Here is a 57,671-nt window from a genome sequence, read left to right on the forward strand (position 1 = left end):
ACATCATCTTCTGCGAATTGAAAATAATATATAGTTTTAAAGATAGTGCTTTAAGAGCTTACATAATGACTAGGTCTAATTTAAAGAATATAGAAATTCAGTAAAACATTTAACCATTTCTATATTTATTCGACAACTTAAACCACCTTAATTGTATTTAATTCACTATATGACTTTAATCCAAAATAGAAAAAATACTTTCCTTAGAACAAATGCAGAAATAAACTTTCATCATATATGTTCTTAAACTGATACACTCTATTCCTCGAAACAATCCAATTAAAAGAAAAATAATAATATAAAAGAATAATGGTGTGTGGTGAAATGTGATTCGCATAATTAGAGCAAAAAATAACTTTATGAAAGAATACTTGCAATACAAGTCAGGGGATGTGGTGACTCCTGCAGGAATAGCATGAGTCTTGAGACTACAGGCTCAAGCCATGCCTGCGGAAAGCTTTCACACCCCAATACGAAGTATTGCCACTTAGAAAGAAACTCTAAATTAAAAGTCAAAATTAAAAGAAGTAAGATGTGTGGTGTGGTTTGATTATTAATTATTAACTAACAGTATTAAATATAGATACAATTGCAACACGAGTAAAAGGTGGGAGAAGATGAGACTCTTGAGGGATTAAGGTCACAGCGAAAATCCAGTAATAACGCGCACCAAGCGTTATTACTTAGTTGAGCGTGGCCCCCTAAAAAAATTCACTTATCTTCCATGGAGGCTTTGTATTGTATTAGTAGAAACCCTATCATTCCAGAAACACTAATATTAAAACCATAAATAAAAAGATAGAGATTGTGTGTTGGGTGTGGTCATATAGTACTTAGGATTATAGGAAAGTATTAGAAAGACTAGATACAATTGCAACACAAGTAAAAGGGGTAGAGGAGACGACACTCTTGAGGGAAAAAGCTCACAGTGAAAATCCATTCAAAACGCGCACTAAGCGTTTTGAATTAGTTGAACGTGAGCCCCTAAGAAAGGGAGTCTAACCTCTACCCAATACGAAGTATTGCAAATTAGTACTAGACACTATATTCCAATGAACACAAATTAGTACAAATACCATATTCCAACGAACACCAAACCTGAGCAACCTAATCCGAAAACCACCCACAACATGATAAAATTTGACTACACACATACACACAGAAAGGAGAGCCACAGATGAAACCACTCATCATCATCACACATCCAAACCTCAACACATCTACAGTCAACCAATACTGGCGCGACAAACTCAACCAACACACAGACCAACTCGACATACACGAACTCTACACCACATACCCCGACGCCAACATCGACATCGATTACGAACAAAAACTACTCATGGAACACGACTACATCATCTTCCAATTCCCATTCTACTGGTACAGCTACCCACCACTACTCAAACAATACTTCGATCAAGTATTCACCTACGGATGGGCATACGGCTCCGAAGGCAACGCACTCAAAGGCAAGACGTTCGCTGCAGCCGTTTCAGTCGGCGCACAAGCCGCACAGTATGCCGAAGATGGTCCGCTTGGTTACACGTTCGAAACTCTCATCAGTCCATTCATTAGCACCGCACGATTTGTCGGCGCACAATTTGGTGGCTATCACACTTTATACGGCGCATTAAACCCTAGCCAAGAAACACTCGAAGAGAATGCGCAACAATACCTTCATTTTATCCAAAGTTTGAAATCACAGTAGAGGTATAATAACTATCTTATCGCAAGCAAAGTTAAACACAACACTTTAAGTTGAATGAATAGTTGAATTATAATTGTGATAACTTGTAATTCACGAAAGGTAGGTTCAAACGTTTATGAGTAATAAAGATATGCAACAAACAATTATTGATGCATTTAACTACAGACATGCAACGAAACGCTTTGACGCATCTAAGAAAATCGACGATAGCGATTTCGACACGATCCTTGAAGCAGGTCGTCTATCTCCAAGCTCTCTTGGATTAGAGCCTTGGCGTTTCTTAGTCGTTCAAAGTGAAGATTTACGTAATAAATTACATGAACTCAGCGGAGGCGCACGTGGCCAACTTGAAACAGCAAGTCATTTCGTGCTCATCCTTGCGCGTAAGAATGTAACGAAATCTTCACCACATGTACATCACATCTTACGTGATTTGAAACAATACGATGATGATAGTATTAAAGCCTTTGGTGATAAGGTTGAAGGTTTCCAAACGAATTTCCACATCAACGACAACGAACGTACACTTCTTGACTGGTCAAGTAAGCAAACATACATTGCGTTAGGTAACATGATGACTTCTGCAGCATTGCTAGGCATCGACTCTTGTCCAATGGAAGGTTTCGACATTGATGCAGTTGAACAATTATTAGATGACGAAGGTATTGCAGATATGAAAGAATTTGCACCTTCCGTTATGGTCGCATTTGGTTATCGTGAAAAAGAACCAAAAGAAAAAATTCGCCAACCACAAGAAGACGTCGTAGAGTGGTTGTAAGTTAGAATTAAAAAGTTCTTAAATTACATTAAGAAGGCAATTTCTATCGAATGTTTCGTAGAAATTGCCTTTTTGCTATCTCGTATATAATTGAGTTAAAAGTAAGTAACAGTGCCCGACTGCGCTAGCCCATTTGATATCCTCGAAAAGGCTCACTTCCGTTTTTGATATATGTAAATAATATAAAGGATGATGGTAGATAGTCCGATTGATGATAATATTACTGTGACAAGCGATATAAGTAGTTCTAGAAATGTATTTGTAGGTAAGATACTCATGATTAAAGACATTGGAATAATAGAAATAATAGCAATCCAAAAGTAATTTTTAATCACTTCTTCTATATTGTCCATTGATCTAGCTCCTTACTATAAAACCTCATAAATAACGCCTGCAGTGGAGTTCAATCTCTGTACTGCAGGCGCTTTCTTCTAATTAACCTTTGTAAACATCTTGGAATTCAGGATGTTTCTCAATAACTTTTGCCGCAAATGGGCAAGTTGCACTAACCTTTTTACCATTGTCACGTGCGTAGTTCACTACTGCTTCTACGAGCGCAGTACCTAAACCTTGTCCACCCATTTCAGATGGAACGCCTGTGTGATTGATTTCGATTTGATCGTCACTCACATCGTTGTACGTAATCACTGTTTCAGGATTATTCTCATCTTCACCTGTGTAGAATTTGTGATCGCCTTGTTTAATGTCAGCCATCTTTATCATCTCCTGATATATATTGATTACTATATATTTACACCATTTGACATCATTTTAAACCTATAGAAAGGTAAAATGCCTACATCACGCCGATGAGTTTCATCCACAGTGAACCGAGACCTAGCCAGATAACAAAGTAAACAATAGCCAAGCCTGCATTCATGAGCCACCAACGTTTCTGTGATACATAGCCAGATGAGTAGAGTATCGGTGCTGGACCACTACTGTAGTGCGTTGTGGAAGCCATCAAGTTACCGAAGAACCCAATCATCAAGGCACTGAATAACGGTGGTGCGCCTGTCGCAATGGCCACACCGAGTAGGGCAGAATACATCGCGCTGACGTGAGCAGTTGAGCTCGCAAATAAGTAGTGTGAGTAGAAGTAGAATAGGATGAGTAGCACGAGGACTACCGGCCAACTTAAGCCGCCTAAACTACCTGCGATTGTCTTACTGAGCCATGGAATAAAGCCAAGTTCGTTGAGTTGGGATGCCATCATAACTAAGATGGAGAACCAGATGAGCGTATTCCAAGCTCCAGTTTCTTTAAGTACGTCAGACCAGCTCAATACACCTGTAAGTAGTAAAAGGGATAGGGCGATAAAGGCTGTCAGTGTCGCATTCATATCGATGACACTGCCGAGTACCCATAGAATGAGCGCAACGAGGAAGATACCAATCATAAATTTCTCGTCACGATGCATATGACCCATGTCTTTCAATTCATTATCCGCCCATGATTTTGCGTCAGGTGTTTCCTTGATTTCAGGTGGATAAATTTTATAGATGATAAAAGGCACGACAATCAATGACACAATTCCTGGGACGAGTGCAGCTAAGAACCAATTCATCCACGTAATGTGAATGTGCTCATGTTGTGCTAAAGATTGAGCAAGCGGGTTCCCAGCCATCGCAGTTAAGAACATTGCAGCAGTGATCAAGTTCCCGTGAAATTCTGTGAAGATGAGGAACGAACCCATTTTACGCGCCGTACCATCATCCGCTTTCGAACCGAATGACTTAGATAAGGCGTTGATAATAGGGTACATGATACCGCCAGCTCGCGCCGTATTACTTGGCGTCGCAGGTGCTAAGATCAAATCTACGCCCACGAGAGAATAGCCGAGTCCTAAAGTCTTTTTACCAAATAACTTCACGAACTGAAGGGCAATACGACGGCCGAGACCTGTCTTCACAAACCCACGTGAAATAAAGAACGCCATGGCGATGAGCCAAATACTGCTATTTCCGAAGCCTTTCACAGCTGGGTCGATATCAACTGTGCCCGTCAAGACCGTGAGCGTGAACCCAATCATGGCGACGGCACCAATCGGAAGCGGTTGCGTGATACAACCGATAATCGTCGCGACGAAGATGGCAAACATATGCCAAGCATCCGCGCTTAAACCCTCTGGCCGAATAGGGGTGATCAACCAGAGGATGATTCCAACAACAACAGGAAGTATAAATTTCTTGTAATTTATCTTCTCCATTATACTTCACCTTTCCTTGTTTAAAAGTGGTATAGGAGTACGTGATGGAGTGCGTTTAGTTATATTGCTTCCAGCATACTCGCAAATACACTAATATCTCCCATACTAAAAATTGCGAATTCAAACTAATTGAAATTCAATTTCAATTATAGTGAGCTTCATCTGACATGTAAAGATACAAGGCGAAACTGTGACGATACTGTTGAAATTTGCGCAGAGGCCGAAAAACACGCACCGCTTATAGGTGAATCTGTTATAATGAACTGATGTATACATATTGAAAGAAAGTAAGAATTACGTGTTCAGCGTAAATGAACACAAGGAATTATACGGAGGTGTGACCGTGTCACTCTTAAATCTACCCCTTATACTCGTTATCGTGATCTTCCTGGCTTTAGGTATCTTTAGTCAATGGTTCGCATCACGCATCAAATGGCCCTCGATAGTCGTTCTCTCCATCGTCGGCTTACTCGTAGGTCCAATACTGGGACTCGTCAACCCACAACAAAGCCTCGGCTCTGAAGCATTTAGCCCGATGGTGTCGTTAGCTGTAGCTATCATCCTCTTTGAAGGGAGCAGCAACCTCGACTTCCGCGAGTTAAGAGGTATTTCGAAAGCAGTCATGCGCATCATTACAGTTGGCGCAGTGATTTCGTGGATCCTTGGTGCAATGGCTCTCCATTTTGTTCTAGGATTCTCAGCTCAAGTCGCACTTGTCATGGGCGGTTTATTTCTTATCACAGGCCCGACCGTCATTCAACCATTGTTGAAACAAGCGAAAGTCCGCAAGAGCGTCGATTCGATTTTGCGTTGGGAAAGCATCATTCTCGATCCGATTGGCCCAATGCTTGCCTTATTCGCATTCTATATCTTTAATATTTTCGAGCACGGCATTCAAGTAGAAATCATCTTGAGTTTCATCCTGCGTCTCTTTATCGCCGTCTGCATCGGTTTCTTTGCGTCATACGTGTTCATGTGGTTTTTAAAAAAAGACATGATTCCACAGAACTTGATGCCACCCGTACAACTCGTCTTCGTACTCTTAATCTTTGCGTTATGCGATGAAATCCTACCAGAATCTGGCTTGATGGCCGTCACAATCTTTGGTCTCGTCATGGCACGCATGAAACGCCACGATTTAATCTTTAAGGAATCTGACCACTTCATCGAGAATATGTCATCCATTCTCGTTTCAACGGTCTTTATCCTCATCACATCTTCACTCACTCTAGATGTGTTAAAAGGGATTCTATCGTGGAAACTCGTGCTATTCTGCGCAGTGATGATTGTGCTCGTTAGACCCTTATCTATCTTGTTCGCGACCATCAACACCGAGATTTCTAAACGCGAACGCACGATGGTCTCCATCATGGCACCACGAGGTATTGTCGTCTTAACCGTAGCTCAATTCTTTGCTGGTCAGTTTATGGAGAAAAATGCACCCTTAGCCGAGTACATTACACCCGTAACCTTTGGGCTAGTCATCGTAACCGTGGTCATTTACGGCTTTAGCTTCGTTCCAATGAGTAAAATGATGCGTCTAGCAAGCACAGAACCTCCAGGCGTTATTCTCGTAGGAGAAGGCGAATTTTCATACAAACTAGGATCGAAATTGAGAGAACATAAAATTCCAGTCATGACCTTTAATTTATTCTCAAGTTCGTCAACACGCGCGCGCAACCTAGACTTTGAAGTCTTCGAAGGCAATTTACTATCAAGCAACGATCGTATATACGCCGACTTAACACGTTATCATCAATGTCTGTTAATGACCCAATCCTTCGTGTTCAACAGCCTGGCCTTTAACGAACTCGTACCCGAATTCGGACTCAACCAAGTCAACATGATTCCCGTATCATTTAGAAACGAGAAGATGAAATCCAACGTGAGCGGCCCCATCCGCAATCACATCCTATTTGACTCAAACCTTAGCGCCAAATGGTACAACCAATTTATCAAAGAACACGACATACACGAAATCGAAGTAGAGCACATACCAGAACTCAGCGAAAACGATATGATACTTTACCATATCAACGAAGACAAAGAAGTCACATTTAGAAACAAACGCAACCAATTCGAAGATAGTGACGAAGGCGTCATTGGTTACCTTAAAGACGCTTACTTATACGACGACAAAGAAGACTAATTAATAGAAAAGCACGCTCTCCAGAGTTGAGAGCGTGCTTTTTAAGGTGGTAATCATAATATAATTTTGTCTCTAAACACTAAAAACACCATCTACTATGGTGATAGTAGATGGTGTTAAGTATATTATCGAAATAACATAGTAATATTCCTAAATTATTTAAAGTACATCTATTATATTTAAACGAATGTAGATCAGAGAATGCGTTGAGTTATAAAGATACGCTCTAATCCCTTAAAAAACCCTAATTTAACTAAAACACAAAATAGAGACTAGATGTGTAGGAGTTGGTAAGCTACTAAAGTAATTAGAATAAATACTATTAAACACACAAATACTTGCAACACGAGTAAAAAAGAGGTGGTGCGACTCCCGAGGTATCAAGGTCACAGTGAAAATCCATTCATAACGCGCAACAAGCGTTATGAATTAGTTGAACGTGACCACCTGGGAAAGCGTCACCACCTCACAATACGAAGTATTGCAAAATAGTAGTAAACTCTAAATTCTTACGAATACAAATTAGTACAAAACACTATATTCTATCGAACACAAATTAGTAGCACACACCTACTTCAGAAAGTGGTCATGCATAAGCTCCTTCAACGTATCAATCTCATCTTGAATCCGCGCACCCGTATTCGTATCACGAATCTTCTTACGCTCCAACTCCTTATCAACCACACGACGGATAGACACCTCATCCGTACCATTCTTCAGCACATTCTCCTTCGAATTAAACTCCTGATGCGCAACCAACTGCATACCATACGAATTAAACAACAACGTATAGCCCGCAATACCCGTCGTCGACTGATACGCCTTCGAGAAGCCACCATCAATAACAATCATTTTACCATTCGCCTTAATCGGATCCTCACCCTTAATCTCCTTCACCGGCGTATGACCATTGATAATGTGACCTTGCTCCGGATCCAAGCCAAAGTCTTTCAACATCTTCTTACACATATCCACGTCTTCACGTAAATGATAATACGGATTCTTCTCCTCTTTATGAGACGCTTTGTCCTCGATAAAGTAACGTTCAAACGTCGTCATCGCACGCTTACCAAAGAGAGAAGAGTATTTACCCGTCCAGAGATACCAAACGAGATCTGTCGCGAGATCATCGCCAACTTCTTTGTGATCAAAAGCATAGCGTACATAAGACTCGAAAGTATCAAGCAAGTCACGTCCGTGATGTTCCACACCATCAATAGACATGCTTTCCATCTCACCATCTTCATCTACTGGAATACAACCATGAATGAGTAAGTTGCCATTATATGGTAGGTAAAGTGTACCTTTCTGCATTAAGAATGACATATGGCGCTTCAATTTCTCAGATTGTTGGACGGATAATAATAATTTATCAATGACATCTTGTTCTTCTTCTGTTAAACGTGTCGGATCTTGAGGATCGACAGTTTGGAAACACGTATTTTTTAAATCGTACGTCTTACCATAAATTGTAATCTTATGCGTATCGTAATTAACTTTTTCCAATACTAAACGTTCTTCCATATCGAAAGAAGGGCGACGTTTAATAATCGGCGCTTCTAACTTAAATTGAATAATTGAAATCGCTTGTTGAATACGAGTCATTTGCGCTTTTTCATATTCAGAAAGGTAATCCGCGTTCTTAGGTCGGAAAGGCGGATTTGTCCCATCGTAGTATTTTTCAGCTAAAGTCAATAAAGGACGTATATTTATACCGTAAGCGTCTTCGATAATGTCAAGGTTGTCGTAACGTGCACAAATACGAAGTAGATTGGCGAGACAAACTTTCGAGCCAGCATATGCACCAATCCAGAGCACATCGTGGTTACCCCACTGGATATCTACGGACGGATAATTAATGAGTGTTTCCATTATCTTGTCTGGCTCTGGGCCACGGTCATAGATATCGCCTACGACGTGAAGGTGGTTCACAACGAGGTGTTGCACCGTAAAGGATAAGCCGATAATCAAGTCATCTGATTGTTCAAGTTCGATAATTTGATCCATCAATGTATCATAATATGAAGACTTGTTATTGTATTTATTACTGCGATATAGCAGCTCTTCGACGATAAAGACGAAATTCTCCGGTAAAGTCTTACGAAGTTTCGTACGTGTATATTTCGAAGAGGCGAAAGTGACGAATGTGATGAGGTTATGTATAGTAGAGCGATACCATTCGTTTAAATCTTCTTTATGTTTAAATTCGTTCTTGATGAGTTTCAATTTCTCTTGAGGATAGTACACAAGCGCTGCAAACTCATTGATTTCTTCTTCGGTCAGATCATCATCAAAGATATCATGAATCTTACGCTTTACATTACCTGAGCCGTTACGTAACACGTGTTGGAACGCTTGATACTCACCGTGAATATCACTGACAAAGTGCTCCGTGCCCTTTGGTAATTCCATGATGGATTCTAGATTAATGATTTCTGTCGCAAGTTCTTCTTTATTGTCGTATTGCTTTGCGAGCAGGTTAAGATAACGCTGCTTGAAACTCTTTTCTTCAGTTCGAGACATCTCTATTTCGTCACCCCTATAAGATTTAGTTCAATCATTTTACTATTATTTTAACATGTGAGTTAAACGCTTACATCCTTTTATTACTTATTGCATAAAAATACATAATAGCTTTTATTATTAAATGATGTTTCTTCGAGCTCTTTGGTTAAAATAACTAAAAGTCGATAATGATAGCACTTCAACGCGATAAATGAATAAAACGTTAGTGTGTTATAATGTAACTAAAATATAGTATAATCGTGTATGAACCACATTATTCATTCTTTTTATTCAAGAAATGCATACGAAATAGTGTAAAATCTTGTTAAATTGTAATATTACTATAATTTTTAGAATCGCTATAAACGTTGAATATCAAGGGTTATAGAAGTTTTTGAGTGGTAAAAAGAGACTAAATGACACAATCTTGTAAAAAAGTCCTTTAAAATTCTCGATAGTTTTGTATAATAAATGCATGTAACAAAATTCTACATAGAGGGAGTGCAGATTATGTTTCAATTGGGGGCAACACTATCGCAACAAGTGAATCCTGATTGGCGAACATATATCATGTTAGCTGCTTACTTCATCATCTTGCTTGGTATTGGGTATTATGGGTACAAGCAAGCGACGAGCAACGTAAGTGAATACATGCTCGGTGGACGAAGTATTGGTCCGTACGTCACAGCGTTATCAGCTGGTGCCGCGGACATGAGTGGTTGGATGATTATGGGCTTGCCAGGAGAGGTTTACACAACAGGATTATCAGCAGCCTGGTTAGCAATTGGGTTAACACTTGGTGCATATTTAAATTACTTTATCGTAGCACCACGTCTCAGAGTCTACACAGAGAAAGCTGGCGACGCAATCACGCTACCAGATTTCTTTAGAAACCGATTAGATGATAAATCAAATGTTATCAAGATTATTTCAGGTGCCATCATTGTAGTATTCTTTACACTTTATACACATTCAGGAATGGTATCCGGAGGTAAACTCTTCGATAGTGCATTTGGATTGAATTATCATTTCGGCCTCATCCTAGTAACAGTCATCGTTATCGCATATACATTCTTTGGAGGATATCTTGCCGTATCATTAACGGACTTCTTCCAAGGTGTCATTATGATTATTGCGATGGTCATGGTACCGATTGTCGCAATGTTACAACTCAGCGGTTTAGATACATTATCTCAAGCGGCTGATCTCAAACCGACGAACTTAGACATTCTAAAAGGGACATCTGTAGTAGGAATCATCTCGTTCTTTGCATGGGGGCTCGGCTACTTCGGTCAACCTCACATCATCGTACGATTTATGTCTATTACACATGTTAGAAAGTTAAAGACTGCACGTCGCTTCGGTATTAGCTGGATGGCGATCAGTTTAATTGGTGCAGTATTCGTAGGTCTTACAGGTATCGTCTTCGTCCGTGACCAAGGCGTTACATTGAAAGACCCAGAAACATTATTTATCTTAATGGGACAAATCTTGTTCCATCCATTAGTTGGAGGATTCTTACTCGCAGCCATCTTAGCTGCAATCATGAGTACGATCTCATCTCAATTACTTGTAACATCAAGTTCATTAACAGAAGACTTCTACAAGCTATTTAGAGGTGAGGAAGCAGCGAAGAAACGTCAGAAAGAGTTCGTTCTTGTTGGACGTCTTTCAGTTGTGGTCGTTTCTATCGTCGCAATTCTTATCGCATGGCATCCAAACGATACGATCCTGAACCTCGTAGGTAATGCTTGGGCCGGATTCGGTGCAGCATTTGGTCCGCTCGTGATCCTGTCACTATACTGGAAAGGTTTAAGCCGCACAGGTGCAGTGAGTGGTATGCTCGTAGGTGCGATCGTCGTTATTCTATGGATTGTCTTTATTAAACCGATGGGAGATTACAACGACTTCTTTAACTTGTACGAAATCATTCCAGGTTTTATCGCAAGTTGGGTTGTGACTTATGTAGTTAGTAAAATGACGCGTAAGCCAAACCACGATGTAGAACAAGAAATTGAAGATGTAAAATCTACATTGAAAGAAGTTAAATAAATTATCACTTCAAACAAAGGATATGAAATCAATAGATTGTGCTTTCATTTCTCACTGAGTTAAAAGGGGTAATAAAGTGAGAATGAAGCGGGAGAAATTCAATATATTGTAAAATTCACAGGGCTAATTCCAAAAGGGGGGAATTAGCCCTTTTTCAAAAACATGACTAAAAGACAATCAATTAATGTTATAGTAAAGAAGAAAGACGAACGAGAACAACGAAAGATGGAGGAGAACAAAGCTATGCATAGGTTACTAGAAGTAAAACACCTGAACAAAGCTTTCAAGAACTCAGAGTTCGCATTACAAGACGTGAGCTTTGAAGTAGATCCAGGTGAAGTTGTTGCTTTTATCGGTAAAAACGGTTCAGGTAAATCAACAACGCTAAGCACAGCAATTGGCAATGTGCCGAAAGACGCAGGTGAAGTGCGATTCTTCGGTCAAACCATTGAGGAAGACGATTACGAGTATAAAAATGATGTCGGCGTCGTCTTCGATACAGTGAAATTGCCGAAGAAACTCAAAGTCGTAGATATCGAGAAGATCATGCAACAGATGTATCGCAACTGGGAGAGTGAAATCTTCTGGAAATATATTGAAGAATTCGAACTCCCACGTAAACAGAAAGTCGAAAGTTACTCTCGAGGCATGTCGATGAAATTATCTCTCGCTATCGCACTATCTCATCACAGTCGCCTCTTATTACTCGACGAAGCGACAGCAGGCATCGACGTCTCAGGCCGTGAACAAGTGTTGGAAATACTCGAAGATTGTAAAGAACAAGGTGTCGGCATGGTTATTTCTTCACATATCGTAGAAGATCTCGAATACATCGCTGATCGTCTCATCTTCATGCGCCAAGGCCAAATCGTCCTCACAGTTTCGAAATCAGAGCTCATGGAACACTATCATATCGTCAAAGGTGATCAAGACGCTTATGCGCAAGTTCCAAGAGAACAAGTCATCGCTCAACGTGAACGCAAAGGCATAGTAGAAGCCTTAGTCAAAGGAACAGTAGAGACAGAGGGCATTACATGCGAGTCCTTACATTCTATCGATGACGCAACGAAGATATTAATGAGAGGTGAGCGAGTATGAAAGGTTTAATGATGAACCATTGGGCATTGTCAAAGAAGAGCGTATGTATTTATTTACCGATTGCCGTTGTTATCTGCGTCCTATTTAATATTGGACAACAAGGCATGACAGGAGGCTTTCTACCATGTTATTTACTAGCCATCATCGCACTCGATAATTTGAAGAACGAGAAAGGCTCCGACTGGCCGAAACTCGCCTTAACACTACCATTAAACAGAAAGATGTACGTTCAAAGTCACTTTCTATTTTACTTATTACTAGCAGTTACCGGCGGCGTCCTCGTCTTTGTCGTGACGAGCATCTTACAAATGTCAATCATCGAAGGATTTATCGCACTCTTTATAGGCGTAGGCATTACCGCCCAACTGACACTCATGTACCCATTAATGTACAAATACGGTAGTGAGAACTCTAACGGAATTATGATGCTCGCCATTCTACCCGTTATTTTAGTTTACATCGTTTATACCATTGTCCTAACTATCATTGCTTCAATCGGACACGACGAGCCAAACCAAATGATTATGTTCATAGGCAGCGCAATTTACTTCGTCATAAGCCTATTCGTAGCAGCTCTCATTTACTGGATCGCCGTAAAAGTATTCAAGTCCTTAGCATTTTAATAAATGATAGCGGTAAAAATTTAGAAGAACAAAAAAGGGTTCGAGAAAGCATTAAGCAGACTCGAGCCCTTAGTTTGTGTGCGGGAAAAAATTATTAGCATTTTGAGCGAATAATCTTCCATGAGATTCTTAGGATGAGTAATTACTAATGTGTTAGAAGAAGATAGATGTAATTATTAATCTTTAAATTCTAAGAAACTATTTTCTTTCCCGAAACAGAAAGAATCAAAGTAGATTTCTGTGATAAGTACTATATTAGTAGAAACACTCTAATCTCTCGAAACATCCAATTAGAACAAACCTAAATAAAACAATAGAGAGAGTAGTGTGTGATGATTGGTAATTTACTTAAAATTAAAATAAATGATGTTAAACTACAAATACCTGCAATACGAGTAAAAGGTGGGAGTAGGCGAGACTCTTGAGGGATAGAAGGGCACAGCGAAAATCCATTCATAACGCGCAACAAGCGTTATGAATTAGTTGAACGTGACCACCTGGGAAAGCGTCACCACCTCACAATACGAAGTATTGCAGATTAGTAGATAACACCACATTCTATCGAATACAAATTAGTAGCAAACCTCATATTCCATCGAACACAAATTAGCACAACACACCATCATTTTACCCAATCAAAAACCAATCACGACTTACGCTTCCTTTTAACAAAACGATAAATAATATAAATAATCACAACCGCCAACAGAACATACATCACATAAGAATACGTATGTATCCCATTCATCAACACATCCCAACTATCACTCAACAGACTGCCAAGATAAATCAACGCAAAATTCCAAATCGTCGTCCCAATCAGAGAAAGCACCACAAACTTCACCACATTCATCCGATTGATCCCCGCCGGAATCGTAATCAACACACGCAACACCGGTACAAAACGGCACACCAAGACAGCAACCTCACCATACCGCTTAAACCAGTCATTCGCACGCGCAACATCCTTACCCTTCAACTTAATCCACTTTCCATACTTATCAACAAAACGATAAAGACGCTCCTCAGAAACCAGACGACTAATATAATATAAGACAAGCAAGCCCACAAACGATGCAACAGTCGAGATGACAAACAGCATCGGTAAAGATAAATCTGATTTCGTCGAAAGCAATCCAGCAAACGTCAGGATAATTTCAGACGGGATGAAAGGCAAGATATTCTCCAAGAGCACGAGAATCGTAATCGCCAAATAACCCCACTTACTAATAAATTCCGTTATGATATGTTCCATAAGGCACGGTTCTCCTTTTTAAAATCCTCATTTAATAATTTGAACAGATGTTATTTTAACATAATCGGTGTTCGTATTCTTCAATTTACCCGTTTTATAACCTGAATGAGTCGGGCTCGAGACTGAAATTAAAGAAATGCGATTAGTGTATTATTTCATTAAAAATGTTATAAAAGACGCTTGTAGGCGCTTTCATTCTGTGGTAATATCAATGAAACTCTATGTGTTAGTGACATTTGTGGGGCAGCAATTCACTATAAGGGATGTTATGAAATTGCTAGAGATGACATTGACGAGAGTTTGATATTAATTGAAAGTAGGGACTATCATGAAAGAACGTAGCTCAAACGTACGATGGTGGTTTGCCATCGTTTTTTTCGTTATTGGAATTGTTGCCTATATGGACCGTTCTAATATTTCAGTTATTGCGCCAGATATGATGAGAGATCTCCATTTAGATAAAGGGCAATTTGGACTTCTCGCATCTTTCTTCGCAGCAGGCTATGCTTTGATGCAGGTGCCATCCGGTTATCTTGCTGAGAAGTTTGGACCACGTAAGATGTTAACTGTCACACTCGTGTGGTGGAGTGCTTTTACCATTCTGACAGGTATTGTTAAAAATCACGGGTTAATGTATACTGTTCGTTTCCTCTTTGGTGTCGGAGAAGCGCCGATGTATCCATCGAATGCGGTATTTAACTCCTATTGGTTTGCGAAAGATGAGAAAGGGCGCGCTTCAAGTATGTTGCTAGCAGGATCTTACTTTGGACCTGTAATCGCACCAGTCATCACAGTATCCATCGTTTCAGCATTCGGATGGCATTCCGTATTCTACATCTTTGGTGGTGTAGGTATTCTACTCGCATTACTATGGGTGATTATCGCGAAAGACTTACCGGAACAACATAAGATGGTGAACGAAGCGGAGAAACGTTTCATTCAAGCGAATCGTGACATCGTTGCAACAGAGAAATCACATGCACCTTGGTCAGCATTCTTTAAATACTTCAGTTTCTATGCGATTGCAGGGCAATATTTCGTTGTACAATTTATCATCGCATTATTCTTAATATGGTTACCAACGTATTTCACAGAACAGTATCACATCTCCTTGAAAGACTCTGCATGGTTGTCGAGTCCACCATGGCTCGTGATGTTCTTCCTGATCTTAACAGGAGGGACAGTGTCAGATGCGTTATTGCGCATGGGTAAATCCCGTTTCGTAGCGCGTGGACTCATCGCAATTGCTGGCTTTGTCGTTTTTGCAGTTTCGCTCTTTTTAGCGATTAAGACAGACAATCTTTATGCCAACGTCGCATGGATTTCAACGTGCTTAGGCGGTATCGGTGTAACGATGGGGATGAGTTGGGCAGCAGCCACAGATCTCGGTCGTAACTTTGCCGGTTCTGTTTCAGGATGGATGAACTTATGGGGTAACATCGGAGCAATGCTCAGTCCATTCTTAGCAGGTAAACTTGCGGATATCATCGGTTGGACGAATACTTTAGAATGTATGATTATCCCAGTTATCTTCGCAATTATCTTGTGGTTCTTTGTGAAGCCTGACCAGCCTTTATTAATTGGTAAAAATGACTTGAAGAAAGTGAAATAATGATAGTGAAGAACCCAACCGACTTAGTGATAAGTCGGTTGGGTTCTTTTTTAGATGGATCTTTTATAAAATGGCATAGTCTCCTAAAAATATTTTTACCAGAAAAACCCCGATGTCCCCTCGGAATTTTTTAACCCTAGTCTTAAGCACTTCGATATCTCAACGCGCCAAAAAGTTGTATAATGAAACTAAGTGAAAGTATAAGTAAGTATGTGAAAGAAATAGAAAGGGAGACAAATTGGAGATGTTATATCAACACGGAACGTTAGGGACGTTGATTGCTGGCATGTTACAGGGCACGACTTCAATCGGTGAAGTCATGAAACATGGTGATTTCGGAATCGGAACACTAGACGGTTCAGATGGTGAAGTCGTCATTCTCGATGGCCATGCGTACCATGCGAATGCGCAAGGTGAATTTAAAGCGTTGACAGGCGAGGAGCTTACGCCATTTGCTACAGTGACCGATTTCCAGACAGACGAAACGATTAATGTGCGTCATATCACAGATGCTGAGGCGTTACTCGCGCAGACGAAACGTCGAGCAGCAAGTGACAATATCTTCTTCGCTGTGAAGATGACGGGTAAATTCGAAATGATGCATGTGCGAATGATGCCGAAAGAAGAACCGCCATATCGTCGACTTAGCGAAGTGACAAAGAACCAACCAGAATTCACACGTGAACAAGTTGAAGGTACGATAGTTGGTTTCTACGCACCTCAATTATTCCACGGCATCGCTGCAGGCGGCTATCATCTTCACTTTGTAGATGACGACCATACATTTGGCGGACACGTGCTCGATTTCGAGATGAACAGTGGCACAATTGAAATTAACAATATCGACACCTTACAACAGCATTTACCAAGTAACGATGCGCAGTTTATGGGTGCAGATATTAATTATAGTAATATTTCCCAGGAAATTTCTGAAACTGAATAATAAATTACTGATAAATTGGGCTAAATGTCCAAGTGAGTCTTAGGGATTCAACGTCGTGTTGAGTTGCTAGCTCACTTTTTTATTTTTATAGGTAAAATGAGTAGAGGATAGCGAAAAAAGTCATCTTGCTGCTCGAGTGATTTTACCATAACTATTTGTACTAGCTAATGTAGCAGTAAAATATTAAGAAATTTGAAGTGAATTGTCTCCTACCTAACTAAAAAGTGTTAGTATAGTAGGGTATGACATTGAAACATGATAATAGGAGATGAACGATTTGCTTTCGTACATAAAATCCTTAATGAACTTTAATAAAATGAAAGTAGATTCAGCTAAAGGTGTGCGTCAAACGATCTTGATGTTGATACCACTCATCATCGGATATTTGACGAATCATATGCCGATAGGATTACTCGTATCTATAGGTACATTAACTCATACGTATGCGATAGGAGGCACAGCGAGAGCGCGTGTACGCATCATCTTTCTTGCGACTATTGGATTGTCCATTGCGATGATGCTCGGAACGTTGACGATTAAACAACCGATCCTCTTCGGTATCTTGTTGCTTATCGTGACGGTCATTCCATACTTTGTGCTCAGTTCGTTGCACATCGTTGGTCCCTCTGCCACGTTCTTTATCGTCGCGTTCAGTTTATCGATCAACTTACCTGTGGCACCGCAAGAATTCTTGTTACGTGGTGCCTGCGTATTTATCGGTGGTATGTTTGCGTTAGTTGTTATCATTATTGCGAACTTGTTGAGTCGTGAAAGTGCTGAGGCGAAAGCAGTGAAGAATGACTACAATATGTTAAAGCAACTCGCATATAACTTTGACGATCGTCAGGCTTTCCGAAATGCATCTAACACTGCTGTTCAAACATTCAGCAATGCAGACAAATACTTGCTGACGAGTTCTGGTGCGAGATCTCGTGAGTCATCACAATTTCAACGTTTATTGCTCTTGCATACCGCTGCGTTAGGTGTTTACTCCGAGTTACTTGAGTTGAGCGAACGTAATTTACGTCCATTGCCTAACCAAGTTAAAGAGATGTTAGATTACGTGATTAAGCGTGTGTTTTCTAATAATACTTCCGCTAAACGTTGGAAACAGCAGATTGATGTGCCAGAAGAATATAATAATTTAGTCGATCAGATTTTTAAAATAGACGCAATACTCGATCTCAGCGAAGAGCGTGTAAAACATGAAGTCAATGTGCGTATTCCAATTTATGGCCGCCGTATTATCCAACATTTAACGTTGGATTCCTACTTCTTCAGAAATGCGCTACGTTATGCGATTATTATTGGAATTGCGATCTTTGTAGCCCTGATGTTTAACTTTGAAAAGGCCTATTGGATTCCGTTAACAGCGCACACGGTCTTGATTGGCGCTAATACGATGCACAGTTTCGAACGTGCAGGAAGTCGTACAGTCGGAACGATTCTCGGTGTGCTCGTACTATCGCTTATCTTGATGTTCCATCCTCACACGATGATTGCGATTATTCTACTTGCAGTGTGTGCGGGTATGACTGAAGCGTTCGTTGGTGCGAATTATTCGTTCGCCTGTATCTTTATCACGATTCAAGTTATCTTGTTGAATGGTATCGCAGCGAACTATTTAACGATTGCGATTGCATTACCTCGTATTATTGATGTGCTTGTCGGTGTAGCAATTGCGGTTATTGGTCTCTTGATTCTTGGACGCAAGACGGCTTCAACGATGTTGCCGAAAGTGATTGCGGATGTGTTCCGTAGTGAAGCGATTATGTTCCATTATCTGTTTTCTAAGAACGAGCGTGCGTCGTTTGAAGAGGACAAGTATCGTATGTTGCGTTTGACGTTGAAGTTGGATAATATGTCGCAGCTGTATACGGGTGCGAATGGTGAGGTGTTTAGTGATAAGCATCGGATTCAGGAGTATTATCCGACGATTTATGGTTTGGAAGAATTGAGTTTTATGTTGAATCGTGCGTTGAATAATGATGGGCGTGATCGTATTGATGAGCATGTGATGGGTGAGTATTTGGTGATGTTTGAGAATTTGGCGAAGCATTTTGAGAATGGTGGCCGGATTACTCAGATTGTGTTGCCTGAGTTGCCGCAGTATAAGTATATTACGTCGGCGTTGACGCAGATTCGGGAGAATTGTTTGAGTGTGCATCGGGCGAAGGTGGATTATGATTAGATGTTTGGGGAGTCGAGCTATGTGGGTAGCTCGGCTTCTTTTTGTTTGGGTAAAATGGGGTGTGATTTACTAATTTGTATTCGATGGAATATAGTGTTTTGTACTAATTTGTATTCGTAGGAATTTAGTGTATTGTGACTAATTTGTATTCGTAAGAATTTAGAGTTTACTACTAATTTGCATTCGATGGAATGTGATGTTTACTACTAATTTGCAATACTGCGTATTGGGTGGGAGAGACGGCTCGCGTTCTTAGGGGGTCACGCTCAACTAAGTAATAACGCTTGTTGCGCGTTATTACTGGATTTTCGCTGTGCCCTTTTATCCCTCAAGAGTCTCGCCTACTCCCACCTTTTACTCGTGTTGCAGGAGTTCGAAGTATAAATTTTTTTCTTCTAACTTTGGAAAATACAAATCACTCAATCAACACCACATTCTCTTAGTTGTTTGTTTGGTTTTAATAGAGTGTTGCGAGGAAGGTAGTGTTTATATATAAGTTTATGTATCGTGGGATCTGAGTTTTAGAATATCGAGGAAAAATAAGTTTGCTTCTAATTTGTAATGCTACGTATTTGGGGTGGCGACGCTTTCCGCAGGCATGGCTTGAGCCTGTAGTCTCAAGACTCATGCTTTTCCTGCAGGAGTCGCGCCATCCCCCTTAACTTGTATTGCAGGCTTCGTATAAATCAATTATCTTCATATAATGTTGAAAGGTACAAATCACTCAATCAACACCACATTCTCTCTGGTTTGTTTGGATTGAATAGGGTGTTTCTACATAATAAAAGTGGCACTGAACTTCAAATAGATTCAGTACCACTTTTGGTGTTATGAATTGCCTCGTTCTTCTGCATCTTCTTCTTCTTTTTCACGCTGGCGTTCTTGTTGTTTAATTTGTTTGTAGCGTTGTTTTTGTCGATAGCCGTAGGTACTTTCTAGGATGAGTTCGGCGTTATTGAGTCCGGCACCGATTGCTGCTGCAACGGTTGAGATGGAGCTGGCGAACCATGCAAGGTTAAGGTAAGTGCTTGCTGTGGCTGGTCCGCCGAGTTGCATACTACTGCCTAGGTATCCTGGTGGCAAGACGACGAGTGATGCCAGTAGGAAGAAGGCGAATAAGAGAATGTAGTAGAAGATCAATGCAATTGTCAGTGTTGAAACGGTCGTGAAGTTGTAGAGTTTCGTGATGCGTTTGTCTTTGCTGTGGCGAATGGGTTCCCATAGGTTATGTGCGATGATAATCCAGAGCATCATTCCGAGTACTGAGACAATCATCATTAGGAAGAGTCGCCATTCAGTGTAGAGGTAACTTAAATTCCATAGCGTCGTAAAGATGATGGCGGAAGCGCCTGTCGTGAAGGCAACAGCTAAGACGTTACTAATGCTGCTCACCATGTTGAGTGGGTTGTTTGCGAATGTCATACCACTCAAGAGGCGAATCATCCCTTTCGCTTTCGAACTGACGAAATAACGACGGTGTTTGGAATTGGTATCCTCTAAGTAATCTGTATGTGCTTCGAGATTAGATAGTGGGAATTGATGCGTCAAACGTTCTTCGCTGGATTGTGATTGGTCTTTGTCTTCTGTTTGTTGTTGGGCACGATTTTCATCTGCACTTTGTTCGGTATTGTGTTTGTTTGGCTGATACTTGTTTACTTCTTCGACTACACCGATGATTGAACTTTTAATACGTTTTTTCACTGGGCGCCAACCGTATGCTGGGACGGAGATAAGACTAGCGCCGTTATCTCTATTGACGTCGATGGCAATGACTTTATTATTTTTAAAAAGAGGTAAGTCCGTCAAACCGATCGTGTATTGCCACTCGTTAGTCTTCTGATAGTCGGAAATCGTCTGGAAGATTTCTGTCACGTTCTCGGCTGAACCAGTGAGAGGGTCTGCAACGATTTCGATCTTCCACTCAACATCTTGTGAGATATGTTGCGCGAGTTCATTAGACAAATCATCTTGAATGTGTGTTGCGATGTTTTTAGAAACACCAGGTGCGGCAACAAGACCTACTTTGATTGTTTGTGTCATTGAGATGAACCCTCCTCACTGTGTGATTGTTTCTTACCTTCGTAATTCTCTTGATCGTTGTAACTTTCGCCTTCTGTCTCTTCTTCTTCACGTTCTTTCTCTAGCTGTTCGTAACGGTAGTATTGACGATAAGAGTAAGTGACCCGTTTGATCTTCTCAGCATTTTCCACAGTAGAACCTAAAGCACCTGCTAGGATTGAAATACAAGTCATAAACCATATGAGGTTAAAGTAATCGAGTAATGACGGTGATGATTTCAGTGACGTCATATGGGTGTAGAGCCATGGTGGTACGAAGAGCATGGTGCTCAGGGTGAGTAAGATGAACAGGGCGATAAAGTTAAAGACTGTAATCGATCCGAGTGTCATGAAAGTTGTTAAGTTATAGACATAACGGTAAAGGCGTTGCGTAGAAGGGGATGGTGTTTCCCATAATTGATATGCATAAATGAGCCATACTGTCATGCCTACGATGGATAGAATCATGAGTAAGATAAATCGCCAATAATTATAATATAGTGTCATATCCCACGGTGTAGAAAAGATGGTAATGTATGCGCCAGTGGCAAAGGACACTGAAATAATCTTCTTAAAATCAAAGATGGCTGTCCACGGTTCATTGGCGAAAGTCATACCACTAATCAAGTGGGACCAACCTGATGTTACTGATTTAAGTATAAGTCTTGTTTCTTTCTGGTCGCTATCTTCATCGGGTTGTACTTCATCAATTTTAGAGAATCTGAAGTGCTTTTTTCTGATGAGTTGTGCTTCTTCACCCGGTTTCATAATGTAGTGAACGAGATACGTTAGGAAGTGACGTAACTTGTTTTTAACATTCCACATACCGAGTGCTGGTAGGGAGAGCAGTGCTGTTTTCTTCTCAGTGTGAATGTCTGAAAGGACGACTTTATTGTCAGAAATACTCGGTAAATCGGTTATACAGATAGCGATGTCCCATTCTTTCTGTTTCTTCATATTTGAAATAATGTCCATCGTCTTATCCATATGTTCTGCCGTACCTACCATCGAAGCAACGTGTGTTTCGATGTCCCAGTCGATCTGATCATCGATGACTTTGCTGAAATCCTCTGCTAGTGTATCTTTAATCTTGTCAGTAATCTTATTTGGCATATCTGGTGAAGGTATTAACCCGATGGTCATCTGATTCACGAGCAGGGCCTCCTCTCTGAGTTATATTTACATGCTTAACTATTTTCCCGGTATTACAAGCGTTAAATCATTTTTATTACAAAAATTATAGAGAATTAATAGATTGTATAAGTGCGTTTATTGTAAATAGTAAAAGGTTATAGAATAGTGATTCAATAGCATAAAGGGAGGTTATTCTATGCCTTGGACAATGAACGACTATCCACAAAGCTGGAAGAACATGGATGAGCTTGAACGTAAGAAAGCCATCGATATTGGAAACGCGATGTTGAAAGATGGCTATAAAGAGGGCGATGCAATTCCTATCGCGACTGAACAAGCAGAGTCTTGGTATAAGGATGCAAGTCAAGATGAGTTGAAAGAGTTGAAGAACAAACATATTACGCAACATCAGAAAGATGAATCTGCGCATCCTGAGAACAACGAACGTGATGTGCATGTTTATTATGAAGATAATGAATGGAAAGTGAAGACAGATCGTGCTGAACAGGCATCAGATACGTTCGAGAAGAAAAATGATGCGATGAAACGTGCACGAAATATTGCGGATAATCGTGGCACAGAGATTATTGAGCACAAGAAGAATGAATCGTAATTAAGACGGCCGGGAGTCTAACCTTAGATTCCTGGTCTTTTTTCGCATTTTATAGTGAAAAGAACTTGTAGACGACGTGACGTCACGTTGTATAGTAAGTTCAAGGAGGGTGATAGAAATGACATATACGACTGGAGAGCTTGCAAAAGCGTGTGGCGTCACAGTGAGAACGGTTCAGTATTACGTAAAAAAGAACTTGATTCATCCTATTTCTGAAGCACACGAGACGACACGCCACTTTGATGAAGATAGTAAAGTAAGAATGGAGATTATCTTAATACTAAAAGAATGGGGGCTGACGTTGAAACAAATTAGTCAGTTGTTGAATTCCCAAGATGAAGAATCGAGGAATCATTTAGCTGTGCTTCTTGAACAACGAACGCTTGAGCTGAAGAATAACATTCAAGCACAACAACAAATCTATTCTCGTCTTAAAGAAATTAAAAAGTATGTCACTGGGAATGACAAAGGGAGCAGTCTGGAGGAAGTCTTAAATTTAAATCATGCATCAATTCAACGTGAAAAAACGAAAAATGTCTACTATGCATTGATGAAAAAGTTAGTTCCGGTTTCATTGCTAGAACTTGGAGCAATAACTTTAAGCTTGATTTTAAAGAAATTCTTTCCGGTATTATTAATCGTACCTTACTTAATCTATAATAGCGTAACAGTTACGACATTTATGCATAAGCACGTGTCTTATTTCTGCCCGAGCTGTTATCGTATCTTTAAACCTACTTTGTGGCAGTTTATTAAAGCACCGCATACACCGAAATCTCGTAAATTAGAGTGCCCGCATTGTCATAAAGTTCAATACTGCCCTGAGGTAACTACGGAAAAGTGATTTCGTTAGATGATTCAATATAACAACTTTAAATTGAGTTGTAAGCGAATGATTGCGTCCTCGTTTATTTTTGAAAAAGTGAGCGAGGGCTTTCTTATTTTTATACTAATCGAACTAAGACGTCCCTCTATAAAACTTTAGTTGATTCATCCCACTACAGTCTCATCATATACATCCTTGTGCGCTAAATATTATAATATAGGTAAGTCTTTAGCGAATTTAACCACCAATAAATTGCTAAGATAGGTAAACAAATATATTTAAACGCAAAGGAGTGGCTATGATGCAGTACATGATTGGTGTAGATATCGGTACGACGAGTACGAAAGCAGTGTTGTTCGATGAAGCGGGGCACTTTGTCGCAAAGCATAGTATTGCGTATCCTTTAATGCATAACGAAGTGGATGCTTCGGAAGAGAATCCCGATACGATATTCGATGCCGTGTTGATGACGGTTAAACACGTGGTGCGCGAACACGGTGTCGAACATGACCAGTTAAAGTTTATTTCATTTAGTGCGCAAATGCACAGTCTCATAGCAATGGATAAAGACAATCAACCGCTTACCGAAAGTATTACTTGGGCAGACAATCGTGCGAGTGCGTATGCGCAAAAGTTAAAAGAAGACAGTGAAGGGCATGAGATTTATCGCCGCACAGGTACGCCCATCCATCCGATGTCACCGTTAGCTAAGATTTATTGGTTGAAACACGAACACAATGATTTATTTAATCAAACAGCGCGGTTTGTCGATTTGAAATCGTACATTCTTTATCAGTTGTTTGAAACTTGGGTGATTGATGAGTCCTTGGCTTCTGCGACAGGAATGTTCAATTTGCAGGAACGTGAGTGGGATAAGGACGTGTTAGATTTACTTGGTCTTAGTTCAAATCACTTACCAGGGACAGTTCCGACTACTTATGTGTTAAAAGGAATGAAACATCGTTATGCATCATTAATGGATATTGATCCTGACACGCCGATTGTTATTGGTGCAAGCGATGGCGTATTATCTAATCTCGGTGTAAATGCGTATCAACCAGGTGAAGTCGCGGTTACCATTGGAACTTCAGGTGCGATTCGTACGGTGGTCGATCGTCCTGTCACGGATCCGAAAGAACGTATCTTCTGTTATGTCTTAGACGAAGATCAGTATGTGATAGGTGGCCCTGTAAATAATGGTGGCGTCGTATTGCGTTGGTTAAGAGACGAATTGTTAGCAAGTGAGGTTGAAACGGCGAAACGCTTAGGCATTGATAGTTATGAAGTGATCACACAAATCGCGAGTCGAGTGAAACCCGGCGCTAATGGTTTACTGTTCCATCCTTATCTAGCAGGGGAACGTGCACCTTTATGGAATGCAGATGTGAAAGGTTCATTCTTCGGTTTAACGCTCGCGCATCAGAAAGAACATATGATTCGAGCTGCGTTGGAAGGTGTATTGTTTAATCTCTATACCGTCTATCTTGCGTTGATTGAAGTGATGGGTGAAACGCCTCAGCAACTGAAAGCAACAGGTGGTTTTTCTAAAAGTGAGTTATGGCGCCAAATGATGGCTGATATATTCGATACACCGTTATCAGTACCAGAAAGCTACGAAAGTTCTTGCCTTGGCGCATGCTTGCTCGGGCTTAAAGCACTTGGAGAAATTGAAGATTATTCTGTAGTAGAGCACATGGTGGGTACGACTTTTGAACATCAACCTGAAGAAGAGAATGTACAAGTTTATCAAGAATTATTACCGCTCTTCATTGATTTAAGTCGTTCTTTAACTGAGCATTATCACAAATTAGCTGCATTTCAACGCAATCACACTACACTTGGGGAGTAATATGACTTGTAAAATAGCGTTCGAAATAGAGGAGGAAACGGAATGTTTAGTACAGTTTGGCCGCTTTTAGCTGTCGTCATTGGTATTATCATCTTGTTAGGATTAATCATTGGATTTAAACTCAATACGTTTATCGCGCTCATCGTCACGTCGATAGTTACAGCTTTATTATTAGGTATGCCATTAAACAAGATTATGGGTACGATCGAGAAAGGTATGGGTGGTACGTTAGGTCACATCGCACTCATCTTTGGCTTAGGTGCCATTTTAGGTAAGCTACTGTCTGATGGCGGTGGTGCCTCACGTATTGCAGAAACGCTCATTGCGACATTTGGTCGTAAACATGTGCAATGGGCGATGCTGGTTGCGGCGTTTATCGTAGGTATTGCTTTGTTCTTTGAAGTCGGACTCGTTCTCTTAATCCCACTCGTGTTTACGATTGCGAAACGTGCCGGTGTTTCACAATTGAAACTAGGGCTGCCTATGGTGGTGGCACTGTCAGTTACACATGGCTTCTTGCCTCCGCATCCAGGGCCAGTCGTGATTGCGAAAGAGTTACACGCGCATCTCGGTCAAGTCTTACTCTTTGGGATTATTATCGCCATTCCAGTGACTTTAATTGCAGGGCCACTGTTTAACCGAATCGCTCAACGACTCACGCCATCTGCTTATCAGCGTGAGGGAGACATTTCAGCGCTCGGTGCACAGCGTACTTTTACTGAAGCGGAGATGCCAGGCTTTGGTGTCAGCATCCTAACAGCGCTACTTCCAGTTATACTCATGCTTATCGCAACGTTAACGGAGCTCATTACTGGCCACAGCGAGCCGAAGAATTTGGTTGAACAGGTAATTTACTTCGTCGGAACAGCTGGCACAGCCATGCTCATCGCCGTACTCTTCGCTTTCTGGTCAATGGGCATGCGTCAACGCCGTAAAGTTTCAGATGTTATGACTTCCGTTTCAGAAGCGATCTATCCGATTGGTATGATGCTCTTAATCATTGGTGGTGGCGGTACCTTTAAACAGGTTCTGATTGATGGAGGCGTCGGTGATACGATTTCTAAAATGTTCGAAGGAACGCAGATGTCACCGATCTTATTCGCGTGGATTGTAGCGGCTGTATTACGTATCGCGCTCGGTTCGGCTACAGTTGCAGCAATATCCACGACAGGTATCGTGCTGCCACTTCTTCAACACTCAGATACTAACGTGGCGCTCGTAGTTCTAGCTATTGGGGCAGGTAGTGTGATTCTTTCCCACGTTAATGATGCGGGATTCTGGATGTTCAAGGAATACTTCGGCTTGACTGTTAAAGAGACATTTTTAACTTGGTCTATGCTTGAAACGATTATTTCCGTTTCTGGAATTATTTTCATCCTATTTATCAGCCTCTTTGTGTAAAAGATAAGTTCTAGAAACCTATGAGAAAACGATGTCATTAGCAATAACAAGCGAAGATATTAAAAAAGAAATTGAGGTTTATGACTATTTTGTGAAATGAATCACAAATCTATTTAAATTTGCAACTAATCATAGTAATATATGGGCTGTAAAGGATAACTGGACTCAAGAAAGAATTAGTGAGATAGCAAGTGAGATTATAATAGAGTATAAAGACTAAAACGACACTTTTTTATAGTCAGCTATCATAGTAATAATTCCTTCAGAAGTACACAGTTATGATATTTACATTCATACCTTCAATCCCTCGGTATGATCATAATGTAAGTGGCGCAGTCGTTTAACTTGAATTTCCTTTGTTGACGCTAAGTGCTATATCTATCATGTTCGAAGTTGCTTATGCCATGTTAACACGACTGTAACCATTCATGGCACGATGAAAAGTCCCGACATTGTGCTCATGTAGTCCCTAATTCTATTAGCCCCTAGTAGAAGTTTCATGATTTAGTTAAACGCCCTTTAAAATGATGAGATGAGAATGGGGCCATCCAGAAAGTCTGTACCTCAACAGTACAAACTAGGTGCCGTCCAGCGGTATTCTCTGCCCGAGTTATTTCTGTGATACGGTCTCATTCTAAAAGCCCTAGCCATTATCAATAGGCTAGGGCTTTTGCTTATGGTATAGGCTTCGTTTTAGACGTAAGCTTTAAAGTTACGTTTAATTTCATTAAAGGAATATACTAAGTTATACATACGCATGCGAATACTATCTTCAGACACAGCAGGTATTCTAAGATGACTGCTCTTGCCTACGAAACGACGAAACTCTCGTTCTGCATACTTTCTATCTGCGAGACGCATCTCTAACCATTCCTCATCACTATATAATTCTTGGAAGTTGAAGTCGAAACTTGTCTTCGCTTTTTGTTCACGTAATGCTTGAATACGTTCTTCAAAATTTAACATGATTCTTTCACCCTTTTTTATAAAATTCATCCCGAAAAAGTGCTTTCCATCTATTTTACCAGAATAATGAGTAGAACAGAAATTTATGTTGTTATTTTGTGTTTTCAATTTTGGAACACTCACTTGCTTCTCCCCCATAAGCAAGCGAAAGCCATAACATTGAAAATTAAAGTTATTGTGATTTCTCCTATATTTTCTACATCAAATTTTCACTTCATAAGTCGAGTGAAAATATTAAATTTATTATCTTTGAAGTGATATACTTTAATAAAACGTATGGTTTAATCATATTCATTTTAAAAAATAAAGGGGAATGAATGACTATGGGATATATTTCAGAGTTATTTAATGAAGAAGAAGTAACACATGCATTTGAAGTGATCAAACAATTACGTACTCATTTAACGAAAGATCAATATTTGGATTTAGTCACTGATTCCATCAAAGATGATGGCTACCGTATGTTTGGGATGTACGAAGGTAGTGAAATCGTCGCAGTGTTAGCGTTCCAATCGATGACGACATTGTATTATGGTCGCTATATTTGGATTACGGATTTAGTAGTGGATGAAGCATGGCGTTCTAAAGATTATGGTGCGCGTCTCTTGTCTTATATTGAAACATGGGCTGAAGAACAAGGTTATGACTGCATTGCTTTATCTTCCGATTTGGAGAAAGAACGTGCGCATCAATTTTACACTGATAAGATGAACTATGATAAAGTGAGTTATGTGTTTAAGAAAGAATTGTAAGAGAAAGGGAGATTAGATGACCCAACTTCAATATAAAGTAGCGGTTGTGACTGGCGCGAGTAGTGGTATTGGTAAAGGTATTGCTACGGCGCTTGCAGAACGTCAAGTCCAACTTGTACTGGCAGGCCGCAATCAAGCGCGTTTAGAAGAAACGGCGAACCATTTAAAGGAAACATACAATGCCCAAGTTGAAACGGTGATTACTGATGTGACGCAACGCCGACAGGTCGAACAACTTGTGGAACAAGCGAAGTCTCATTATGGTCATCTCGATGTCATCGTGAACAGTGCAGGTCAGATGCTGTCGCCAGCGATTACTGACGGTGATGTTGAGGCATGGGAGACGATGATTGATGTGAATGTGAAGGGCACGTTGTATGGTATCAATGCTGCTTTACCGCATTTTAAAAAGCAAGGTTCAGGTCATATTATCAATATTGCGTCTATCTCAGGCTTTGAGGTGACGAAACAAAGTACGATGTATAGTGCGACGAAAGCAGCGATCCATACGATTACGCAAGGTCTGGAGAAAGAGCTCGCACGTACGGGTATCAGAGTGACGAGTATTTCGCCTGGTATGGTGGACACACCGATGGGCAGTGGTGACTCTGGCGATCGTAAGAAGCTTGAAGCGAAGAATATTGCTGAAGCGGTCGTTTATGCGCTTGAACAACCAAGTCATGTCAATGTCAATGAAATTACAGTTAGACCAGTATAGAAGAGATGAAAAAGACAGCTACCTCCACGCTAATTGGAAGAAGGTAGCTGTCTTATTTATATTGACGTATCAGTTAGATTCGGCTAAATCGTAAAGGTGTTTACCATAGGCGATATTCTCGCTCATTTCGTCCTCAGGTACCATTGCGCCACCAGTTGACCAAACGATATGGTTAGCTTGTGCCGTCGGGATACCGTCTTCTTCAGCGAGTTTAAGCGTAGTTTTAATACCGGCAAAGCCTGCTGTTGCTGACGGTTCCACGTGTACGTTTTCCGTATAAGAAAGGAGATAAAGGTACGTATAAAGACGAGCATCATTCACAGTGCAACTGCCGTATAATAACGTATCCATCATCTCGCTCACGAGACGAGAAGGACGACCTACTGCCAGTCCATCCGCTTCAGTCCGCCCATCTAAACCAATATCGCGCACACTAATCTCATCGTAGAATTGAGTGAGTAGCCCTAGAGTCATGCATGGCGCGTGCGTCGGTTCAATAAAGATGCAATAAACATGTTCGCCGAGAACTTGATGTAGCCCAAATGTGATACCTCCAGGCGCGCCACCAACACCACAAGGTAAGTAGACGAAGAGCGGATGTTCAGCATCGACTGTAATATCTTGTGCTCGTAATTGCTCTTGAAGTCTCAACGCAGCAACGGCATAACCTAAGAAGAGATGTTTAGAATCTTCATCGTCAATAAAGTGACATCTTGGGTCATCTTTCGCCGTTTCACGACCTTCTGCCACAGCGTATTGATAATCGGACTTGTATTCTATAACTTCTACGCCATAATCACGTAATAACGCTTTCTTCCATTCACGTGCATCTTGCGACATATGAACTTGAACGTTGAAGCCCAATTTTGCGCTCATGATACCAATGCTGAGTCCTAAATTTCCAGTTGAACCAACTGCAATGGTATGTTTGCCAAATAGTTCTTGGTAACGTGAGGAAGCGAGTATAGAATAATCATCGTTAACACTCAGATTCCCCTCATCCAGCGCAATCTTTTCGGCAATCGTTAAGACTTCGTATATGCCACCCCGCGCTTTAACTGAGCCAGAAATAGGGAGAGCGTGATCGCATTTTAACCATAACCGACCCTCAAGTTCGAAATCATCGAGCTGTACTAAGTGTTCACGCATGTGATTGATAGCTACGAGCGACGATTCAATGATGCCTGAGTGGGAAGCAGTCTCCGGAAAGACACTTTGTATGTAAGGTGCGAAACGTTGGAGGCGTGCGGATGCCTCTTCGATATCGGAATAGGTCAAAGGCCAGTCTTGCGTATGATGGAACCGTGGATTCTTCCAATATATCGGCTCGTAATCCGCCATGTCATATATCAATTCATACTTTTTCTTTAAATGTGCAACGTCTTTCATATATTTCACCTCAACAACGTATTACAATAATTATAATAACTATAATAGGTCGTCAATATTATGTAAAGGGAGGGTTCAAGATGCGTGTCGTAGTCATCGGTGCGAATGGCCGTCTCAGCCAAACACTCATCCGTCAGTTAAAAGGGTCATTGGTTAAGCAAACACATCCAATTTATCATTTGAACACTCATGATGTGAATGTGCTCCATCTTGAGGAACTTCAAGTAGAGCTAGAGCAAGAAGATTATGTAGTGTATCTTCAAACATCATCTACGTTACCTCATGGGTTATTGCAAGGTGACACCCGTGCAATGCATGAACTAGCGCTTGAATATATCACTTCAATCGTTTCTGGTGTTTCTGTAGTACAGTCGCATTCCTCATCGACGCAACGGTTACTAAAGCGAGCTACATCAACAAAGCGCGCATTAAGTCGTATGTTCGATAAACGCAGTTCGCATAGACCTGTGCGTCGAGTGTACTCGTTCCAACAGCTCGAACATGTGAAGATTCAAAGTGCGAACGAAGCAGTTCAAAGCTATGCACGTTACTTACAGCGTCTGACACTCGGTCTCGTTACGGTAGACACGCGCTATCCACGGTACGACATTTGCTTGTTGAATCGTCTGCCGCTCATTAAGATGGCGCAAAGTGTGGTCACGCCTACTGAAGTACACTTATCCATTGTAGGAGGTGTGCTTGCGCGAACGTTACCTTCTCATGTTCCGCAACCCCAATTTATTTTTAAAATTAATCAAGCGAGGGGAACGTTACTCACAGCTCTGATACACTTTCGACCACGTTTGCCGTGGCTTGTATATCGACTCACTCAGGCGCCACTGCATCAATGGGTGATGCGAGTATTCGGGTGTATATTACGCTAAATGAATACGAGAAATAGAAAAATGGCACGTCTGCAATATGATTCTGCAGCAACGTGCCATTCATTTTAATATAAGTGTAAAGTGCTACATGTGTAATACGCCACCAGGGCCGAGTGGAATACCGAGTAAGTACCAAATGATGATAAAGATTGGCCATACGATACTCAAGATGACGGTGTAAGGCATCAAGCTGGATAAGAGTGAACCCAGTTTCATGTTCTCGTCATATTTCTGCGCATATTGTAGTAGTAATGGTAGATACGGCATCATCGGTGTAATAGGGTTACTGATTGAATCCCCAATACGATACAGCATTTGTGTTAAAGCCGGGTGGAAGCCGAGCAACATCAACATCGGTATAAAGATCGGCGCGAGTAATCCCCATTTAGCAGACGCACTACCGATGAGCATATTGATAATAGCGCTCAAGAGAATGACTCCGATGATGAGCACGACGCCATTCTGACCTTTGAGTGCTTCAGCGCCCTTAACTGCGATGACCACGCCGAGATTACTCCATTGTAGAAATCCTAAGACTTGTGCTGCGAAGAATACGATGACGATAAAGGAACCCATGGATGACATGGAATCTGCAAGCATGCGACCGAGATCTTTCGTATCTTTAAATTCCTTCATCATAAAGCCATAGATCAAACCTGGAACTAAGAACAGTAATAAGATAATCAGCGCGATACCGTTAAACAATGGCGCATCGTCAATGAGACTTCCCGTTTTCGCATTGCGCAAGAAACTGTTATGTGGTAAAGCGCACAGAATGATACCAATCAAGACGACGACCATCCCGATATTAGCCCACATGAGTGCACGACTTTCTTGAGGTGTCAGATCTTGTGTAGAACTATCAACCTCGATTTGTGCGTCAGATGTATCGAATTTGCCGAGTCGTGGAATGACGAATTTCATCGTTACCCAATAAACGGCTGGAAGTAGGATAATCACACTTGCGGCGATAAAGTACCAGTTCATCGCCACGTTAATCTTCGTGTGATCTGAGACGATACGTGTTGCAGGTTCGGTAAAAGCATACGTCATCGCATCCGACATACCTAGCATGAGATTCGCCGCAAAGCCTCCCAATGATGAAGCGTACGCCATGGCTAGTCCAGCAATAGGGTGATAGCCTAATTTGATAAAGACCATCGCTGTAAGTGGTGGTAGGATGATAGGTGCTGCGTCTCCTGCCGCGTTACCAAGAATACCGATAATGATAATAGAGGGTACAATCAGCTTCTTTGGTGCTTTATGTACCACTTGTACGAGTAATTTATCGAAATAACCTGATTTCTCAGCGACTCCGACACCTAGCATTACCGCAAGTACGATACCAAGTGCAGGAAACTCAGAGAAATTCTTAATAGCATCATTAAGAATCATGCGCAAGCCATCGATACTTAAGATATTCTTAACTTCTACGACTTTCCCAGTGCCGGGGTGTTTCACTGAAACATTGAAGAGTGAAACGAGCCATGTAATAACGGCTAGCGCGACACAAATGAGAAAGAATAGAATACTTGGGTCAGGTAAGCGATTCCCCACATGTTCGACCCCGTTAAGAAACTTATTAAAGATTCCTGTCTTCTTTTTCGTTTGTTCTGTCATAATTACAACCCCTTCCCTTTGGGTTAGAGTGAGTATAACAAGTTAGAGATTAAAATAAAACAATTTTCCGAAAATTAATAGTAAGAATCATCGTGAAGCCTTACATAGTGCTAGTAGAGATGATGTAACTTATTTTCAAGGCGTTTAAGTTGTGATGAGGAGTGGAATTTTAAAAATAAGTTCATTTTAGTATCAAGAAAGAGATAAAGGAGAATCAAAGTCATGAGAATGAAAGATAAAATTGTCGTAGTGACTGGGGCACATACAGGAATTGGTGCTGCATCAGCGAAAGCATTAGCTGAAGAAGGGGCGCACGTGCTTGCAGTCGATGTAGATAAAGGTGTGGAAGAGACGGTAGAAGAGATTAAAGAAGCGGGCAATCAAGCTTCCGCGTTTATCGTGGACATTTCTGAACAAAGTGAAGTTGAGACATTCGCTGAGACATTGAAATCTCAATATGGCCACATTGACGCCTTATTCAATAATGCAGGTGTAGATAATAGTGCGGGTCGTATCCATGAATATCCTGTTGAAGTGTTTGACCGCATTATGGGTGTCGATTTACGCGGTACGTTTATGATGACGAAATATTTAATCCCGCTCATGTTGGATAACGGTGGTTCAATCATCAATACGGCATCTTTCTCAGGCCAGGCGGCAGACCTTTACCGCTCAGGTTACAATGCAGCGAAAGGCGGCGTGATTAACTTCACACGTTCTACCGCGATTGAGTATGGTCGTGAAAATATTCGCGCGAATGCCATTGCGCCAGGTACGATTGAAACACCGCTCGTAGATAAATTGTCAGGTACTGAAGAAGAGGAATCAGGTCGTAGTTTCCGTGAAACTCAAAAATGGGTGACACCACTAGGCCGCTTAGGTTCTCCGGATGAAGTAGCGAAACTCGTTGTCTTCCTCGCTTCAGACGATAGTTCATTTATCACTGGAGAAACAATCACGATTGATGGTGGTGTGATGGCATACACATGGCCAGGTGAAATGTTAAGTGACGACAGTTGGAAACGCACAACAAAATAATTGAAGGTAATATAAAACTCCCACGTGGGAAGAGGATAGTAGGATTGGCATTGTGTTGAAATACCAGTGTCTACCTTGTTCTCTCACTCAGCGTGGGAGTCATTTATGTGACGAGATACGATTTACCATTTAATTTGGTCTACAGTGTCATCGTTTAATGATTTCACAATTTCAGTGACGAGCTTCACAGAATTACGATAATCTTCAGTGTGAAGAACTGAAACGTTTGAATGCATGTAACGTAGAGCGACACCTAATGAAACAGTAGGAATACCTTCGTTTGCGACGTGGATGCTACCTGCGTCTGTACCGCCACCTGCAGTAGTATCGAGTTGAATTGGAATATCATGTTGCTTTGCGACATTTTTAATATGTTTTAAAAGGCCAACATGGGCAATGTTTGATGCATCCATCGTGATGACGACAGGGCCTTCACCTAACTTCGCATCATTCGCTTCACCTGTCATTCCTGGAGTGTCATAAGCGACCGCCACATCTACTGCAATCGCTAAGTCAGGATTAATCATGTTTGCAGCGACTTTCGCACCACGTAAACCGACTTCTTCTTGCACATTAGCACCAGAGTATAGGTTGATGTCGATATCCTCATCTTTAAGATTATCAAGTACATCGATAGCTAAAGCGCAGCCGTAGCGATTGTCGAACGCTTTCGCAGTCATATAGTTGTCGTTACCCATAACTTCGAACTCACTATAAGGTGTGACCATATTGCCAAGTTCAATACCGAGTTCTTCCGCTTCTTCTTTATTGCTCACACCAATATCGATAAACATGGACTTCATTTGCATAGGTGTCTTACGTTGCTCAGGCGTCAACACGTGCGGAGGTTTAGAACCGATGATACCGCGAATTTGTTTGCCTTCATCAGTAGTTACTGTCACTTTTTGAGAAAGCATAACTTGGTTCCACCAGCCACCTATAGGAGTGAAGTATAGGAAACCATTATCATCAATTTTAGTGACCATAAAGCCGATTTCATCTAAATGACCTGAAATCATGAGTGAACGTGAGCCTTTAGACGCTTGTTTAAGGCCAAAGATACCACCTAAATTGTCTTCGATCAGTTGATCACTCACAGGTTGTAAATAATCTTTCATTGCTGATTTCACAGCCATTTCATGTCCAGCGATGCCATTGATATCCGTGAGTGTGTGTAATAGTTGCTTCGTATCTTTCATTACAGTCCCTCCCAATTTGTTGTTATAGCATATTGTAGCACTTCTCTTTATCTATCTCATAAATCAGGATTCTGTGGATCCGTTAGCTTTCACTTTGTATGGAAAATGACTTGAGTAACCCAAAATAATCTCTTTCTTATATCAATTGCATGATTTACCAAGAAGAATGGTAAAACGCTTCTATTTATGATAAATATAAAACATATCCTATCTGAAAGGAATTGATTTATGAAACTATTCAAACGTCGACCTAAACCATCCAAATCGACATCACCATGGCAAAGTTCACATCTCATGAAACGCGATTTTTGGCTGATTCCAAGTTTTTATATTTTACCGTATATAGTGGTGCTGCTCATACAAGTGACTATATTGGCCATAAATCCATCAATATTACAATCAAAAGAGAATTCGTTTACTGTTAACGCACTTAACTTAACTATCGATACGATAACGCTATTATTTGTCTTATTTATCTTCTATCTCATACATATTCGACATGGGTTAGCTAAGGTTATGTGGCAACGTTTTAAATTGGTACCACGCTACTTCTGGCTACTCATTGTGACATATATCGTGGTGATGTTGCTAGATGCAGGGTACGATACTTTGACAGATTATTTACCGAAATCGCTACAGTTTGATGAAACGCAGAACCAAGAAGAGGTTGACCAACTGTTTAAAGTAGGTTGGCTCACACCAATTACGTTTATTAACGTTGCGATAATCACACCATTTGTGGAAGAGCTGTTATTCCGTCATTTAATCATTCACGAATTAGGGAAGAAGATTACCTATCCTGTTGCGGCAGTGTTATCCGTCATTATTTTCACTGGTATTCATGTAACGGGCGCAACGTCTCCGTTTGAAATTGGCTCGTATATTTTTATGGCGGCAGGACTCGTATACGTCTACATGAAGTCGGGGCGCAATTTGGCAGTGAGTATCACGCTGCACTTTATGTTTAATGCAGTTGCGAGTCTCGTCTCAATATTTTCTTGAGATTTTTGTAAAATGATGAATTTGAAGTTAGGAAAGGATGAATTATCGTGTCTTCAGAAATGAATGAAATCAAGTATCCCGAAAGATGGCACAGTCGCTATTTCGCTTGGCGCGACTTGTGGCTCGTGCCTCTGTACTTTCTTCTGGTTCAAATTGTTCTTGCACCAATAATTAGTTTGATAATGATATTAGTAATGGATGGAACAATGTATCCTGGAGAAACTTCAACCTATAAGATTATATTGAATTTCGCAAATGTCTTGGTAACATTACTTATATTTTATCTCATGCACGGTAATCACGACATCGTACGTATAGCAATTGAGCGTTTTAAACAAGTTAAAAAACAATTGATATTCATTATTATTATATTTGTCCTAGCACAACTTGTATCACAACTTTACAATTGGTTATTAAATTTCTTACCCTCATCGCTACAGTTTGATGATACAGTGAATAATAAAGACGTACTTAAGCTGTTTGATGTGAACTGGCTCATTCCTGTGAGTCTCATCATGGGCGTTATACTCATTCCGCTAGTAGAAGAACTCATATTCCGACATCTCATCATACATGAGCTAGGCAAGAAGATTACCTATCCCATCGCTGCAATTCTATCTATTATTCTTTTTACTGGAGCTCATGTAGTAGGAATGAAATCTCCATTTGAGATTGGTGAATATTTAATTATAGCTGTGCCTATCGTTATTGTTTACATGCGTTCAGGGCGTAATTTAGCGGCAAGCTTTACTTATCATGCATTGAACAACGGTTTTGCATTTCTATTAATGTTATTGATGTAAAGATGTTTTATTTCGAATCTTTAACTAAGTTGAGTTAGTTGATTTTATAGTATGGCTGAGTTTGAAGAAACGTAGTGTTTCCTAAAACTTAGCCTTTTTTGTTAATGGATTTCCTGTTGTTATCTACACTTTAGCTATAATAAAAGTAGGGGGTCAGGAGCCTGGGACAGATAAAGATAATTAATTATGGAGGGAAATAAAAAATCATGATTGTAATTAATTATAAGTAAATTTTCAATGTGTTCTCGAGACGCTTGATGGATCTAGACCACAACGAAAATCCATTCCTAGAGCTCCTAGAGCGAAAGGAATTAGTTGAGTGTGGTCCCATAAGCAAGCGAGAGGTTAAACATTGAAAATTAGATAGCTTTTACTATTTGTCCCAGTCTCTACATATCTCATCTAAAAAGATAATGAATTTAAATAAATATATTTTAAAACTTAATTTTAGGGAATAAGCATACTACTGTAGCAAAAAGCAGAAGGAGTGAACAGCATGTTAGAACTCAAAGATGTGACTTATAAAGTCAACAATCGAACGATTATCGATAACTTAAATTTAAAAGTGAATAAAGGGGATACTATCGCTATCGTTGGTCCTTCTGGTAGCGGTAAAAGTACGTTGCTTCGGTTGATTGATAACCTCATCAGTCCAACATCAGGCAACATTTATTACGAAGGGCAAGATTATGAAGATATTCAGCCTGAACATTTACGTATGGAGATTAGTTATTTACTTCAAGAAAGCGACCTTTTTAACCATACCATCGGCGAGAACTTAGCTTTCCCAGCAGAAGTGCGTGGTAAGGACTTTGACAAGAAACGCGCGAAAGAACTGCTCAAAGCAGTAGGGCTAGGTCATTATAACTTGAACACAGACGTCAGACCGCTCTCTGGTGGTGAACGTCAACGTGTAACGATTGCACGCCAACTCATGTACATACCGAAAATATTACTCTTGGACGAAGCTACCAGTGCATTAGATACGCAGAATAGTGAGAAGATTGAGGAACTCATCTTCAGTTTAGTCGACCAAGGTGTAGCCATCATGTGGATTACACATAGCAATGACCAAAGTATGCGTCACTTTAAGAAGCGGATTCGTCTCGTAGACGGCAAGATTGAGAATGAGGAGGATTTAACATGAGTACGACAGCGTTAGCGATTACGGCACTTTTACTACTGTTTCCAATCATCGTGTCATACGTCGAGAAGTTACATATTATCAAAGACTTAGTTGTCGCGACAGTTCGAGCAGTCATCCAACTCGTCATCTTAGGTTTTATCTTACACTTTATCTTTGATGTCGATCAGAAGTGGCTACTCTTACTCTTCGTGCTCGTCATCATTATCAATGCGTCATGGAACACGTTGAGTCGTGCATCTGAAGTCATGCATCACGTCTTCTGGATTTCATTCGTCTCCATCTTTATCGGTGTAGCCATTCCACTTGCGGGTGTCATCATTACAGGTGCGATCGACTTTACGCCTAACGAAGTAATTCCTATCGCCGGTATGCTTGGGAACAATGGTTTGATTGCAATTAACTTGGCATATCAGAACCTTGATCGTGAGTTTGTGAAGCAAATGGATGAGATCGAATCTAAACTTGCTTTAGGTGCGAATCCGAAAATTGCTTCTAAAGCGACGATTCGTGAGAGTGTGAAGACGGCGATTGTACCGACGATTGACTCAGTTAAGACATACGGCTTAGTTTCAATTCCTGGTATGATGACTGGTTTGATCATCGGCGGTGTGCCACCACTTCAAGCCATCAAATTCCAGTTGCTCGTCGTTTTCATTCATACAACAGCAACGATTATTTCCGCATTGATTGCGACTTACTTGAGCTACCGTCAATTCTTCAACCATCGTGATCAGCTCGTAGGTCGTAATATGTAAGTAAGTTGCTTTATTTTAGAAAAATGTGACACATAATACCTCCCAAGCGCTTCAAAGATAGTGTTCACCACTAATTTTGGAGCGCTTTTTACTATGTGAGAAACCTCTATTAAATAAATATGTAGTGTATTAACTTTTTTAAGCTTAATTAAAGACAGTTATTTCACTAAAAGAATAGGAGAGGATAATATTCACCAATTTTATTGGTTTGTTATATACAGCTTTGTTTTCGAACATAGTTCGATACATTTGAGTATAGTAGCGAAGAGAACTCAATAAAGCGACAGATATTAACAATACACTTGATAATAATTATTTGAATTTGAGCTAGTTGATATAGCGATGGGCTTAGTTTAAAAAGTTAAGAGAGTAGAAAATGAAATACACATTATAAGTTTTTCAATGTGAACTCGAGACGCATGATGGAGCTAGACCACAACGAAAATCCATTCCTAAAGCTCGTAGAGCGAAAGGAATTAGTTGAGTGTGGTCCCATATGCAAGCGAGAGTAAAACATTGAAAACTTTAGCTGTTCGATTTCTGCTATAAAGAAGCTTTCTATCTCATTTTAAAGTAAGCACCTACACGCACAACTCAGAATATATGCTTTATAATGGAAGTAATTGTGTTCAGAACAATATGAAGGAGGACGTGCGCAATGACGACGATGCGTATCGTAACCTTTATCCTCAGTACCTTTATCGTAGGTATGGTAGAGATGATGGTTGCAGGGATTATGAACTTAATGAGCCAAGATTTACATATATCAGAAGCGATTATTGGCCAACTCGTGACATTGTATGCAATCACTTTCGCAGTGGTAGGGCCGATACTCGTTAAACTCACGAATCGCTTCCACCCTAAACCGTTATTACTGTGGACGCTCGTATTCTTTATCGTCGGTAACGTAATCATAGCTGTAGCACCGAACTTTACGATACTGGTTATAGGTCGTATCATTTCTTCAGCAGCTGCGGCACTCATTATCGTTAAGATTCTCGCCTTAACTGCGATGCTTACCGCGCCTCACAACCGTGGTAAGATGATAGGTATCGTGTATTCTGGATTTAGTGGCGCAAACGTCCTAGGTGTGCCGATTGGTACGATGATAGGGGGCGCGTTCGGATGGCGTTTCACCTTTCTCTTTATCGTGGCGGTCAGTGTACTCGTAGGTATACTTATGTTTATCTTCCTACCTCAACTCGACCGTACGTCAACAGATGACAATAGCTCGTCTTCACAAACGCATTCTAAAGTAGTTAGACCTCTCGAAGTCGTGAAGTATTTAGGCATCACATTCTTTATTCTCGTGGCGAACTCTATTACCTTTATCTATATTAACCCTCTGATGTTAAAAAGCGGTCATACGTTGTCATTCGTCTCCATCGTTCTATTAATCAACGGTATCGCCGGTGTAGCAGGTACCTCTATGGGCGGTTTCTTATCAGACAAACTTACTTCTAAACGTTGGCTGATCATTTCGGTGACAGTGTTTATCATTATGATGCTAGTATTGAATCAAATCTTAACGAGTGTGGTTATCTTAATGATTGGGCTCTTCGTTTGGAATATTATGCAGTGGAGTACAAATCCTGCTGTTCAAAGTGGGATTATCGACCAAGTCGAAGGTGATACGAGCCAAGTGATGAGTTGGAACATGTCGAGTTTGAATGCCGGTATCGGTATTGGAAGTATGGTCGGTGGACTTGTAGTGTCGAAGCTCAATGTCTTTGCGACGACTTACTTCTCAGCGGGTATTGGTGTACTCGTACTCATCCTTGCGATTAGTTTGACTAACGTTGCAAAGTACCGTCAGCAGTAAGGTAAAAAAATTATCAGCTCAAACGCAAAACAATCCCGTAGGTGGCAGAAAGTCCACCTACGGGATTTTTAACTTGAGTAGAGATTTAAATTGCGATAACTCCCATTAAGATACCGATAATCACCATGACAATCGCAAAGCCCCAAATCCAGAAGAACGCATATTTAATGTATGTTCCCATGTTCGCTTCTGCTAAACCGATCGCAAGCCACAAAGCAGGAGAGAATGGGCTTACGAAAGTACCGATGATATTACCGATAATCATCGCATAAGCTGTGGATTCGGGCGCAATACCAAATTGTTGACCTGTCTGTTCAACGATAGGGAGCACCGCAAAGTAATAAGCGTCAGTACTCGTCAACAGGTCTAAAGGTACGCCGAAGAAACCAACGATGACATGTAAGTATGGTCCGACAGCATCAGGAATAATCTTGATGAAGTTTACAGCAATTGACTTCAACATGCCTGTTTCATTGAGCACGCCTAAGAACATTCCGGCTGCGATAATGACTGCAGCCATCATTAAGGCATTAGGCGCATGTGCCCTCAAGCGATCCATCTGTTCATCGACACTACTATAGTTCACGATGAGTGCAATCGCTGTACCGATAAGGAAGGCGAATTCAGGTGGTGCAATATTCGCAAGCATGACTACAATAACGAGAATCGTTAAGATGGTATTGAACCATTTTACCCAATTCTGTGTCTTCGCACGTCCACGTACTGGGAATTTAATATCCTGATCATGTTCATAACGCTGGACGAGTTTGTGAATATCGATGTGTTGTGTATCGCTCAGCTCACCTTGTGCAATCAGTTTGTTGATGCGACGGTTCTCACGCCAGCCTAAGAAAGCGGCGAAGATTAATACGAGAACCACACCGACGATTTGCACTGGAATGATGCCGTACCATAACGCGTTGACATCTTTAGCGTGCAACACCGTAGCCGTACGCGCCATAGGACCACCCCAAGGCACCATGTTCATCACGGCCGCACTTAACGCGAGGAGTAGTATGAGTAAGTAACGGTTCATGTTGAGTGCGCGATAAAGTGGGAGTAGTGCTGGTATAGATAGTAAAAAGGTTGTCGCGCCAGCCCCATCAAGTTGAATAAACGTACCGATGATCGCAGTCACGATACATACGATGATGACATTCCCACGTGTCATCAAGATGAGTCGCTTAACAATCGGTTTGAATAATCCACTATCAGACATTATGCCAAAGAAGATAATAGCAAAGATGAACATAATAACGACGTTCATCACGGACTCTAAGCCACTGTTAAAGTACTTCACTAAATCATGGACACTGTGACCGAGTATCAATGCACCCACACACGGTATGAGTGTCATGCCCACAACCGGGCTAATCTTCTTCATGATTAATAAGCCAACGATAGAGACGATAATTAACACGCCTACGACCGTTAGCAATACATTTCCATCATGCATATGTAACATCCCCTTTAAGTGCTAAGCGGAAAATAACTGTAAACGCTTACACTTTAAAATGATATTTGTCTATTATATCAAAAATATTCAGATTAGTTGAGAAAAATTTAACGATGAGGATGATCCTGTGAAGTCTACGGATAATGTGGAAGTCCTCCGTACTACCCATCAATAGCTCACATAACGTGCTATACTAAACCATAAAGTATTTCAAAGAAGGTGAAGAAGATGACGCAGAAAGATACAAAGCAACTCGTCGAATCATATATTCAAAAACTTGATCAATGGCAAGAAGAAATCAAACGTTTACGCCAAATTGTTCAGAACACTGACCTTGAAGAAGATTATAAATGGAAACATCCGTGCTATACCTATGAAGGTCACAATGTGGTCATTATTCAAGAATTTAAGCACTATTGTGCGCTGTTGTTTCAAAAGGGCGCGATTATGAAAGACCATTATCAATCACTGATTCAACAAACGAAAAATGTCCAAGCTGCACGCCAACTTCGTTTTACGAGCCTTAAAGAAATCGAAGAACGTGCTGAAGAAATTACGTGGTATTTAAATGAGGCCATTCGCGTCGAACAATCTGGTGAACAAGTACCGATGAAGACGACGGAAGAATATACAATGCCTGATGAATTACAAGTTGCGTTGGATAAAGATGACGCGTTACAAGAAGCTTTTAATCAACTTACACCTGGTCGCCAGCGTCAATATATGTACTTTATTGGACAAGCGAAGCGGGCGGCAACGCGAGAGAGAAGAGTGGAGAAATATTATCAACATATCCTCGATGGTAAAGGGATGAATGACTAGAGTTGAGACGTTCGTGTGAAACAGGAAGTGCGAAGTCTAGCACAAGGGGAACTGAATAGGCACATAGGGGTTCGCACTTCAGTCTGTCCTGTTCCCCTTAATATCTGGACGCACAACTTATCTATGTTAAGCTAAATAGTGTAGCTAGATATTGAAGATGCTGCGATGACGCATAAGAAATATAGCGAATAGAATGGTGACGCTATCCCTTTCAATGGGCGATGTAGTTGAGCGATATGTGACTTTGTGTAGATAAAAGAGTATAATTACTACTATACAAGGTTTGAGAACCTCTATAGGCAAGCTGCACACTTGTTGTGGCATGCTATTGAGATGAGGTGATGCATGCGTAACGTAAGCAGATTTAATAACGTGTTTTCTGCATCAAAACCCAGTCGTCACCACTCAGCATGATGCTCATATCACAATGACATTTCATCAATTTACATAATTAAACAACAGTATCTTATTACTTACATTAGGGCCTTTTGTGCTTGTGTTCTTACTTATTCTCGGATTTGTATAACTCCACAAATGGTCCTTTGTTTTTGTTGATACTGAAGAGATAACATCAGAGTCTGGGCTAAATTTAAGAACATTGAATCTTTAATGTGAAGATGCGCGCATGTGTGAGAGATGTACAGATACGTGTTAACCATGCGTCTCTTTTACCTCATCAAGGATAGGCTGACATGAAATTACGATAGAAAGGAACGAGATACATGCTCAGTATTAAGAATTTATCAAAGATTTATTCAGGCAATAAGAAAGCCGTCGACAACATGTCGATTGATATTCAGTCAGGGGAATTTGTGGCTTTTATCGGTACGAGTGGGAGCGGTAAGACGACCGCACTGCGAATGATTAATCGTATGATAGAGGCGACAGACGGACAAATTACGATGGACGGCAAAGATATTCGTAAGATGGATCCTGTCGAGTTACGTCGCAGTATCGGTTACGTGATTCAACAAATCGGACTGATGCCACACATGACGATTAAGGAGAACATCGTCTTAGTTCCTAAGCTGTTAAAATGGTCGAAAGAAAAGAAAGAAGAGAAAGCGAAAGAATTAATCAAGCTCGTCGACTTACCAGAAGAATACTTAGATCGTTATCCATCTGAATTGTCTGGTGGGCAACAACAACGTATCGGGGTGGTGCGTGCACTCGCTGCTGAACAAGATGTCATCTTGATGGATGAACCGTTTGGTGCGTTAGACCCTATCACACGAGATACGTTACAAGACTTAGTGAAAGAACTTCAACAAAAGTTAGGTAAGACTTTCATCTTCGTTACCCACGACATGGACGAAGCGATTAAACTTGCAGACAAGATTTGTATCATGTCACACGGTAAAGTGGTGCAATTCGATACACCTGACAATATCTTGCGTCATCCAGCGAATGACTTCGTGCGTGACTTTATCGGACAGAACCGTCTCATTCAAGACCGTCCGAATATGCGCACAGTTGAAGATGCGATGATTACACCGGTGACTGTTCATGCCGATCGCTCACTCAACGATGCAGTTGAAATTATGCGTGAGCGTCGTGTCGACACGATCTTTGTAGTTGGCGATGACAATCGTTTACTCGGCTATTTAGATATCGAAGACATCAACCAAGGATTACGTGCGAATCGCGAACTCATCGATACGATGCAACGTGACATTTATCGCGTGCGTGTAGACAGTAAACTGCAAGACAGTGTACGAACGATTCTTAAACGTAATGTGCGTAACGTACCGGTCGTTGCGAAAGACGACAAGACACTGCTCGGTCTCGTGACACGTGCGAACCTCGTAGATATTGTTTACGATAGCATTTGGGGTGAAAGTGAGGCCAACGCTTCTGAAGAGGCGATTGTAGAGCCGAGCGAAGTAGGAGCTGATCGCTCATGATGGACTTCCTACGCAACAATGGTCAAGAGTTGTTTAAGAAAGCTTTAGAGCACTTAGAAATCTCAGTGATTGCCTTATTGATTGCGATCATCGTAGCAGTGCCGATCGGGATTATGCTTTCACGCATGAAGCGGACATCCAACGTCGTGTTAACGATAGCCGGTGTGCTTCAAACGATTCCAACGCTTGCTGTGCTGGCTATTATGATTCCGATCTTCGGTGTAGGTAAAATGGCTGCCATCATCGCTTTGTTCATCTACGTGTTGCTACCTATTTTAAACAACACCGTACTCGGCGTTCAGCAAATCGATAGCAACTTAAAAGACGCGGCTAAGAGTATGGGGATGACACGTCTACAAATGATGAAAGACATCGAATTACCTCTAGCATTACCACTCATCTTAAGTGGGGTACGCCTCTCAGCCGTATACGTGATCAGTTGGGCAACACTCGCAAGTTATGTCGGCGCAGGAGGTCTCGGTGACTTCGTATTCAACGGACTGAACTTGTACAACGCGAATATGATTATTGCCGCAGCTATCGCAGTAACGATACTCGCACTTATCGTCGACTTTGTACTTTCGAGAATTGAAAAATGGGCTGTGCCAAAAGGCCTTAAAGTATCTAGATAACAAGGAGGAGAACATGATGAGAAAGTTTAAAGCAATACTCATAATCCCGCTGTTGTGTCTCACTGTGTTATCTGGATGTAGTCTACCCGGCTTAGGTGGCAGTAGCTCAGATGACGAAGTTAAGATCACAGCGGTTACTAACACAGAATCACAAATCATGGCCCACATGGTGCGCGTCATGATTGAACATGATACGAAAGGTAAGTTGAAACCTTCACTCGTAAATAACTTAGGATCTAGTACAATTCAACACAAAGCGATAACAACAGGCGACGCCAACATGTCAGGCGCACGTTATACAGGTACAGACTTGACTGGCGCATTAAACGAAGATCCAATCAAAGATCCAGATAAAGCGTTGAAAGCGACGCAAGAAGGTTTCCAAAAACGCTTCGATTCACATTTCTTTAACTCATACGGTTTCGCAAATACCTATGCATTTATGGTCACGAAAGAAACCGCACGTAAATACCATCTCGAAACGGTTTCAGATTTGAAAAAACATAAAGATTTAAGACTCGGTGTCGACAGCTCTTGGATGGAACGTGCAGGAGATGGCTACAAAGGCTTCACTCAAGATTACGGCTTTAGCTTTAACACCGTTCGACCTATGCAGATCGGTCTCGTTTACGATGCCTTACATAATAAAAAGCTTGATGCAGCAGTAGGGTACTCTACAGACGGCCGTATCGCCGCATATGATCTGAAGATCTTGAAAGATGACCGCCGTTTCTTCCCACCATATGATGCGAGTCCATTTGCGACAAACAAACTCTTGAAAAAACATCCAGAAATCAAGAAATCGATGAAAAAACTAGAAGGCAAAATTTCAACGAAACAAATGCAACAACTGAACTACGAAGCAGACGGTAAAGGGAAAGAACCCGCAGTCGTCGCAGAAGAATTCTTGAAGAAACATAACTATTTCGATGATGAGAAAGGAGGGCAACACTAATGTCTGGCAATCTCTTACAACAACTCGGTGAGTACTACTCAACCAACTTTGGTTACTTGATGGACTTATTCTTTAAACACTTACTTATGTCGGTTTACGGCGTACTCTTTGCATCTATCATAGGTATTCCAATCGGTATCTTTATCGCGAGATTCTCTAAACTGTCATGGATCGTCATCACGATCGCTAACATCATTCAAACAGTTCCAGTCATCGCGATGCTTGCCATCCTGATGTTAGTGATGGGTCTCGGTCCCAATACAGTCGTTTTCACAGTTTTCCTCTACGCACTTTTACCAATTATTAAAAATACCTACACAGGCATTCAAGGCGTGGACGATAACATTAAAGACGCCGGTAAAGGTATGGGCATGACCAGCAACCAAGTACTGCGCATGATCGAACTACCGCTATCACTATCTGTCATTCTCGGCGGCATCCGCATCGCACTCGTCGTAGCCATCGGTGTCGTTGCAGTCGGCTCATTCATCGGAGCCCCAACACTAGGTGACATCGTCATCCGCGGTACCAATGCGACAGACGGCACAACATTCATTCTCGCAGGTGCCATACCTATTGCACTCATCGCAGTCATCATTGACGTTGTCCTTCGCTTACTAGAAAAACGCTTAGATCCAACACAGAATACCAAACGCAATAAACCACAAGGCATTAACTAACCAAACAATGCACCCCCAAAGTTAGACCTAAAACTGACTTTGAGGGTGCGTTATTATAATAAACAGAAGAAGCCACCTTACAATCAACATCATAAGGTGGCAATTGGTGCATGTAAGAATCAATTTTTAAATGATTCATTTCCAATATACGCATCATTTACGATATGACTATAAATTAGCTATCGCCCAATAGTTAATTTATAGTTCTATTTTTATCATAACACGTAGTTTGACAAATAACGAGGCGTCGTTCATTAGTTGTTTAGAGGTGCCTCCCTTTCCACCAATGCGCTATATTCCAGATTAGAAGAAAACTTATTTTTCCTCGATATGCTAAAACCCGATTCACACGAAACATGTGCTTAAGAGAAACACTCTCTTCCTCGAAACACTAATATTAAAACAAAAAAGCCCCAGGATGACACACATCCCAGAGCTAAAAATTTTACCATACAACTACGCGACTCAGACCAAGAACTGAGACAAGATCGGCGCCACAACAACAACTACAACACCCACAAGAACAAGCGCGATACTCGCCATAGACTCCTCAGTCTGACCAAAATCCTGCGCAGCCGCCACACCTAAAGAGTGACCACTCGTACCCATAGCCAAACCTCTCGCAATCGGGTTCGTAATTCTGAAGAAACGAATCATCTTCGTACCCAACGCATAGATGATAACCCCATTCAAAATACATGCAAGAGAAGTCAATTCTTTAATACCATGGATACCATCAGACACCGGTAACGCCACTGCAGTAGTAGCCGCTTGCGGTAACATAGAGTTGATGATTTGATCAGAGAACAACGCAATCTTACCAATCAAGATGATCAGTACTAATGCGACCGTTGTACCCACAACCAAACTACCAAAGATTTGGAACCAATATTTTTTCAAGACGTCGCGTTTTTTATAAAGTGGGATTGCGAAACACATCGTTGCTGGTTCTAAGAAGAAGTTAACGATGTCCCCACCAATTTTATAGTTTTCATAACTAATACCTGTAATCTTCAAGAATGCAATACCTACAACCATGCCGACGAATAATGGAGCTAATAAGAAGAAACCATTCGTCTTCTTAAAGAAATACGCGGCAATCGTGAAAGGTACGACTGATAACAAGATACCAAAGTACGGTGTATGTACGATTAAATCAAGAATGTGTGCCATTATTTGTCATCCTCCTCACTCTTAGCTGCTTCCAACGTATCATCTGACTTTCTTGAGAACTTCATCAAGAGTTGAGAAGTGAAACCTGTACATAATAAGAGTAATAATGTTGAAATGATAATTAGTAAAATGATTAAAATCGGTTTCGAACTAATTACACCGAGTGAGTTAATTACAGAGATACCGGCTGGAACGAAGAATAACCCGATGTTATTCGTGAGTGCCGTACCTACCGTTTCAACTTGTCCTAATTTCACTATGCCAGTACATAAAGCGATAAAGAGTAATACCAAACCAACAACTGAGCCTGGCATCGGCACTGGGGAAATGCCTTCGATCACTTTAGAGATAAGCAAGATGATTCCTAGGACAGTAACTTGGTGCAAGAAAGTGTAAGTCTTACTTTCCTTATTTCGTGATGTTTGTGCTGTGTTATTATGAGATTTTGCAGTTGCCATCCATAACATCCTCCCTTTACTATTTCACCTCTATTATAAAAGACAAAGTGCGTTTTCAAGGGCTTTTCAGACTGAAATGCAATAACTATGAGCCGAGTTGCATTAAACGCCTTGTGACTGTCAGTCCAGTCCGAATTGCTGTTTGAATCGCTTCATATAGGAGCGGCTAACTTGAAATTTCAAGTCGCGCATCATCGTCAATTGGTACGTATAATTAAACCAATGATCGATAGTTTGAATATAGTTTCGGTTAATGATCGTCGCACGATGAATACGGATAAAACGCTTGTCGCTCAGCCGTTGTTCGTAATGACTTAAAGGTTGATTCGTCTCAAAATCACCCTTCGTTGTATTAATTGTAGTTACTCCGTTATTAACAGAAATTGCGATAATATCTGTCGTATTTAGTAAATGGATACGATCGTCCATTTCTACAGGGAGTTTGTCAAAGTCATACGGTGAAGCGTCTTTAGCCTCGCTTTCAACTTCGTAATTGGTTGACGCAGCTTGGTTATGCGGCGTGCCTGTTGAAGTGCTTGGTGTAATCTTCGCTAAAGCCTGTTCAATTCGTGATTTCTCAAAAGGTTTGAGAATATAGTCTGTCGCGTTCAACTCAAAGGCTTTGACCGCAAAGTTATCGTGCGCTGTCGCAAAGATGATATGAGGGTTATTGGCCATTTGATTGATCTTTGACGCCATGTCTAAACCACTCTCATCCATCAAATTGATGTCGAGAAAGACGACATCATACGTATCGAACAGAAGTAGTTCAAGTGTTTCTTGAATCGTTTCAGCTTCAGATATTTGTTCGAAAGGTTGGATTTCTGTTAATAGATAGCGCAATTCATTGCGTGCTAAAGGTTCATCGTCAACGATGATGGCTTTCATGAGTGAGCGCCTCCTTGTGATGTTGATATGGAATATCGCAATAGATGCGTGTTCCTTTCTTATTAGAGTCGAAATGGAGCTGTGCTTGATTGCCAAAGAGTCCAGTGAGTCTACGGTTTAAATTCTCGAGTGCGCTGCCAGTACCCGATTCGGAACTCACACTACTTTTACCTAACTGTGGTAATTTCTCTTCTGGAATACCGTGACCGTTATCCGTCACACTTAAACGCATATGTTGCGCTTTCGTCGATGTTTCTACGAGCACACGGTTATCCTTTTTACGATGGGTAAAAGCGTGTTTAATCGCGTTCTCCACTAATATTTGAAGCACGAAAGGTGGGACGTTCGCGTGTTTCGTCTCAGGTGCGATCTTGAATTGAATGTTGAAGCGGTCAGGATAACGCGCTTGCTCAAGTGAAATGTACGCCTCAACTTGCTGGAGCTCTTGCTCTAAAGTGATGATATTATCTCGCGCACCTTGCAAGTTAGAGCGGAAGAATTGGCTAAGCTGTAACAACAAATCTCGTGCTTTCTCACTGTTGATTCGTATCATCGCAGAAATTGTGTTAATTGCGTTAAAGAAGAAGTGAGGATTCACTTGCGCTTGTAACGATTTAATTTCCGCATCTCTTAACAATGCGCTTTGCATCTCAGCTTGACCCAGTTCGATTTGGCTAGAAAAGATTTCAGCTAAGCCTGATGCCATCTGTTTATCAGAAGTCGTAATCACAGTACTATCAGTAAAATACAGCTTGAGCGTGCCTACTACTTCTTCACGTAAATAGAGTGGAACGACAATCGCTGCTTCTAAAGGACAGTTCGGATTGTTACAACCGATATCTTCACGTGAATAGGCTTCCTTTAACGTACCAGTACGAATGGCCTCTTTAGACAAATTAGTAATAATCGCTTTCTGAGCAACATGGTGATCGCATCCTGCGCCGACATGTGTCAGAATATCGCGTCGGTTGGTGATCGCTACTGCCGAAACTTGCATCAAATTCAGTATGATTTCAGCTGCACGTTTCGCTGAACGCTCATTTAACCCAGAGCGGAAGTAGGGTAGCGTAGCGTTTGCAAGTTGTAATACGTCATGTGTTTGAATCGCGCGTGTCTCTTCCTCTTGGCGAATTGTTGAGAGTATGATGGACAAGAAGATTGCCGTACCTATGGAGTTAATCATAATCATCGGTATAGAAATAAAGCTGAACAGATTCCATGACAATTGCGGGTGATGTGAGAAGACGAGGATACAAAGCATTTGGATGACCTCGCTGACTACACCAACCATCGCGCCTTTCAAAGCAGTTGGATATTGATTGGAACGCAACGCTTTACGTCCGAAATACCCAGATAACAGTGCGATAAAGATAGATGAAATGAAATACGTATAGGCATCTGCACCACCGATATAAACACGTACGAGACCAGAAATGATTCCGACCATCAACGCGACGTATGGTCCACCAACTAAACCGGACACCCCAATCGTTAACACACGCGTATTGGCCATTGACGCGTCATGAGGTAAATGTTGGTATAACGTTCCGCTGATGATTTCATTTCCTCGAATTTGTATTCCTGTGAAGTTAGACAAGATAGAGAAACAACTGAAGATAAAGATGAGTTTCACCTTAGCATGAAGTTGTTCTCTTTGGTTCATGATATTTTTACAATAATTGATATTCATTAAGATATAGGCGAGTAGAATAATCAAGCCCATGCGCTCAAGCAAGAGCATAAATAAGTTAAACATCGTGCCACCTGCCATGTTGTGATTACCTTTTATTATACTACATATCAGAGATATATAACAAAACGCTATTAAATTATTTCACTATTGATGTAATTTTGAGATTAAAATTAGAATTTGTTCTTGTGTGAGATGTTAAAAATATTAGCCTTTTTTATATTTAAGTGTTATTTTAGAAATTAGCAAAACATCAAGATTACCAAAATAATTCCGAGCAACATATTATGAATGACGAAAAATGAAAAGATATAACGTCATCATACATTTGGTGAACATGAGCGTTTTGAGATTGTTAGAGCTACAGGTTGAACGAATAAATATATCGCACAGAAGTGCGTGATGACCGTTAAGTTACATAGTAGCACTAGCAGTTTCGAAACATTTTATTTATTTTGGAAACTTTATAGGAGGCGAACTTGCAATGGATTCTGAACGAACCTTTAAGGGAGACAATCGATTGCTACTAGGAATATTTCTCGGAGTGATTACATTCTGGCTCTTTGCCAATTCACTCGTGAATATAGTTCCAACATTACAACAATCATTTAACACGAAACTAGGAACGATTAATGCAGCAGTGAGTTTAACCGCATTACTGTGTGGTTTACTTGTCGTAGGCGCAGGTGGACTTGCCGATCGTTATGGTCGTATGAAGTTAACGTATATCGGTTTGATCTTGAGCGTAATAGGTTCAGGACTGATTATTATTCCTGGATTTGCACCTCTATTAATTATTGGACGTGCAATTCAAGGTATATCCGGCGCATGTATCATGCCTGCTACACTAGCAATTATTAATACGTATTACATAGGCAAAGCGCGTCAACGTGCACTCACATACTGGTCTATTGGCTCATGGGGCGGTTCAGGAATTTGTTCCGTCTTCGGTGGTTTCATGGCAACATACGTAGGTTGGCGTTCTATTTTTATCATTTCTATCATTGTCGCATTGCTCAGTATGTTCCTTATCAAACATGCACCTGAGACCAAAGCACCGAGATCTGAGAAAGAGGCAGAGAGCAAGTTTGACTTTGTTGGCTTAGTTCTATTAGTCATTGCGATGTTAAGTATCAACATGATTATTACACAAGCGTCAGATTACGGATTGATGTCTGTGCTCATTATCAGTATGATTATCGTCTTTATCGTGTCATTCATCGCATTTATTATTTGGGAACAGAAATGTAATAATCCGTTGATCGACTTTGGTTTATTCAAACATAAAGGCTATAGCGGGGCGACGATTTCCAACTTTTTACTTAACGCGGTATTTGGTACCACACTCGTGGCCAATACATATTTCCAATCCGGATTGGACTTTAACTCATCTCAAGCAGGTTATATCACTTTGACTTATTTGATTTCAGTTCTCATTATGATTCCTATCGGTGAGAAAGTGCTGCAGTCGATGGGGGCGAAACGTCCAATGATGATTGGCGCGCTACTCAACGGTGTCGGTATCGTCTTATTGATGCTCGTCTTCTTACCACCCACATGGTACGTAGTTGTGAGTATCATCGGCTATCTCATTTACGGTACAGGTTTAGGTATGTACGCAACACCATCTACAGACACAGCCGTTTCCACAGCACCAGACGATAAGGTTGGCGTGGCTTCTGGTGTGTACAAGATGGCTTCGTCATTAGGGAACTCATTCGGTTTAGCCATTTCAGGTACGTTGTTCTCAGTGATGGGCGATAAATTCAACATCCAACAGGGTATGACGTATGGCCTCGGTTTCAACGTCGTTTGTGCGTTGCTCGCGTTCATTTTAATCTGGGCCTTAGTACCGAAGAATCAGTTTAACCACTAATGAAGGATCGCAGTTTGAGGTAAAATGTGCGGAGATTATACGTGGTTCGCTGTGTATGATATAGTGAAACACAACGTTCAAGTATACGACGTCATTACAGAGGTGAATAAGAGATGATTGAAGGATATAAAGCATTCTGGCAAAACTATATTAATTACAAAGACAAGACCTCGCGCCAACATTTCTGGACGCCGATTATTCTACACATTATCGCGATATTTGTGGTAGCCGTGTTAGGGCTTATTAGCTTTCTGGCAGGCTCGATCCTACTCAGCGCGCTACTCTTTGGATTGGTTGGATTATTCATGTTAGCGACAATTATTCCAACAATCACACTTACAATGCGTCGCTTTCATGATGCAGGACGCCAACCACGAATGGCATTCATCTTGTGCATCGTAACGATTGTAGGGGCGATTGCTTTCGATTTAAGTAGACATGACGGATTAGCCATCTTCTTTGCGTTGATTATATTTATTTGTTTAATTCTCATTCTGATTGAGACGTTAAGACCTTCAACACAGGGTTCACCCGAGCGGTTAAAATGGTTCTAGCAATATAAGTCATTTGAAATGCATAGAGTAAGGTATAATACGGGTAGATAATATAATGAATCCTGAGAAGATAGAGGTGTTTCAAATGGCAAATATTTCAGTGAAACGTGTTGCACTCACTGGCATTGCAGGTGGCTTGTTGGCCGGTGCAGTGAAGATTGGATGGGAGAGCCTATTCCCACCACGCACGCCAGAACGAGAAGAACCCCCACCTTTAACATTTTTAAAAAAGGTCAAAGTAGGGGATAAAGTGTTAGATTACCGTGTGGTTTATAATCGTAATCCTATTCCAGTGGCCGTGATGGGTGTACATTTCGGATTCTCCATGGCCAACGCGTTAGTGTACGCATTAATGGCCGAACGTTGCACTACAGTAACGAAAGGTTATGGTAGTATGTTTGGAATTGCAGTCCACGTAGCATTTCACGATGTATTATTACCGTTATTAAAAATTACGCCGAAACGTAAAGACTTGCCACCACAAGAACTCGTTTCTGAATTCTTCGGTCACATCGTTTGGGCGAAGACAATTGAATTAGTCAGACGTGCTATTAAAACGAAATAGAGATGCATCTAAGCCAACGCGAGGGAAGTGAAGTTCCTTCGTGTTGGCTTTTTAACAATAAAAAGCTCTAAAATGAGGCGAAATCATTTTAGAGCAAGAAAGGCAGTTACTCATGGTGTTCCTCTTCGCTAAGATGACCTGTTCGTTGGGCGAGTTCACGTGCTTCTCGCCGAGCCTTTTTACCATAATACTGATGTGCAAAGTGAACTTGAATAATTAAGAATAAACCGCTAAACGTCCAATAAAGTCCGAGGGCTGACGCGGAATGTAACGCCACGAAACTGATAAAGATTGGTGATGCAATCATCATGATGTAGTAGGGCGTGCGCTGACCTTTCGGATAGTGGATGAGGTTAGCGATCGGCTGGATGAAATAAATCACTGCAGCAATAATCGTGATGAAGATTTCAGGTTCCGTTAAGTTGAACCATAAGAAATGTGGATGCGCATTGATGCCGCCTGCCGTTGGATACTTCAACACTGCGATTAAAGCGAACAGCAATGGAATTTGAACGAGTATCGGTAAGCAACCGAGCATACTCTTCCACGGGCTGATGCCAAACTGTTTGTAGGTTGTGACGAGTTCTTGGTGTGCGTTGTTCTTCTCTTCTTGGTCTTCGGCGTTTTTGATGCGGGATTTGATTTTGTCGATCTTAGGTTTGATGATGTTGGTTTTTTCGCGCATCATGTGTAAATTCTTGGTTTGCATGACCATGAATGGGAGTAGGATGATTCTGACGATGAGTACGATGGTGATGATCGCGAAGCCGTAGTTACCGTTGTATAGGTGGCCTAGGCTGTGTAGTAGATGGTCTAGGGGACTGACGAAGGTGTTGTAGAAGAAGCCGGTGCGGTCTTCTGTATTTTGGTAGTTGCATCCTGTGAGTAGGATGAGGGTTGTGATGAGTAGTAACCATTTTTTGTGCATATGGCTGGGCCTCCGGGTTGGTTTGTTTGTCTTCTCACTCACTGTATCATAGGAGGTGGGTTTATTAAAATGTATTGTGGGATTTTGGTTCATTGGTATTCGGGGGAATATGGTGTTTTGTACTAATTTGTATTCGTAAGAATTTAAAGTTGGTTACTAATTTGCAATACTGCGTATTGGGTGGGAGAAACGGCTCGCGTTCTTAGGGGGTCACGCTCAACTAAGTAATAACGCTTTGTTGCGCGTTATTACTGGATTTTCGCTGTGACCTTTAATCCCTCAAGAGTCTCGCCTACTCCCACCTTTAACTTGTATTGCGTAAAAGTATAGAGAATAGCTAATCACGTACTAATTTGCAAATGTAACAACCCACACCCAACTATACACTTTTTGTTGTGTTTTGTTTTAATAGTAGAGTTTCGAGAAAGAAAGTGTTTCTACATAATTTTAGATAAACTTTGAATTCTAATTTAGTACATCTTGGGAAAATAAATCTTCTTCTAATTAAGTGATAAAAAATATTAAATAATTAATTCTTCATCTACGTTAATTGGGGGGGGAATGAAGTATTCGAAAGAGATGAAACTCTAATATTGTCGTTAAACAGCTACCAAAATAAAATAAAGATGTTTATGAAAACTTCTAATTATAGTTAAAGAAGAGGCTGGAACACTAAAAGAAAATGGTATATGAAGTGAGTAAATCATTGAAAATAAATACCTTCGATTTTGTTCCAGTTTCTTCTCTTTAATCTAGTATGTGTATGCTTTTTTATTCACTAGCCACGACGATTTCGTTGTAGTTGATGTTTTCGCGCACTTGGGTCGCAATGGTTTGATTGACGTGGCCTTGTTCGACGAGTTCGTCTAGGTATTGGCGTTGTAGGTATAAACCTTGCATTTTCTGTTCTGCGGTTTGAAGTGGCGCTGTTTTTGCATATTTTCTGTTACGTCGACGTAATAGGTTGAAACGGTTGTAGTATTCGTAGAGGACGATGCTCACTTCGAAGACATTTTCGTTCGTTTGTTCTTTGGTCAAGCGTAACGCGATGTTGTGGTGAACGATACGCATGACTTTCATCACTTCTCGCATGTTTGTTTTAAACTCGGCAAGTTGTTGTTTCGATTCTGGTTTGTTCTTTGCGCGATAACGTAAGGCGAACATTTTGATGCGCGTTTTGAATCTCTGCACGAAGGTTGATTCGCGATAGTGCACAGTGTTTTCAATCGCTGTGTGATATTTTTGTAGGACGGCGCGATCGATTTTATATTGTTCGACAAGTCGTTCGAGTGTTTCTGTTTCGACTTCTGATGCGAGGTCTTCTAAGCGTTTTACTTCTTTGGCATTTTTGTTCTCCGGCTCGATTTGCAGGAGGAAGAGTAGTTCATCGAAGTACGAGGAAATAATCGCACTATAGTTTTCATCTTTGTGTTGTTTACCTTGTTCTCTAAAATAGCTAATCACGCGTTCAAGAATATAGATTTTAGTCGTTTGATAGCTCATCGTTTGTTGTTCTTTACGTGATGCTGAAGGCGTGATGAGTGGTAATATGACTTGGGCCATGACTAAGCTTATTAAGACCATTAATGATGCGATGAATAATAGGTCATTTTTAAAAGTAAAGGCATGATGGTTCGCAAGCATCGTTGGCAATGTTAGGGCCATCGAGAGTGAAATGGTACCGTGAATGCCACACATCGTCATAACTAAAGCATAAGAACCACGTCTCGGCGACGTATCGCTCTCCTCATCTAAGTAAGACTGAATATTTCGCGGATAGTAAAAGTCTTTGAACCAAATGTAGACCCAGATGAAACGCACGATGTAAATAGCTAAGGCAATGAGCAAGGTGGTAATAATCAAGAAGTGAATGTTCTCTGGCTCATGTTCAACGATGTCGATAACTACCTTTGGAACAATGTAGCCTAACACGACAAATACGAAACCGTTCAATGCGTAACTGAGTGTATCCCAAATTTGGTTGTAACT

General features: G+C 40.9%; 48 protein-coding genes (1 of these 48 running past the window's edge). 30 read left to right on the top strand and 18 right to left on the bottom strand.

The features are described 5' to 3' along the window. Positions 1–1,177 precede the first annotated feature (1,177 nt). Both CD126_RS07245 and CD126_RS07250 read left to right on the top strand, forming a co-directional pair. Entirely contained in the window at positions 1,178–1,711 is a 534-nt protein-coding gene (locus CD126_RS07245) for an NAD(P)H-dependent oxidoreductase (RefSeq protein WP_049408247.1), read from the top strand. 115 nt (positions 1,712–1,826) lie between these two features. Beyond that, complete coding sequence (locus CD126_RS07250) at positions 1,827–2,489, top strand: NAD(P)H-dependent oxidoreductase (protein ID WP_002471712.1); 663 nt, start codon at positions 1,827–1,829, stop codon at positions 2,487–2,489. Positions 2,490–2,641: 152 nt separating this feature from the next. On the opposite strand, the gene CD126_RS12310 is transcribed toward CD126_RS07250, so the two are convergent. From CD126_RS12310 to CD126_RS07265, 3 genes are all read right to left on the bottom strand, one after another. Beyond that, positions 2,642–2,842, bottom strand: a complete 201-nt coding sequence (locus tag CD126_RS12310) for a DUF6007 family protein (RefSeq protein ID WP_103370247.1) — start codon at positions 2,840–2,842, stop codon at positions 2,642–2,644. An 82-nt stretch (positions 2,843–2,924) separates the two neighbouring features. Beyond that, entirely contained in the window at positions 2,925–3,203 is a 279-nt protein-coding gene (locus CD126_RS07260; protein WP_002471716.1) for a GNAT family N-acetyltransferase, read from the bottom strand. A gap of 82 nt (positions 3,204–3,285) precedes the next feature. Continuing rightward, positions 3,286–4,698: an anion permease gene (locus tag CD126_RS07265; protein WP_049408251.1), complete on the bottom strand. Its 1,413-nt coding sequence runs from the start codon at positions 4,696–4,698 to the stop codon at positions 3,286–3,288. 343 nt (positions 4,699–5,041) lie between these two features. On the opposite strand from CD126_RS07265, the gene CD126_RS07270 reads away from it, so the two are divergent. After that, positions 5,042–6,847 (top strand): cation:proton antiporter, encoded by a 1,806-nt coding sequence (locus tag CD126_RS07270; protein ID WP_049408253.1) that lies wholly within the window; start codon positions 5,042–5,044, stop codon positions 6,845–6,847. Between the two features lie 570 nt (positions 6,848–7,417). Here CD126_RS07270 and CD126_RS07275 read toward each other — a convergent pair. Continuing rightward, complete coding sequence (locus CD126_RS07275; protein ID WP_002471706.1) at positions 7,418–9,370, bottom strand: fructose-bisphosphatase class III; 1,953 nt, start codon at positions 9,368–9,370, stop codon at positions 7,418–7,420. 492 nt (positions 9,371–9,862) lie between these two features. On the opposite strand from CD126_RS07275, the gene putP reads away from it, so the two are divergent. The 3 genes from putP to CD126_RS07290 all read left to right on the top strand — a co-directional run bounded on the left by putP (position 9,863) and on the right by CD126_RS07290 (position 13,125). Further along, positions 9,863–11,404 (top strand): sodium/proline symporter PutP, encoded by a 1,542-nt coding sequence (gene putP / locus CD126_RS07280; RefSeq protein ID WP_002471718.1) that lies wholly within the window; start codon positions 9,863–9,865, stop codon positions 11,402–11,404. A 243-nt stretch (positions 11,405–11,647) separates the two neighbouring features. Next, positions 11,648–12,502 (top strand): ABC transporter ATP-binding protein, encoded by an 855-nt coding sequence (locus CD126_RS07285; protein WP_049406158.1) that lies wholly within the window; start codon positions 11,648–11,650, stop codon positions 12,500–12,502. Further along, positions 12,499–13,125 (top strand): ABC-2 transporter permease, encoded by a 627-nt coding sequence (locus tag CD126_RS07290; protein WP_049406149.1) that lies wholly within the window; start codon positions 12,499–12,501, stop codon positions 13,123–13,125. Before CD126_RS07285 ends, CD126_RS07290 begins: the two co-directional genes overlap by 4 nt. A gap of 646 nt (positions 13,126–13,771) precedes the next feature. Here CD126_RS07290 and uptA read toward each other — a convergent pair. Continuing rightward, the gene (gene uptA, locus CD126_RS07295) at positions 13,772–14,380 is read right to left on the bottom strand and encodes an undecaprenyl phosphate transporter UptA (protein WP_049406151.1); all 609 of its coding nucleotides are present in this window, start codon (positions 14,378–14,380) and stop codon (positions 13,772–13,774) included. Positions 14,381–14,708: 328 nt separating this feature from the next. Here uptA and CD126_RS07300 point away from each other — a divergent pair, with 328 nt between their 5' ends. The 3 genes from CD126_RS07300 to CD126_RS07310 all read left to right on the top strand — a co-directional run bounded on the left by CD126_RS07300 (position 14,709) and on the right by CD126_RS07310 (position 19,126). Further along, positions 14,709–15,992, top strand: coding sequence for a pyruvate MFS transporter (locus CD126_RS07300; protein ID WP_103370248.1), 1,284 nt, complete (start codon positions 14,709–14,711; stop codon positions 15,990–15,992). Positions 15,993–16,236: 244 nt separating this feature from the next. Beyond that, entirely contained in the window at positions 16,237–16,935 is a 699-nt protein-coding gene (gene budA, locus CD126_RS07305; protein ID WP_049406155.1) for an acetolactate decarboxylase, read from the top strand. Between the two features lie 268 nt (positions 16,936–17,203). After that, positions 17,204–19,126 carry an FUSC family protein gene (locus CD126_RS07310; RefSeq protein WP_239683763.1) on the top strand — a complete coding sequence of 641 codons (1,923 nt, stop codon included), beginning with the start codon at positions 17,204–17,206 and terminating at the stop codon, positions 19,124–19,126. Between the two features lie 828 nt (positions 19,127–19,954). On the opposite strand, the gene CD126_RS07315 is transcribed toward CD126_RS07310, so the two are convergent. Together CD126_RS07315 and CD126_RS07320 are read right to left on the bottom strand one after the other, a co-directional pair. Continuing rightward, positions 19,955–21,166: an MFS transporter gene (locus CD126_RS07315; protein ID WP_049407235.1), complete on the bottom strand. Its 1,212-nt coding sequence runs from the start codon at positions 21,164–21,166 to the stop codon at positions 19,955–19,957. Beyond that, positions 21,163–22,326, bottom strand: a complete 1,164-nt coding sequence (locus CD126_RS07320; protein WP_326492489.1) for a hypothetical protein — start codon at positions 22,324–22,326, stop codon at positions 21,163–21,165. The genes CD126_RS07315 and CD126_RS07320 overlap by 4 nt, the downstream gene beginning before the upstream one ends. A 187-nt stretch (positions 22,327–22,513) precedes the next feature. On the opposite strand from CD126_RS07320, the gene CD126_RS07325 reads away from it, so the two are divergent. From CD126_RS07325 to CD126_RS07340, 4 genes are all read left to right on the top strand, one after another. Beyond that, positions 22,514–22,930, top strand: a complete 417-nt coding sequence (locus CD126_RS07325) for a DUF2188 domain-containing protein (RefSeq protein WP_049407233.1) — start codon at positions 22,514–22,516, stop codon at positions 22,928–22,930. Between the two features lie 118 nt (positions 22,931–23,048). Continuing rightward, positions 23,049–23,774: a helix-turn-helix domain-containing protein gene (locus CD126_RS07330; RefSeq protein ID WP_103370250.1), complete on the top strand. Its 726-nt coding sequence runs from the start codon at positions 23,049–23,051 to the stop codon at positions 23,772–23,774. Positions 23,775–24,057: 283 nt separating this feature from the next. Beyond that, the gene (gntK, locus tag CD126_RS07335; protein WP_049407226.1) at positions 24,058–25,605 is read left to right on the top strand and encodes a gluconokinase; all 1,548 of its coding nucleotides are present in this window, start codon (positions 24,058–24,060) and stop codon (positions 25,603–25,605) included. 42 nt (positions 25,606–25,647) lie between these two features. Next, the gene (locus CD126_RS07340; RefSeq protein WP_103370251.1) at positions 25,648–27,006 is read left to right on the top strand and encodes a gluconate:H+ symporter; all 1,359 of its coding nucleotides are present in this window, start codon (positions 25,648–25,650) and stop codon (positions 27,004–27,006) included. A 693-nt stretch (positions 27,007–27,699) separates the two neighbouring features. Here CD126_RS07340 and CD126_RS07345 read toward each other — a convergent pair. Continuing rightward, positions 27,700–27,972, bottom strand: a complete 273-nt coding sequence (locus tag CD126_RS07345) for a DUF1413 domain-containing protein (protein ID WP_002471715.1) — start codon at positions 27,970–27,972, stop codon at positions 27,700–27,702. 317 nt (positions 27,973–28,289) lie between these two features. Here CD126_RS07345 and CD126_RS07350 point away from each other — a divergent pair, with 317 nt between their 5' ends. Both CD126_RS07350 and CD126_RS07355 read left to right on the top strand, forming a co-directional pair. Next, positions 28,290–28,724, top strand: a complete 435-nt coding sequence (locus CD126_RS07350; RefSeq protein ID WP_049407221.1) for a GNAT family N-acetyltransferase — start codon at positions 28,290–28,292, stop codon at positions 28,722–28,724. A 16-nt stretch (positions 28,725–28,740) separates the two neighbouring features. Next, positions 28,741–29,442: an SDR family oxidoreductase gene (locus CD126_RS07355; RefSeq protein WP_049407218.1), complete on the top strand. Its 702-nt coding sequence runs from the start codon at positions 28,741–28,743 to the stop codon at positions 29,440–29,442. Positions 29,443–29,511: 69 nt separating this feature from the next. Here CD126_RS07355 and CD126_RS07360 read toward each other — a convergent pair whose 3' ends face one another. Further along, on the bottom strand, positions 29,512–30,831 hold the full coding sequence (locus CD126_RS07360; protein WP_049407213.1) for a D-serine ammonia-lyase: 1,320 nt from the start codon (positions 30,829–30,831) through the stop codon (positions 29,512–29,514). Positions 30,832–30,911: 80 nt separating this feature from the next. Between CD126_RS07360 and CD126_RS07365 the strand changes: the two genes are divergently transcribed. Continuing rightward, positions 30,912–31,715: a hypothetical protein gene (locus CD126_RS07365; protein WP_049407210.1), complete on the top strand. Its 804-nt coding sequence runs from the start codon at positions 30,912–30,914 to the stop codon at positions 31,713–31,715. A gap of 84 nt (positions 31,716–31,799) precedes the next feature. On the opposite strand, the gene CD126_RS07370 is transcribed toward CD126_RS07365, so the two are convergent. Continuing rightward, complete coding sequence (locus CD126_RS07370; protein ID WP_049407206.1) at positions 31,800–33,335, bottom strand: AbgT family transporter; 1,536 nt, start codon at positions 33,333–33,335, stop codon at positions 31,800–31,802. Between the two features lie 222 nt (positions 33,336–33,557). Here CD126_RS07370 and CD126_RS07375 point away from each other — a divergent pair, with 222 nt between their 5' ends. Then, entirely contained in the window at positions 33,558–34,373 is an 816-nt protein-coding gene (locus CD126_RS07375) for an SDR family oxidoreductase (protein WP_049407203.1), read from the top strand. A 122-nt stretch (positions 34,374–34,495) separates the two neighbouring features. On the opposite strand, the gene CD126_RS07380 is transcribed toward CD126_RS07375, so the two are convergent. Beyond that, the gene (locus tag CD126_RS07380; RefSeq protein WP_103370252.1) at positions 34,496–35,572 is read right to left on the bottom strand and encodes a M42 family metallopeptidase; all 1,077 of its coding nucleotides are present in this window, start codon (positions 35,570–35,572) and stop codon (positions 34,496–34,498) included. A 228-nt stretch (positions 35,573–35,800) separates the two neighbouring features. Here CD126_RS07380 and CD126_RS07385 point away from each other — a divergent pair, with 228 nt between their 5' ends. The 5 genes from CD126_RS07385 to CD126_RS07405 all read left to right on the top strand — a co-directional run bounded on the left by CD126_RS07385 (position 35,801) and on the right by CD126_RS07405 (position 41,101). Further along, positions 35,801–36,574, top strand: a complete 774-nt coding sequence (locus CD126_RS07385) for a CPBP family intramembrane glutamic endopeptidase (RefSeq protein WP_049407198.1) — start codon at positions 35,801–35,803, stop codon at positions 36,572–36,574. Between the two features lie 47 nt (positions 36,575–36,621). Then, positions 36,622–37,377 (top strand): CPBP family intramembrane glutamic endopeptidase, encoded by a 756-nt coding sequence (locus CD126_RS07390; RefSeq protein ID WP_103370253.1) that lies wholly within the window; start codon positions 36,622–36,624, stop codon positions 37,375–37,377. Positions 37,378–37,873: 496 nt separating this feature from the next. Continuing rightward, positions 37,874–38,524: an ABC transporter ATP-binding protein gene (locus CD126_RS07395; protein WP_049407193.1), complete on the top strand. Its 651-nt coding sequence runs from the start codon at positions 37,874–37,876 to the stop codon at positions 38,522–38,524. Further along, entirely contained in the window at positions 38,521–39,279 is a 759-nt protein-coding gene (locus CD126_RS07400) for an ABC transporter permease (RefSeq protein WP_049407190.1), read from the top strand. The genes CD126_RS07395 and CD126_RS07400 overlap by 4 nt, the downstream gene beginning before the upstream one ends. Positions 39,280–39,937: 658 nt before the next feature. Then, positions 39,938–41,101 (top strand): MFS transporter, encoded by a 1,164-nt coding sequence (locus CD126_RS07405; protein WP_103370254.1) that lies wholly within the window; start codon positions 39,938–39,940, stop codon positions 41,099–41,101. Positions 41,102–41,186: 85 nt separating this feature from the next. Here the strand turns inward: CD126_RS07405 and CD126_RS07410 are convergent, their stop codons facing one another. Continuing rightward, complete coding sequence (locus tag CD126_RS07410; protein WP_049407185.1) at positions 41,187–42,557, bottom strand: CitMHS family transporter; 1,371 nt, start codon at positions 42,555–42,557, stop codon at positions 41,187–41,189. A gap of 228 nt (positions 42,558–42,785) precedes the next feature. Between CD126_RS07410 and CD126_RS07415 the strand changes: the two genes are divergently transcribed. From CD126_RS07415 to CD126_RS07435, 5 genes are all read left to right on the top strand, one after another. After that, a complete protein-coding gene (locus CD126_RS07415) occupies positions 42,786–43,379 on the top strand; it encodes a YdeI/OmpD-associated family protein (protein WP_049407182.1) in 594 nt (197 codons plus the stop codon). Positions 43,380–44,101: 722 nt separating this feature from the next. Further along, the gene (locus CD126_RS07420) at positions 44,102–45,283 is read left to right on the top strand and encodes a betaine/proline/choline family ABC transporter ATP-binding protein (protein WP_002471029.1); all 1,182 of its coding nucleotides are present in this window, start codon (positions 44,102–44,104) and stop codon (positions 45,281–45,283) included. After that, positions 45,280–45,915 carry an ABC transporter permease gene (locus tag CD126_RS07425; protein ID WP_049407179.1) on the top strand — a complete coding sequence of 212 codons (636 nt, stop codon included), beginning with the start codon at positions 45,280–45,282 and terminating at the stop codon, positions 45,913–45,915. Before CD126_RS07420 ends, CD126_RS07425 begins: the two co-directional genes overlap by 4 nt. Positions 45,916–45,931: 16 nt before the next feature. Then, positions 45,932–46,870 (top strand): osmoprotectant ABC transporter substrate-binding protein, encoded by a 939-nt coding sequence (locus CD126_RS07430; protein WP_049407176.1) that lies wholly within the window; start codon positions 45,932–45,934, stop codon positions 46,868–46,870. Continuing rightward, entirely contained in the window at positions 46,870–47,550 is a 681-nt protein-coding gene (locus CD126_RS07435; RefSeq protein ID WP_049407173.1) for an ABC transporter permease, read from the top strand. Before CD126_RS07430 ends, CD126_RS07435 begins: the two co-directional genes overlap by 1 nt. A 465-nt stretch (positions 47,551–48,015) precedes the next feature. Here the strand turns inward: CD126_RS07435 and lrgB are convergent, their stop codons facing one another. The 4 genes from lrgB to CD126_RS07455 form a co-directional block, all read right to left on the bottom strand. Beyond that, positions 48,016–48,723 (bottom strand): antiholin-like protein LrgB, encoded by a 708-nt coding sequence (gene lrgB / locus CD126_RS07440; protein WP_002471025.1) that lies wholly within the window; start codon positions 48,721–48,723, stop codon positions 48,016–48,018. Further along, complete coding sequence (lrgA, locus tag CD126_RS07445; protein ID WP_002471031.1) at positions 48,723–49,181, bottom strand: antiholin-like murein hydrolase modulator LrgA; 459 nt, start codon at positions 49,179–49,181, stop codon at positions 48,723–48,725. The genes lrgB and lrgA overlap by 1 nt, the downstream gene beginning before the upstream one ends. A gap of 120 nt (positions 49,182–49,301) precedes the next feature. Beyond that, entirely contained in the window at positions 49,302–50,069 is a 768-nt protein-coding gene (locus tag CD126_RS07450; protein WP_103370255.1) for a response regulator transcription factor LytR, read from the bottom strand. After that, positions 50,050–51,825, bottom strand: a complete 1,776-nt coding sequence (locus CD126_RS07455; RefSeq protein WP_103370261.1) for a sensor histidine kinase — start codon at positions 51,823–51,825, stop codon at positions 50,050–50,052. The genes CD126_RS07450 and CD126_RS07455 overlap by 20 nt, the downstream gene beginning before the upstream one ends. 418 nt (positions 51,826–52,243) lie before the next feature. On the opposite strand from CD126_RS07455, the gene CD126_RS07460 reads away from it, so the two are divergent. The 3 genes from CD126_RS07460 (at position 52,244) to CD126_RS07470 (ending at position 54,754) form a co-directional block, all read left to right on the top strand. Beyond that, positions 52,244–53,635 carry an MFS transporter gene (locus tag CD126_RS07460; RefSeq protein WP_049407168.1) on the top strand — a complete coding sequence of 464 codons (1,392 nt, stop codon included), beginning with the start codon at positions 52,244–52,246 and terminating at the stop codon, positions 53,633–53,635. A gap of 113 nt (positions 53,636–53,748) precedes the next feature. Then, entirely contained in the window at positions 53,749–54,189 is a 441-nt protein-coding gene (locus CD126_RS07465) for a DUF805 domain-containing protein (RefSeq protein ID WP_049407165.1), read from the top strand. A gap of 85 nt (positions 54,190–54,274) precedes the next feature. After that, positions 54,275–54,754: a DUF1440 domain-containing protein gene (locus CD126_RS07470; RefSeq protein WP_049407162.1), complete on the top strand. Its 480-nt coding sequence runs from the start codon at positions 54,275–54,277 to the stop codon at positions 54,752–54,754. Between the two features lie 106 nt (positions 54,755–54,860). Here the strand turns inward: CD126_RS07470 and yidC are convergent, their stop codons facing one another. Next, positions 54,861–55,682 carry a membrane protein insertase YidC gene (gene yidC, locus CD126_RS07475; protein WP_103370256.1) on the bottom strand — a complete coding sequence of 274 codons (822 nt, stop codon included), beginning with the start codon at positions 55,680–55,682 and terminating at the stop codon, positions 54,861–54,863. Positions 55,683–56,453: 771 nt separating this feature from the next. Next, positions 56,454–57,671: the 3' portion of a cation:proton antiporter gene (locus CD126_RS07480; protein ID WP_103370257.1), read on the bottom strand. Its footprint extends 807 nt past the window's final position; 1,218 of the gene's 2,025 nt are visible here — the last part of the coding sequence; its start codon lies off the right edge, out of view — the gene reads right to left on this strand; the stop codon is at positions 56,454–56,456.

This window comes from Staphylococcus pettenkoferi (assembly GCF_002902685.1).
GTDB classification, from domain to species: Bacteria; Bacillota; Bacilli; order Staphylococcales; family Staphylococcaceae; genus Staphylococcus; species Staphylococcus pettenkoferi.

Excerpts from the sequence above, each read along its gene's own strand:
- CD126_RS07415 (WP_049407182.1), top strand. The coding sequence starts at position 42,786 with ATGACGCAGAAAGATACAAAGCAACTCGTCGAATCATATATTCAAAAA.
- CD126_RS07285 (WP_049406158.1), top strand. The coding sequence starts at position 11,648 with ATGCATAGGTTACTAGAAGTAAAACACCTGAACAAAGCTTTCAAGAAC.
- CD126_RS07250 (WP_002471712.1), top strand. The coding sequence starts at position 1,827 with ATGAGTAATAAAGATATGCAACAAACAATTATTGATGCATTTAACTAC.
- CD126_RS07380 (WP_103370252.1), bottom strand. The coding sequence starts at position 35,572 with ATGAAAGATACGAAGCAACTATTACACACACTCACGGATATCAATGGC.
- CD126_RS07430 (WP_049407176.1), top strand. The coding sequence starts at position 45,932 with ATGAGAAAGTTTAAAGCAATACTCATAATCCCGCTGTTGTGTCTCACT.
- CD126_RS07245 (WP_049408247.1), top strand. The coding sequence starts at position 1,178 with ATGAAACCACTCATCATCATCACACATCCAAACCTCAACACATCTACA.
- CD126_RS07425 (WP_049407179.1), top strand. The coding sequence starts at position 45,280 with ATGATGGACTTCCTACGCAACAATGGTCAAGAGTTGTTTAAGAAAGCT.
- CD126_RS07355 (WP_049407218.1), top strand. The coding sequence starts at position 28,741 with ATGACCCAACTTCAATATAAAGTAGCGGTTGTGACTGGCGCGAGTAGT.
- CD126_RS07330 (WP_103370250.1), top strand. The coding sequence starts at position 23,049 with ATGACATATACGACTGGAGAGCTTGCAAAAGCGTGTGGCGTCACAGTG.
- CD126_RS07290 (WP_049406149.1), top strand. The coding sequence starts at position 12,499 with ATGAAAGGTTTAATGATGAACCATTGGGCATTGTCAAAGAAGAGCGTA.
- CD126_RS07265 (WP_049408251.1), bottom strand. The coding sequence starts at position 4,698 with ATGGAGAAGATAAATTACAAGAAATTTATACTTCCTGTTGTTGTTGGA.
- CD126_RS07320 (WP_326492489.1), bottom strand. The coding sequence starts at position 22,326 with ATGACCATCGGGTTAATACCTTCACCAGATATGCCAAATAAGATTACT.
- CD126_RS07460 (WP_049407168.1), top strand. The coding sequence starts at position 52,244 with ATGGATTCTGAACGAACCTTTAAGGGAGACAATCGATTGCTACTAGGA.
- CD126_RS07455 (WP_103370261.1), bottom strand. The coding sequence starts at position 51,825 with ATGTTTAACTTATTTATGCTCTTGCTTGAGCGCATGGGCTTGATTATT.
- CD126_RS12310 (WP_103370247.1), bottom strand. The coding sequence starts at position 2,842 with ATGGACAATATAGAAGAAGTGATTAAAAATTACTTTTGGATTGCTATT.
- CD126_RS07350 (WP_049407221.1), top strand. The coding sequence starts at position 28,290 with ATGACTATGGGATATATTTCAGAGTTATTTAATGAAGAAGAAGTAACA.
- uptA (WP_049406151.1), bottom strand. The coding sequence starts at position 14,380 with ATGGAACATATCATAACGGAATTTATTAGTAAGTGGGGTTATTTGGCG.
- CD126_RS07315 (WP_049407235.1), bottom strand. The coding sequence starts at position 21,166 with ATGACACAAACAATCAAAGTAGGTCTTGTTGCCGCACCTGGTGTTTCT.
- CD126_RS07360 (WP_049407213.1), bottom strand. The coding sequence starts at position 30,831 with ATGAAAGACGTTGCACATTTAAAGAAAAAGTATGAATTGATATATGAC.
- CD126_RS07340 (WP_103370251.1), top strand. The coding sequence starts at position 25,648 with ATGTTTAGTACAGTTTGGCCGCTTTTAGCTGTCGTCATTGGTATTATC.
- budA (WP_049406155.1), top strand. The coding sequence starts at position 16,237 with ATGTTATATCAACACGGAACGTTAGGGACGTTGATTGCTGGCATGTTA.
- CD126_RS07450 (WP_103370255.1), bottom strand. The coding sequence starts at position 50,069 with ATGAAAGCCATCATCGTTGACGATGAACCTTTAGCACGCAATGAATTG.
- CD126_RS07410 (WP_049407185.1), bottom strand. The coding sequence starts at position 42,557 with ATGCATGATGGAAATGTATTGCTAACGGTCGTAGGCGTGTTAATTATC.
- putP (WP_002471718.1), top strand. The coding sequence starts at position 9,863 with ATGTTTCAATTGGGGGCAACACTATCGCAACAAGTGAATCCTGATTGG.
- CD126_RS07420 (WP_002471029.1), top strand. The coding sequence starts at position 44,102 with ATGCTCAGTATTAAGAATTTATCAAAGATTTATTCAGGCAATAAGAAA.
- CD126_RS07375 (WP_049407203.1), top strand. The coding sequence starts at position 33,558 with ATGAGAATGAAAGATAAAATTGTCGTAGTGACTGGGGCACATACAGGA.
- CD126_RS07310 (WP_239683763.1), top strand. The coding sequence starts at position 17,204 with ATGAACGATTTGCTTTCGTACATAAAATCCTTAATGAACTTTAATAAA.
- CD126_RS07275 (WP_002471706.1), bottom strand. The coding sequence starts at position 9,370 with ATGTCTCGAACTGAAGAAAAGAGTTTCAAGCAGCGTTATCTTAACCTG.
- CD126_RS07370 (WP_049407206.1), bottom strand. The coding sequence starts at position 33,335 with ATGACAGAACAAACGAAAAAGAAGACAGGAATCTTTAATAAGTTTCTT.
- gntK (WP_049407226.1), top strand. The coding sequence starts at position 24,058 with ATGCAGTACATGATTGGTGTAGATATCGGTACGACGAGTACGAAAGCA.
- CD126_RS07400 (WP_049407190.1), top strand. The coding sequence starts at position 38,521 with ATGAGTACGACAGCGTTAGCGATTACGGCACTTTTACTACTGTTTCCA.
- CD126_RS07260 (WP_002471716.1), bottom strand. The coding sequence starts at position 3,203 with ATGGCTGACATTAAACAAGGCGATCACAAATTCTACACAGGTGAAGAT.
- CD126_RS07325 (WP_049407233.1), top strand. The coding sequence starts at position 22,514 with ATGCCTTGGACAATGAACGACTATCCACAAAGCTGGAAGAACATGGAT.
- CD126_RS07345 (WP_002471715.1), bottom strand. The coding sequence starts at position 27,972 with ATGTTAAATTTTGAAGAACGTATTCAAGCATTACGTGAACAAAAAGCG.
- CD126_RS07470 (WP_049407162.1), top strand. The coding sequence starts at position 54,275 with ATGGCAAATATTTCAGTGAAACGTGTTGCACTCACTGGCATTGCAGGT.
- CD126_RS07300 (WP_103370248.1), top strand. The coding sequence starts at position 14,709 with ATGAAAGAACGTAGCTCAAACGTACGATGGTGGTTTGCCATCGTTTTT.
- yidC (WP_103370256.1), bottom strand. The coding sequence starts at position 55,682 with ATGCACAAAAAATGGTTACTACTCATCACAACCCTCATCCTACTCACA.
- CD126_RS07405 (WP_103370254.1), top strand. The coding sequence starts at position 39,938 with ATGACGACGATGCGTATCGTAACCTTTATCCTCAGTACCTTTATCGTA.
- CD126_RS07365 (WP_049407210.1), top strand. The coding sequence starts at position 30,912 with ATGCGTGTCGTAGTCATCGGTGCGAATGGCCGTCTCAGCCAAACACTC.
- CD126_RS07385 (WP_049407198.1), top strand. The coding sequence starts at position 35,801 with ATGAAACTATTCAAACGTCGACCTAAACCATCCAAATCGACATCACCA.
- CD126_RS07435 (WP_049407173.1), top strand. The coding sequence starts at position 46,870 with ATGTCTGGCAATCTCTTACAACAACTCGGTGAGTACTACTCAACCAAC.
- CD126_RS07395 (WP_049407193.1), top strand. The coding sequence starts at position 37,874 with ATGTTAGAACTCAAAGATGTGACTTATAAAGTCAACAATCGAACGATT.
- CD126_RS07465 (WP_049407165.1), top strand. The coding sequence starts at position 53,749 with ATGATTGAAGGATATAAAGCATTCTGGCAAAACTATATTAATTACAAA.
- lrgA (WP_002471031.1), bottom strand. The coding sequence starts at position 49,181 with ATGGCAACTGCAAAATCTCATAATAACACAGCACAAACATCACGAAAT.
- lrgB (WP_002471025.1), bottom strand. The coding sequence starts at position 48,723 with ATGGCACACATTCTTGATTTAATCGTACATACACCGTACTTTGGTATC.